Raw genomic sequence first — 54,266 nt, 5'->3', positions numbered from 1 at the left:
AGAAGGCGTACCTCCTGGCCCACCCCACCTGCCCGATCTGCGGGGGCATCACAAACGACATCGACCATGCGCACCCAACCGACCTGGTGCGCGACGCCCTGTGCCACCGCTGCAACTGCCGGGGCAGCTCCCTGGAAAGGGCACTGATGATCCCCACACGCCGCTTTCAGACGCTGGCCGGAGACCTGCACCGCGGATATGCCCGAACCGGCCGCGTGAACCTCGCCCGGTTCGCGGATGACCTGGCCTACCGCGGTCTCACCGAGGACGAGTACCGCAGCCGCTTCGCCGCCGTACACGCCCAGCTCACCCAGCGCTACGTCTACTGGACCGAGGCCACCACCGAGGGGATGACCCGCAGCACCACCTGGACCAAGACCGGCCCGCTCCTCGATGAGGAGGAAGCGCAGAAAGTGCTGCACCGGCTGCAGGACCCGGCCAGAGTGCCGCCCCACCTGTACATCGTGCTCACCCTGGAGCCGGACGACGGCGTCAACTCCCCCTTCCCGCGGGGCCTGGCCTACATCCACCACACGCCCGGCGCCATGGAGTACATCAGGGAGCTACGCCGAGCCGAGGCCGCTGCCCCGCAGGCGGAAACCGGGCAGGACGGCCCGACGGACGTCAGTCCGAGCCGGTGAGTACCGGTATCAGCGCCGCCGTTCCGAGTGCGCTGGAGACCGTGTGTGGGCCCGGCCTGCTGCTCGGACAAGGCCACGGCCGATACAGCCACTCGTCCCCGAAAGGCCCGCTCGCCGGGAGTCATACCTGACCAGGTGCCGCCCCTGGTGGGCCGAACGCGGGAATCGGGGCAGGTTTCCGCGTCGTTCGCGCGCAGAGTGCGTTGAAGCCCATGTCGCAACGAGGCCGGTGCGGTGCCTATCTCGGTGAGGAGCGCTCCTTGGGCAGGACGAAACCAGGCAAACCCCGATGTCAGCGAAGAACGGCCGGCACTCTGCGGCATGCGCAGCCTCCCGGGTACGAAGAGTGGGTCGGGATCCCGCAGCGGTTCACCGCCGACACGGCGGTAGGACATCACCGTCTCGATGAGGAGGCCACAGACGTTGCGGTGCCGGCGGAGGTGAAGGAGTGTTTCGGCTGTCCGCCTGCGTACACCGGCGCACGTCGCGAAGCCGGCGGAGCGGTGTGATGGACGGGAGGCCACTCGTCGTGCTGCGCGGTCGCCTGTGGATCAGCCCCTGCGGGGATGCCCATGACCTGCAGTGCGTCGCACGCACGAAGAAGGGCACTCGCTGCCGGAATCCAATCGAGTACGGGCAGATGCTCGGCTTCCACGCCTTTCGGCTCGGGGACGCCGGCTACGTCGAAGCGTACGGCTCTCTCGGGCAAGGCGATGCAGTGGACGCCGACCGCTGGATCGCCCAGCACTGCCTGGTGCACGATGCGCCGGATGTCATCGACTGCGGGCCGGCCGAGCTCCGCCGGTTCGACATCGTCCGTGACGCGGCCCATATCAAGGCGCACGTGCGGACTTTGCCTACGGCGAGGTGCCGGTGAGCCCCTCACGAGCCGGGTGTGGCGGGAGCGGGGTGTGGCGCAGGACGCCCCCTCGGCCCGGGCAACTGCCACGTAACGGCGCGACGGCATGCTCCCGGGCCCGTCACGCCACTTCCCTCCGTTCATTTCGCAAGGGCGAGAAGCGATGACCGACATCACCGACACTGTCACGGCAATCCTCGAATCCGCTGCTCGATTGCTCCCCACTCCTGGATATGTCAACGGTGACGACTACTCCGACTGGCACATCAGGGCATCCCCGCGCCTCTTGCGTGCGCTGGCCGAGCTGGCACGCGACGAGGGCGGACACCAGTTGGCCGACCGACTCGACCGGTTCTCACATCCGCTCTGCATGGAACCCCTGGACACCATTCTGAGCATCGAGACCATGCCGGTGAAGTGGTGCGTCAACCCGGTCGAGCTCGAGGGCGCACCGTGTGAACTGCATACGCCGGAGCACGCGTCAGACCTCGGGCGTTGTACGTGGGCAGGCCCGGATGCTGCGCGGATTTGCCGCAATGCCCCCGCCCCGGGCGACGACCGTTGTGCAGTGCATGCTGCGTTCTGCCGTGTGATCAGGGTCGATGGTGCCGTTTGCAACCGGCACAGGTGCAGCGTTCCCAAGCATCGGCGGGCGCCGGTTTCCGCGGTGCGCTGAGCCGGCACCGGGCGGCAGACCGGCCGCGGCCACGCACACGCCACGCTGTCATTTCCGTGGCCGCTGGTCTCTAAGTGACTGAGTTGACTGCGGGGACTGTCGCATTCTGAGGGTGCCTCACCGTGCGCTGGACGTGCTCAGCGCCGGAAAGGCGGAGGGTGCCCTGGGCGGTGATGACGGCCGGGCTGGTCAAGGCCATGGTGCCGTCGGCCGCGGCAGAGATGACGAGGTGCCCGCCGGGCAGGTCGACGCGGTATTCGGCGGCGCCGGTGGGCGGCGGCGCAGGCGCGGGTCTCGCCGACGCCGCGTTCGTACACGCGCAGCGCCAGGTGCCGCGGTCCGCGGGCGGTGACGAACTCGGTGGTCACGCCGTGGGGGTATGCGTCGGCCGGGCCGACTGGGCGGTCTTGCCCTGGCCTCGTGCCGCGCCGTGCTATTTCCGGGCCGGTTTACGGGGCTGGGGCAAGGCGTGCGTCGAGGGTGTGCTGGGCGGTGCACAGGTGGTAGGCGTGCATGGTTGTATCGAGTCCGGTCAGGTCTGCGGCTTGGTGCGGGGGTACGTGCTGGAGGTGCAGGAGCATGGCGTCGGCCTGGCGGGCGGGCAGCAGGGTGTAGAGGGCGCGGGCGGCGGTCGGCGGAGCGCTGGTCTGGTGCCGAATCTGGTGTTCGATGCTGGCGGTCAGGATCTGCCAGGCGCGGCGGGCCGGGCAGCGGCTGCTGAGGATGCGGCGCCAGTCGGTGGCCAGGGTGCCCAGGGCGTGTTCGACGGCGCGGTCGGCTGCGGCTGTCTCGCCCAGGCGCAGCAGGGCGTGCCGTCGGTAGGGGGTATGGCGCAGCTGGCAGAAGGCGGTGAAGTCCAGCGGCAGGCGGATGCTGACGGGTGGTCGATTGGGCAGGCGGATCGGTGTGGGGTGCATGTCGTCTCCCCCGGGTGACGAGCGAGCGGTGGGGTGGGGTGGGTGGTTATCCGAAAGCGCTGGCGGGCAGGCCCGCGAGGCGGTTGCCTCCGGCGGGCGCGGGCGAAGGCGGTGAGGGGTGGGCGGCGTTCCACAGGGGGTGAAGGGCGTCGGGCCGGCCCTCCAGGGCGAGGACGAGGCGGCCGAGGACGGGCCAGTCCGGCAGGTACCGGCCATCGAAGACGTCCGTGATCTGCTCTTCGCTCAGCGCGCCGTGGCACTGGGTGTGCACGAGGTAGGGGTCGGGCCGGCCGGCGGACAGGTACAGGCCGCGCAGGGCCGCGTGCAGGGCCCCGACGGCGTCCTCGGAGGTGACCTTGGCCGAGGGGGCGATGCCGCGGGCGGCACACCACAGGGTGCGTACGGCGGTGGGGTCGCCGTCGCAGGCCACGATGATGCGGCGGGCCACGCTCCAGGAAGGCAGGCGTTCCCCGGAGATGACGCGGGAGACGTAGGAGGCGGAGACACCGGCGTCCGTGGCGATGTCGCGGACGACCTTGCCGCTGCTGCGCTGCAGATGGGACAGGGCGCTGGCGAACTGCTGAAGGCTGGTCAGGCCCGGAGCGGGGTGCGGGGGCCCGTTGTCGTCGGCCGCGCTGGGCGGAGGGCCCGGCGGGGAGATGGGGGCGCCGCGCTGGTGCGGCAGGGCCGCGGTGGCCGTCATGGTGGCGCGGGCTGCGGGAGCCGGTGGTGGGGCCGAGGTGTTCTTGGGGCGGGCGGCGGCCCGTCCCCACTTGCGGCGGGCGGTGGACTCGCTGATGCCGGCGGCTTCGGCGACCGTCTCCCACCGGGTGCCGTCGGCGCGCAGCTGCTGCACCGTCAGCGAGTCGAGCAACTCCAGGTGCTGGCGCACGGTCAGCAGGACTTCGAGGCTGCGGACCAGGTCCGGGTGGCCGCCGTATTCGGCATCGAGCAGGCTGCCGGCGGCACGGTGGACGGCTTCGAGGGCTTCCACGCGCCGCGGGCCGGTCTGTACGGCCTGTGCGGGCGGGCGGCGCCGGCGCTGGCAGGAACGGGAGCAGTACTGCGGGGGGCGGCCGCGGCCGCCGTAGGTGAGGGGCTTGTGGCAGCAGGCGCAGGTGCGGCGACCGGTTGACGTCATGGGTACCCCTTTCCGGGGGCGTGAGGCGGGGATTTTCCGCATCCGGGCGGGCACTTCGCGCGCCACGGGGCCGTATTTCTCCCCGTGAAGATCACGGATGGGTGCCGCCACCGGTCACACGAGACGACCGGTGGCGTGCCGGGCCCGCAGGCGGGCCCGGCACCGGTGGCGAACGGCAGGCGGCGTCAGAGCACGCGAATGCGCAGGTAGCGCAGGCGAATACCGCCTTGGTCCGCCGCCGCAGCGGTAAGGGCCCACAGCAGGGGCAGTGACGTCGGTGCCGCGCCGGTCAGCATCAGGAACGCGACCAGCGTGCCGACGAGGGCCGTCGTGGTAACGGTGACTTCCCAGGCATACGTTTCGCGGCAGCCGGGCTGCGGCATGCTAGCTTCACGCCTGTCGGGCCGGCTCGTACCGGGCCGGTGCGCACAAGGGTCAGGGTGCACGGATCCAGAGCTCCTTGATCTTCACAGAATGATGAACGAGGCCCCCGGGGCTGGTTTGGCCGCCGCCCGGGGGTTTCGTGACGCGACAGGACGCTACGCCGGTGACAGGCCGGACCGCCACCGCTACCGTGCGTTATTTCCAGGGTGTATCTGGCCACGGCGGAAAACCCCGCACACGACCCACCAGTACGATCAAATACCGCCAGAACCAGGTGCCGAACACACCCAGGCGGTCACCACCGCATCTCCGGTTCCGCAGCCGGCTCCACGCCCGCGCCTGGTCTTCACAGCCACGTGGTGTCAGCTTCAACGACCCTCACAGGCGGCGGACACGGTTTCACCGAGGGTTCTCCGGCAGCCGGGACGCTGCCCGCACGCCTACGCATCGACAAGCGGGTGCTCTCCTGCTCGCAGATGCTCCAGGCAAGCCGCCGTTCTACGCTGAAAGCCCCGGGAAAGGGCAGGTCAGCTATGCCGCACGCGCTCTGGCAGGGAGCCTTGAGCTTCGGGTTGGTCACCGTGCCGATCTCCCTGCACGCCGCCACCGACAGCGGACCGGCCGTCTCCTTCGTCCGCGTGCACAAGGCCGACGGCGGACGCGTACGCAACCAGCCCGTGTGCTCCCTGGAGGATGACGCCGAGGTGCCGGCCGAGGAGATCGGCCGCGGCTACGAGACCGGCGAGCGCATCGTCCCGCTCACCGACGACGACCTGGCCCAGCTGCCGCTGCCGACCGCCAAAACCCTCACCATCCTGGCCTTCGTACCGGCCGGAGACGTCGACCCGCTGCAGATCGAACGCGGCTACTACGTCGCACCCACCGGCCCGGCCGCCAACAAGCCGTACGTCCTGTTGCGTGACGCCATGGAGGACCACGGCTCGGTCGCCATCGGCAAGATCGCCCTGCGCAGCAAGGAGACCCTGGCGCTCGTGCGGCCGATGGGGGACGTGCTGGTGCTGCACGCGCTGCGCTGGCCCGACCAGGTCCGCACCCCCGCCGGCGTGGTCCCCGACCGGCCGGTGGACATCAGCGAGGACGAGCTCGCCGCGGCCGAGGAGCTGATGGCCAGCTACGGCCCGCTGGACGAGGAGGACCTGCGCGACCACTACCGCGAGCAGGTCGAGGAGATCGTGGCGGCCAAGCTGGAGAACCGCGAAGTCGAAGCCCCCGGCAAGGCTCCCCAGCCCCGCGGACAGGTCCTGGGCCTGATGGCCGCCCTGGAGGACAGCGTCCGCGCTGCCAGGAGCGCCCGCGGCGAAGACGCCGACGGTACGCAGGCCTCGGTGACGCCGCTGCGGGCCATCGAGGACAAGGTCACCGGAACCACCAAGCGCTCCCCCGCCCGCAAGGGCGCTCGCACGCCGAAGGAAACGGGCGGCAAGAAGACCGCTGCCAAGGCACCGGCGAAGAAGACCGCGGCGAAGAAGAAGACAACCGGCGGCCGCCGCGCCGGCTGACTGCCGAGCACTGGCTGCTTACGAAGTGCGGACCTCCGCACCGGTGGTCCACAGGTCGCTCACCTCGTCCGCGCTTGGCGCGTAATCCTCTGGGTACGTGGTGGCTGCTCGTTGCCGGGCGGCCTGGGCGGTGTCGCGGACCGTGCGGTTCAGGCGGGTCAGCAGGGCGAGCGCCGGTTCCTGGGTGATCGGGGCGATGATGTCGCGTGTGCGGGCTGTGTCCCAGTCGGCGACCTTCAAAAGGCGGTGGCCACCAGCAGTTGGGCTTCTCCTGCGCGAACCGCGACGGCATCGTCGTCGCTGACAGCTGCACGGATCAGCCGGTCGCGGATCGCCCGGGCGTTTTCCCAGCCGCGCCAGATCCCTTCCTGCTGGTCTATCAAGCTGCCCCGCTCGATGCGCTGGGACAGTGGCGGGTAGGCCAGTACCAGCTCGGTCGCCGCGCGCCAGTCGCGGGCCGGTGCCTGTACGGCGGCCTCGCTGACGATCCGGTCCCGCAGGCGTTCCACCTGCCACTGCCGCGACTGATCGTGCTGTTCCTGCGCTGCGCAGTCCGGGCACACGGGTGGTCCGGGCCGGGCTGGCGGGCTCCATGAGCGGCTCGTCCGCAGCAGCTCCGTCCCGCAGTCGGCACAGAGGATGCCTGACGGCGACGGGCCGATCGCCGCGAGCATGTCGTTGAGGGTGAGGCCGGCGGCCTCGGCCAGCGGGCGGCCATGGATTCCGGGCTGCTGCCAGTACAGGTGCCTGAGTACCCCGATCAGTTCCGGGGAGTGGACGGCCTCCACCTCAGCACGCAGGCGCTCGACCTGCGCGAACACCTTGTGCCGCGTCTGGCCGACCCGCTGCTCGGCCTGTGCGAGGGCAGCTTCGGCATCGGTGAAGTCACGGACCGACTGCTCCACGCCGGCCAGGATCTCACGCAGGTTCTCCTCGCTCATGCCCCAGAGCTTGCCTCAGAGCAGCCGCCTGCTTCCAATCCGGAAGTCCTGCGAGCTGCTCCATGATCTGGTCCACGATCGTCTCGCACAGAGCAGGGGCCTGGAGCGCGGCCTCGACGTTCCGCCTGATGAGCTCACGGACGTCGCTCTCCTGTGTCGCTGTGGTGGGGCCCCCTGTAGCGCAGGTCGGATCCGTGGCCGAACCCCCTTCAGCAGCCGGGTCAAGGGCGGAGACCAGGGCCTCCACCACTCGCCGGGGGGGTGAAGTGGGCAGGCGCGTCCGTTGCGGGGTCGAGGAGCGCGCGTTCCTTTCAGCTGGACGGTTCCTTGCTCCACGGTGGCCGCCGGTGTATGGGCACGCCCGTGCGGGATGGGGCCCCAGGTGGTCGAGGTCCACCACGTACGCAGGTCAGCGGTGTGCACGGTGCGGAGTGGTGGGGGCGCTTGGTCGGAAGACGGGCGCGGGGGCGTGCGCTTCGGGCGCGGGGAGGTTGTGCAAATGTCCGGGTTCTGTAATGGGCCGTCGCATCTTCAACCATTGCCCGCCGGATGGGCGGACAGTGAGGTCCGCCCGGCACTCCGGGCATCTCGTCCTACCGGCCCCGCCCCAGGCGGGGCTGTCCCGCTGGAGGCTTGCCATGTCCCGTTCTGTCCGTCTTGCGGCCGTCGCGCTCGGTTCGGCCGCCCTGGCCACCGCCGCGGCCCTGCCTGCCGCCGCCACCGGCGCGCACACCCTGCCGGCCTCGCACCGCTCCCCCGTCGTCATCGGTGCGGTGCAGGCCGACAGCCCCGGCCGCGACGACGGCTCCAACCGGTCCCTGAACGGCGAGTGGGTCACCGTCAAGAACACCGGCCTCCGCCCGGTCAACCTCAAGGGCTGGACGCTGACCAGCGAGCGCACCCACAAGACCTACCGCTTCAACAGCCTGCGCCTGGGCGGCCGACAGGAGGTGCGCGTGCACACCGGTCACGGGCGTGACACCTGGCGCGACGTCTACCAGGACCGCCGCGACTACGTCTGGGACAACCGACGCGACACCGCCACCCTGCGCAACGACCACCGCCACCTCGTCGACATCAAGCGCTGGGGCCGCCACTGACCGGTGGGGCCGCCTCAGCGGCCCGGACTCCAGGTGCGCCGCAGCCGAGGGGGCTGCGGCGCACCACCGCGTCCGGCTGCCGCACCGCCCACGGTCTTATCGGGCGGCCAGGCCCGCCTGGTACACATGGCCGGGAGCCGCCAACGTGGGGTGGAGTACGTACCCGGCAGGCGGCTGTGGCTACGGAGCCAATGCGTAGGCCACCGTCGTGGAAGTGGGCGCGGTGCTCGGAGCGTAGATCTGCCCGGGCTTCAACCACAGAATCCCGGCGCCACAAGGCAGTCCGAGGATCCATGCCCGCTCCCTGCCCCGCACCCGAGATCGGCAGCGGTAACGACGGGCCCGGGCACTCCTGCGGCCAGGCCAAGTTCTCAAGCACCGCTGCGCTGTCGCAGGACGGATCGGCGGATCGCCCTGATACGACAGTGCTCATCAGTCAGCCGGTGGTTCTCCTCAATCGGAGCCGGGCCTTGCGCCGCAGCTCAGCAGCACACTCACAAGCCGTCTCTGACTGCTTTCACAGAGCAGCCACCCGCGTCTCCACCGCCACGAAATACAGGCTGCCCAGCACCGGGTTGTCATACCGGCCGCAGGCAGGCGCTGGCTGTTCAGCCTCCTTCCCCCTCCGTATTCGCTGTCTGAATCCCCCTTCAACTGGCTGTGATCTGTTGATTGCCTTTCACCGGGGAGCGGTCCGCCCGGTCCCTTGGTGTGAGCCGAATGGACAGGAGTGGCCATGGATGAGGAAGAGCACGACACCAGTGGTGTCAATGGTGCGACTGGTGCACCGGTGGTCCCGGAGGTGCGCAAGGACGCCTCGCAGCTCGCGATCGACGGGGTGAAAGTGGTCATCCCCGGTCTGCTGAAACTGGTGCCGGGCATAGGAACGGTCGCGGGTATGGCCATGAAGGCGGCCCTGGACCTTCTGTTCCCCGCCCCGGATGTCTGGAGCCAGCTCCGCGACAAGATCAAACAGTTCGTGCGCGAAGAGATCAATCAGGCCTACTTCGAGGAGCTGCGCGAGGACCTGAAGGGCATCCGCGACATCGCCGGAGACTACAGCGATCTCGCCCAGCTCGGCCAGGACCACGCTGCTATCCAGAGCAAGTGGCTGGCGACCGAGTCGGCGATCGCGAAGGCGGTCCCGCGTTTCGATCCCACCGGCGCCCCCGGTGACGTGCTGAACCCGGTTCCCCTCCTGCCACTGTTCGTGCAGGTGGTGAACCTGCACCTGCTCTTGCTGCGCGACATGGCGCTGTACGGGCACCAGTGGGGCTTCCACCCCACGACCGTGGACCGGTACAAAGAGAAACTGGCCGGGCTCGCCGGGCCCGACAGCGCCTCGTCCTACATGCGGCGGGCCAGGAAGACGTATGAGCGGGGCTACGGCCAGTGCGGCTCCGACGTGGAACGGATGTCCTACGAACGCGGCATGGTCATGAACGGGTACGCCCAGCACACCGCCTGGGAGTACTTCGATGCCGTCAAGTATCCGAAGGGGCACGACGTCAACCTGGACTGGGTGGTCTACGTGGGCCCGTTCGGGAGGATCACCGGGGGCATGCCCGCTGCCGTGCGCCCGCATCCTGGAGGTGCCACGTCGGTCCGGGACCTCACCGTGTACACGGGCCGCCGTGTGTACGGCGCGCGCTGGCAGCCGTGGGCCAGCGGGCCCGACGGGCCGGCCCTCACGGTCGGCAAGACCGACGCCGGCAAGGCCCATCCCGTCGAATCGGGTGACCGAAGCATCAGGCATCTGTGGGGTTACGGCTGGCCTGCCTCCGTCGAGTTCGGTGTGCTCGGGCTCGCGTTCGGCGTCGGAACCACCCAGGACGACAAAGAGAAGGCGCCTCCCGGATGGATCGGCGAACCCTCCCTCGACGTCATTAACCCCCCGAACAGGCTGGAATTCTTCGCTCCCGGCTACTTCCTGTCCGACATTCGCGGCGGAAATTACCGCGAGTGGGGCTTCGGGAAGAACAGCATCGAGTGGATGGCGTTCGGGTTCCGTACGGGGGCCATGCCCTACCGGCCGTCGGCGGCCCCGGTCGCGGGGCAGGGATACCTGCTGCAGTCCGTACACGACGGCCGCTACCTCATACCGCAGCCCAACCGGCGGGGTGCGTCCATCAGGCTGGCCCGCGACTTCGACGCCATGTCGGCCTACTGGATCCTCGACAAACTCGGGCGCCTGCAGACCCAGTGGGGGTACATGCAGATGGCCGCCGCACGCTCCGTGCGCGTGGATCTCCCTGGTACGCCGTTCACCATGGTGCGGCAGGAAGACGATACGTATGCCATTTTCAGCAAAGAAGAGGCGGGATGCCTGACAGTGGACGAGGACGGCGTACTCATGACTGCCCCGCGCTTCGATCCTGGGGACCCGAGGATGAGGTGGGCCTTCTGCCCGCTTTCTGCTTCCCGGCGAACCCTCGGCGGTACCAGGCCGGGCTTCGCCCTGGAGATGCGCCGGCAAGACGTCGGATACTTCGAGGCCGCTGTCACGGTGTCCAACCCCGAGAACGGCAGGACCATCGCCGCGGGCTGGCGGCTGTCCTTCCTCCTTTCCAAAGGGCTCGGCGGCCCGGTGAACGTCACCGGCGACCCGGTCACGCCCGAGGTGGTCAGCGCACGCCCGGACGACCGCGGCCTGCTCGTCGAACTCCGGACCGCGCCATGGTCCGCCAAGAAGGAAATCAAACCGGGTGAGTCCTTCACCTTTACCCTGACCGGAGGAGCCGAGACCGGGATCACCGACCTCCGCAGCATCCACATCCAGGCCGACATACCCCGCATCGACGGCATCCCGGTCAACCATTCCGGAACCGAGGGGAACACCGTCCGCACATCGAGCCCCTGACAGATAGCAGGCTCACGCGGCAACAGGCACCGCCGAGCCACAGCAGGAGCTGACGGGCTGTGAACGGGCCCGGGCCGTGGAGCCCGGGCCCGTGTGAGTGAGCGACTCTGTTGGGAGCAGCGAGCCCGGCAGCAGACCGGTGTCGGTGGTCCAGTACAACCTTGGCCACGGAAGAGAAGCGGGGAAGCGCTCGGCTACGGAGCCGGGGTGAAGGCCACCGTCGTCTTCGGGCAGCCGGCGGCGATTTTGTGTAGCGCCGCCCGTTCCGCGGTGTCGGTGGTCAGGTTCCAGCGGAGTTTGGTCGAGGTCCAGTCGGCGGCGTAGGTGCAGTAGGCGTCCTTGGCGGGCGGCAGCCACTCGGCGGGGTCCTTGTCGCCCTTGGCGCGGTTCGGCCCGGAGCTGACCGCCACCAGCCCGCGCGGCGCGTCCAGGTCGTTGGCGTAGGCCTCGCGGCGCTTGGCCGGCCATTTCGAGGCCCCGGAATCCCAGGCTTCGGCCAGAGGGACGACGTGGTCGATGTCCAGCTTCGACGGGTCGTTGACGGTCTTGCCGTCGTAGTACGACTTCCATTGGCCGCCCGTCAGCTTGCAGCCCGCGCCCTGGCGAGGCTTCTTCACGGCCTCCGACAGCAGCACCTCCTCGCGGGCATCGCAGCCGTCGCGGTCGGCGTCGACCCACAGCTTGAACTTGTCCCGGTCATACCCAGCCCTCGACTCACTGGCGACCTTCAGCTGGTCGACCGCCTTGGCCAGCGCCAGCCCGCCCGGCGCCGACGGAGCCGCGGCCTTCGGCGGCTTGGGGTCCGTACGGGGTGAATCGGCGGAGCAGGCCGCCACGGACAGCAGCAGGGCAGGGCAGGCGAAGGCCGCGGCGCGGCGGAGGGGGTGCAATTTGGCTCCCAGGCCAGGTGAGACGACGTCAGGTGCCCTGAATCTACCCACCGTTGACACCACGCCGCACCGCTTCCTGCGGGCGCACCGCAGCATTCGCCCGGGCCGCGGGAGCCGCCCGCACCCGCACAATCCTGCGCCGCTGGGGAAGGCAGTCAGGCCGCGCCGTCACCCGCACGGGTTGTCGCGGGGCGTTCCCGTCGTACGCCGACGGACGAGCCGGTATCCAGTTGCTGTGATCAAGATGACTGTGCGCGCCCTCGCCGGCGCCGTCCTCGCCCTGTTGCCCCTGACCGCGGCCTCGTCGGCCCGGGCCGCCGAGAACGACGTGCCCGTCCGGTACGCGAGCCTGCACGACGGCGTCGAAACCCTTCCACTGGCCGCCGAGTCCCGAGCCGGCTACCAGCGCACCAGCTTCAAGCACTGGACGGACGCCGACCACAACGGCTGCTCGACCCGCGCCGAGGTGCTGATTGCCGAGTCCCGGGAGCGCCCGGAGATCGGGCCGAAGTGCACGGTCCTCACCGGCCGCTGGTACTCGTACTACGACGGCGTGACCGTGACGAATCCCAAGGGCCTGGACATCGACCACATGGTGCCCCTCGCGGAGGCGTGGGACTCCGGGGCTTCGCAGTGGAGCGCGGCGCGCCGCGAGGCGTACGCCAACGACCTCGGCGCCGACCGGTCGCTGGTGGCGGTCACTGCGAAGACCAACCGGTCCAAGGCCGATCAGGATCCGGCGACCTGGCTGCCGCCGCTGGCCGACGCGCGCTGTACGTACGCCGCCGACTGGGTCAGCACCAAACTCCGCTGGTCGCTGACCGTCGACCGCGCCGAGCGGGACGCCCTGCGCCGCCTGGCCGCAGGCTGCGGCCACACGCACGTCGAGTACCAGCCGGTGTAAGGACGGTCACCGCAGCCTGCGTTCTGCCGGCCCGGCCCTGCGGTCCTTCGTGCCCTACCGCCGCGAAGGACCGCTTCCGTCCGCCCGCGGCGACGCGACGAAGCGCCATCACCTTGGGCGGATTCTAGGGGCATCTGTGTCAGCGCCCCATCACCGTTTGATGCGTCCTCGGATGGCGAGGGCGGCCAGGGCTAAGAGGGTGGGCTCCAAGAAACGGGAGGCCATTTCGATGTAGGTACCAGCAGCGGTGAGGTTCTGCCCCGATGAGCGGAAGATCACGGAGTTCACGGCGACGCGGGTGGCCTTCTCGGCGCGTTCCCAGGTCATGCGCCGGCCGAAGGATCCGCTCAAGGCGGCGTCAGGGCTGCTGGTCCTAAGAGTGATCTTGCTGTGATCGAGCGTTCCGATACTGACGGGGTCAGGGGTGCTGGTGGGCAGCCCGAAACCCATGAGGAGTATTACGGTCAGGGACATGGCGGTCAGCAGCCAGGCCAGGGCGCGGGAAGATCGCAGTCCATATCCGGAGAGGAGCCAGTACCCCCAGAGCAGGCCGCGTTCACCAGGCGGAGTGCCATGGCGATCGTGGCGACGCATTTCCATCTCGCCGTAATAGAAGTCGGCGGCTCCCGGCTCGTTTTTGCCGTCTTCGAAGGCTTTGCGCATCTGTCGGTAAAGCGCAGCGACGTCCTGCGGATTAGGAGTGAGGCCGGGGTCGGGGTGGTGGGGCCCGGTCCGCCAGTGACGGGCTGACGGCGGCCGGCCCGGAGGCGGAGCGGGCTGGCCGACGGACTGCGCTCGCCAGTGGTGTTCCTCGGCCAGGGTGCGTCGGGGCGTCCAACGTATGGGCCATATGCCACGGCGGCGCAGGCCGGTGGGGGGCGAGGTGAAGCCGCAGTGGCCTTCCAGGCGAAGCTGGTCCAGGTGAAAGGCTCCGGAGAAGAGGCAGTCGGCCAAGTCGGTGTCGGTCAGGACGAGGTGTGCTGCGTCCACCCCCTGTATCGATGCCACCCGTGCCGAGGAGGGCCCTGTCAGTGCGCTCTCATCCATTGCCACACGGTCTCTGTCGTCTCTGCGGGTGAAACGCGCGGGGTAATTGATGATCGCTGTGGGCCCGGAAAGTACAGCATGGCCGAAGTCTGCCGTGGCGTAACGCAGGCGTACCGTCGCCGTCGACTCCCACCGCGTTCGCACACAGTGCAACTCACTCGCCGCAATTTCGAGTGTCACCGGCACCTGGAACACCGCACCGCTGACACTCAACACGCCACCGCAGGCCACAGGCCCGAACCACGAAGCGCTCTCGAACCACGCTCTGCCGAACATGGCGTTGCCGGAAAACTGTGTCCCGCTGAACCAGGTGTGGCCGGAGAACCACACCTCCCGGAACATGGCAGCGCCGAAGAACTGCGCTTCTCGGAACACGGCAGCGCCGGAGAACCGCGCCTCGCCGAACGTGACGGTGTCGGAGAACCGGACGTTGCTGAACTCGGCGGAGCCGCAGAACTGCGTCCCACCGAACCAGGCCGTGTCAGAGAACCGAGCCCGTCCGAACTCCGCAGGTCCGAAGAAGCGTGCCCTGCTGAACCAGGCTCTGCCGGAGAACTGCGTCTCGTCGAACTCGGCCGGGCCGGAAAACTGTGCTCTGCTGAACTCGGCAGAGCCGCGGAACTGCGTCCCGCCGAACCGAGCGGTGTCGGAGAACTGCGTCCCCTCGAACTCGGCCGGACCGGAGAAGCGCACTCTGTCGAACTCAGCTGCGCCGGAAAAGGCCGCACCGCCCAACCGGGCGGTGCCGATGAGAGGGGTTCCTGTTGTGGGGTCGCGGAGAGCATCAAGCAGGGAGGAGAGCAGGGCCGAGGTGAAAGGGGTACCGCGATGGTCGACATCGTCGCCGGGGGCGAGACCGGCCAGGTAGGCAGAGCGGTCGGTGTCGCCCAAGTGGGCCAGGCACCTGGTGTGCCCACGGACACGGATGCCTCGGCAGCCGATCGGATCGGTCACAGGGTCTGCGCCGTGCCCGCAGCGCGGCCAGCCCGGCGGCGACGGTGTAAAGGACGGTGTCGTCATACCGTGGGACACTCCCGACCAAGGTGTCGGCGACGGCGAACGCCGGCGGAGCGGTCACCGGCGCAGGTACGCGTGGGTGTGTTCGGACAGATCCGGCGGGCCGTCGAACACCGCGGGCCAGTCGGGCACGGCCGGGTCGTCGCCGAGTGCCGTGTCGGGGACGACGACCTGGCCGGCGGCCCACTGGATGGTGACCGCCTCCGGGGACTGGCCGGTAACCGATGCCAGCTGGCGCAGGTAGTCCGCGGTGGCGCCCGTGGCCGTGACGTGCACGGTGCTGCTGGACCCGTCCTCGGGCGACAGCTCCGGCGGCGGCTGATGGCTCATCACAGCACCTCCTGTCGTCGTCGCTCCCCCAGTGTGCCGGGACGGCGGACCATCAGCCCAGCAGATCACGAAACGTCTCAGCGGTCGCAATGGGGTCGCCCGGGACGGCCGGGCGGCCTGGCGGTGCGCCTCGATCGCACGGCGGTAGCCGTCCGGCGGGATGCGGCGCTCCACCGGCGCGCGGGCAGGGTCGGCTGCGGGGCCGGATCGGCGGGGGCCGGCGCCGGGCTGCTGCGGCTGCCTGTACATCAGCTCCCTCGCCGAGCTGCTCGACCGCTTCCACCCCGCCCGGCAAGTGATCGAGCAGCACAAGGCCCTCCGGAACCGCAGGCTGGTCGGCATGTGCACCGGGGCCGGGGCATGGTCCCGGACGCCTCCCCGCTTACGCTGCTGCCGGGCCGGTAGCCCCGCACGTCGTCGCTTCAGGCCGTCCTCTGTGACTATTCGTCCCTTGTGCGCCATCTGCGCTTACGTCATGATCGCCGCATTGGTGATCTACGTGCTCCGGACGGCGATTGTCGCGAACCTCGCTTCCGGACACGCGAATTCACGCCGTGGAACCCCTTATCGGTGAGGAGTGATGGGCAGTATGCCCTCCTTAGGAATCACAAGAAAGAAATCCGGCAGACAAAGGCGCCTACGGGGCAATTGCGTCATTACGTTCGCCCTGTCCATGGCCTTGCTGATGGCCGGTTCCGCGGAACCCGCCATGGCAGAGGGGCGCACCGCGGCGGCTGATGAGGGGTGCGGCGCGCATGCCACGTCCTTCGCCATCGAGCAGGATGCGCCCGTGTCGCTCCGTATGGGCTGCGCCCGTGACTCCGGCATGCTCAAGCCGCTGGGGAAGAGCGACGACGACCTGATCATGGCTCTCGACTTTCACGTTCCCCGCGAGGACCAGGACCGGTTGGACGACACCATATGGCGCTCGGTCAGCCGCATCCGTGACGACCAGAGTGCGGGCATGACCCTGGGCGCGTCGCTGAGCAAGCGGGCTGCGGAGCACAGTGTGGGGATCCGCCCTCCGAGGCCGGAGGACGCCGACTTCGACGGGCGCGTGGTCACCCTTGACAACAGCATCGTGTTCGTGGTTGCCAAGGACAAGGTCGGTACCACGGCGAACTGGTGGCAGAAGTCGATAGCCGCCGGCGTGGGGTTCGGCGTCACCGTCGCCTCCTCGGCGGTGTGCCTGCTCTCCTTCAACGTGGGAGCACCGGCTGCGGCTCCGGTGTGCGGGGCCGTGGGTGGCGCCCTGGGGGCACTCGTCGGTGAGCTGATGAACGCCTACTATGACGGCCGCCCGCTGGGGGACGCCGAGGTCTGGAAAGAGGCGTTGGCCGTCGCCATGTGGGGCGCGGTCAGCGGTGGCGCCACCGGGCAACTGCTGGAATGGGCTTCTACGGGCGCCACCTCCGTGGTCGTCAATGCTCAGAAGAGTCTGCGTGGCTTCGCGGCCAAGCTCGGGCACGTGGGCAATGTCCTCGGGTTCATGGCCGACAGCCTCGAACGCATGGGGCCGAAACTCTTGGAGTTGCTGCAGCGCCTTTCCCGCGGTGTCGGCCAGACCGGGCTGCCGCTGAAGGTGATGGTGGTGGGCGATTCGATGAGCCAGGGCTACGAAGGCGACTGGACCTGGCGCTACCGCCTGTGGGAATGGTTCAAGAAGGAGCGCATCGACGTCGATTTCGTCGGCCCCTACCAGGGAACCCGGCCGCAGGAATCCCCGAAACCCCCGCCCGCGCCGCGGTTGCAAGGGGAAGCCCCGCAAGCGGGTGAGAGCACCCCGGTCACCTCGGGCGCGTACGCCGCCGGGGTCGCGGCGGACTTCGACACCGACCACTTCGCTGTCTGGGGCCGGCAGGCGGCGCAGGACAAGACGCTGATCGCCGAGCAGGTGGCGAAGTACCAGCCCGACCTGCTGCTGGTGGGGCTCGGGTTCAACGATATGGGCTGGTTCGTCAGTGGTCCGGAAGGCACGTTGGACAGTATGCGGACGCTGGTCGACCAGGCCCGCGCCGTCAAACCGGACCTCGACTTCGCGCTGGCCAACGTTCCCCAGCGGACGTTCATCGGCGGCCGGGACGACCTGCCCGCCAACACCACGAAGTACAACAACATGCTCGCGGACGCGATCCCGTCGTGGAGCACCGGCAAGTCCCGTGTGGCCCTGGTCGACTGGGCCGGCAACTACAGCTGCGACCGGGATGGCTGCCTTGCCGGCTACGACGGGCTGCACCCCAACGCCCTGGGCGAATACCAGATCGCCCAGGCGTTCGTGCGCACCTTGCACAACAGCTACGGCCTCGGCAGCCAACTGATCAACATCCCTGCGCGCATCCCCGACCGGCCGACGCTCGCGCCGGGCACGCTCTGGATCGGCTCCGGCCCGAGCGGCATCACCCTGAACTGGAAGCCGGTCTTCGGCGCCCGCGGATACACCGTCCGGCACCGGATCAAGGGCTCCGGCACCTGGAACGAGACGCCGGTCAGAGCGGCCCGCTTCGACACCACCTGGACCCTCGACGGCTGGGAGTGGGAATACCAGGTCCGCACCGACAACGCCGGGGACGGGAAGTCCGGGTGGTCCGAGACGCTCAGCGATACCGCACACCCGAAGACCGCCGCGGCGCCCACGGGGATCGTCACCCGTGCCACCGCCACCGGCGTGGACGTGTCCTGGGGCGCACCGACCGGCCCGTACACCGACACGATCGACCGGTACGAGATCATCACCTGGGACAGAGACACCCCCGGGGCCTTCCTCAACAGCACCGCGGTCAGGGGAAGGTCGGCGCACATCGACGGGCTGAAGCCGGGCCACCACTACCTCGTCGCGGTAGTCACGTGGAACGCCGCCGGCGGCGGCATGCCGGGCGTAGCCCGTTCCGTCACCGTCGGCGCGGGAACGCCACCGGCCCCCACCGGCCTGAAAGTCACCTCCACCGACGCGACCACCGCCCAGTTGTCCTGGGCCGGGTCCGGCCAGGCCGCCGGCTACCGCGTCTGGATCCGCAACGTAAACGACGGCAGCCCGTCCAAGGCCGACGAGTACGTCACCAACGAGACCAGCCGGGGCATCGCCTACCTGGTCCCCGGCGTCTGGAACTACGAATTCTGCGTCACCGCCATCAACGGCGAAGCCGAATCCGGCAAGTCCAACTGTGTGGTCGCGCCACGACCGTCGGCCAGAGCCCGGGCACAGGCCCTGACGAGCGGAGAGAAGAACTCCCCACTTTCCGATCTGATGCGAACTACCCGCGCACTGGCCGGATTGCCCGGATAACCCGGATCCGGTGAGGGGCGACGGGGGCCACACTCCGCCACCCCACCACCTGGCCGCAGCTATACGGGCGCACTCCCGATTGCGTGGCTTCCGCCGCCGTACACCTCTTGATCACGAAAAAGGTCCACCGCTTCGAACCTTGTCCAAGAAGAAGCGGTGGGCCTAGCGCCAAGGAAGGTCCACCCCCGCGTGCGCGGGGACCACGCACGTCCACGGTGCGGGCCGCCCGCGGCCCGGGGTCCACCCCCGCGTGCGCGGGGACCACTGCACTTCGGTGCAGCGTGAGGGGTAGGTCGGGGGTCCACCCCCGCGTGCGCGGGGACCACTGCACTTCGGTGCAGCGTGAGGGGTAGGTCGGGGGTCCACCCCCGCGTGCGCGGGGACCACTGACAGGCAGCGTCTCACTGCGCCCGCCGCCTGGGTCCACCCCCGCGTGCGCGGGGACCACCGTCACCTGTTCCAGCAGCTCAAGCACGACACGGGTCCACCCCCGCGTGCGCGGGGACCACTCCAGCAGCTCCGGCACCCGGCCGCGCGCCACGGGTCCACCCCCGCGTGCGCGGGGACCACGTGCCGTGGGCCATTGCCGAGGGGAGCGCACTGGGTCCACCCCCGCGTGCGCGGGGACCACCCCCGTCACGCACCGCTACGCACGCGGGTTCGGGGTCCACCCCCGCGTGCGCGGGGACCACGACCTGCGCGGCGACACAGCGCTCATTTCGCTGGGTCCACCCCCGCGTGCGCGGGGACCACAGGGCACGACCAGTGGTTTTACCCGGCGGGGTACGGGATTTTACTTACTTGCGGGAACTCCGGCATATCCACCTGAAGGGTTCATTCGAGACGGCAGTACGGTGACCAGATCACGCTACTCCTTGCAGGCGACAGCAGGCACACGTCGTCGCCGGAGCAGCTCGCGCCGAGCAGCCAGCCGGCCGCACGAGCCCGCCGCCCTGGGCCGCCAGACGCTGCATCAGCCGCTCCGCCAGAACCCCGGCGGCGCATCATTCCTGCCGCTACGCGCTCTCCGCGCGAACGGAGACGGTGCCGTCTCCCCGGTCGTCGTACACGGCCTTGACCGTACCGACGCTGCCCTCAGGCAGATCGGGGTCGCTGAACGTAGTAACGACCGTATCGCCGATCTTGAACTGTGATGTCGCCATGGCTTCTTCTTACCCGATCAGAGCCTGGTCAGATACGCCAGGAGCGCAGGCGGTCCGCGACCGCGGGCAGCTTGACCTGTCCGTCGCGGACCTCGCGGACCAGGTCGGACAGGGCGCCGTAGGGCGGGTCGATGCCCTGGCCCGACTGGCCCATGTACTGCGCGGCGACGATCGCCGCGAACAGCCCGTTGCGGTAGGGCAGCGGTTCGAGGCGGGCGATGGTGTGCAGCAGCGCGGCGGCGCGCCATGCTGCGTCGGGGTCGGCGCTGGCCAGGGTCGGCAGGCGGGTTTTGTGCCGGGCGACGGCGGCCACGAGGGCCGAGTAGTCCGCGATGCTCACGTCTTCGGGGGTGGTGTGTTCCTGGACGTCCAGGAGCCAGGAGACGTCGATGTGCAGGATCACGCGGCGTCGGCTCCCGGCGTGCGCTCGGACGGTGCGATCTCGTCGGGGAAGGCCTGGTCGAACTCTGCGCGGAGCCGGTCGGCCCACTCGACCGCGCCGGCGACGAACTGGCGCCGTTGCTGCTCGCGCACGCCCAGGTCGTGCAGGTACGTCTTGAGGGACTTGCCCTCGGCGGCGGCAGCGGCCCGCACGCCTTCCAGTTCTTCCGGGGTGAAGGTGACATTCAGGGATGGCATACCCTCACGGTACCTACTTGGTACCTGGGCGGGTAGGGATTCCAGCCCTACTTCTCGGCGCGCAGCAGCGCGAGGAGACGTTGCGCAGGTCAGATGCGGCACGCATCCACGTTATCGACAATGTGTTCGCATGAGGTCGAAGGAAGATCGCCAGTTCCCTGCCGCACTCGCCGCCGCTCTGGCGATCCGACTCGACCGCATCGGCGAGGACGATGTCGACTTCGATCCCTTTCCGGCCTTCTTGTCTGCCGAGGAGACAGCCGACTGGTTCCAGGCGTGGACCGGCAACAGCGAGATGCAGGGTGATGACTTCCGTATGTTCGGCCAGGACGGCACCGGTGGATACGCCGCGTTCTGGCTGGTCCGCCCGGATCGGGAGCTTGCTGAGCAGCCGGTGGTCTTCCTCGGCTCCGAGGGCGAGACCGGTGTCGTCGCGCGCGACCTCGGCGCCTTCCTGTGGCTGCTGGCCGACGGCTGCGGCCCCATGGAGGCTGCTACCTCGTACAAGCCTGACTGGGTCCCCCAGCCCGATCACGAGCTGGAAGCCATCGCGGAACAGTTCGCGCCGGGCCACCGGGCGTCCGCAACTGCCGTGATCGAGCAAGCCACACGAGAGTTCCCCCATTTCGACGACGCCATCACGGCACTCTGCCGCTGAGCCCAATCCGGACAGCGGCCAGAAGGACCGCTTCTGGAACCCGGCTGGGCCGAATCCCAGATAAGCGAGCTGGCGGGCCTCGCGGCAGCGTCCGGCCACGGCCCGTGTCGGAGTGCGCCCTGACGGCCCGGCTCTTTCACTGCCGCCCGCGCCAGCCGGGCAGCGTGGATGGGCACGTCAAGCGGGCGGAGCAGCGCAGGCGATCAGGTACAGAGTCGGTGTGGTCACCGCGCGACGGCCTTCTTGCCAACCCGGAGAAGCAGCAGGTCGTAGACCGGGCCGCCGGGCTCGTTGCGGTACGGGCCCGCGTACTTGTTGCCGAGGTCTTCGTGCAAGGTACGGTGACCGGCTGCGGCTGGCTCCCCCTGCCCGGCACCGTCGAGGTACAGCTTCATGGTCAGCTGGCCGCCGCAGCCGCCGAGCAGAGTCCCGCACTGGAAGGCGTCGTCCTCGTGAGAACGGCGGATGCATCCAGCTCAATCGCTTCCATCGGCAACAGCAACGGCTCATCCGAGTCCGCCCCGCCGAGCACCGCATCGACGAGGAACTCGCGAAACTCCTGCGGGGCGAGTAAGAATGCCCCGGTCACGGCACCGGGGCGACGCAGCACGCGAGCACGCGACCAGGAGATGACGCTTGATGCCTGGCACCTTCTTGGCCCCGTCGTATCCGTGCCGACCACCCCTCTCGGTGGCCCTGACGCTCTGACTGTCCAATACCCCGGCACTGGGCGCGGGTTCACGCCCCTGACGGTACGTTCCCGTGCCCGTAGCACGGCCGGCTTCTCCTCCCGTCGGCCTTCAAGCCGCCACTGCCGCCAGTAGTGGTAGACCGTCTGATACGGCGGGAAGTCATGCGGCAGCCGCCAGGCGGAGCCGGCCCCGCATCCAGTACGCCGGTGCGCTGATGTTCTCGCGCCGCGGGTGCTTGGGCGGACGACCGCCCGGCTTCGGAAGCGGCACCAGAGGTGCGAGCACCACCCACTCGGCATCGGAAAGGTTCGTCGGATACACGCGCCGTCCGGTCATCCCTGCCTCCCTGAAGCGCAGGACCTATCAAGGCCCTGCCCCGAAAGGGGCTTCTCAGACACCTGCTAACAGGGAACCAGAATCAGTCCTCTAAGCAAACGCAATCCTGCAGTGATAGAGACTTGTGGGGTAACAGGGCCTGGGACTCTCTCTAGGCAACCGTGGGACCTTAGTCCTGAAGTTCCACTTCGCCCAATGCGGTCGACGGCAAGAAGGCGAAGGAGCTTGTTGCCCGGCCAGGTGCCGCCTTAATATCTTTTCAGCCATTTCGACTCGATTGGAGATTGCGTGCGTATCCGCAGGCTCAGGTCTCCGCCTACCGACTTCACGGCAGTACTTGAAGTGCGCCGCCACTCAGGAGGCGACTCCAGCCAGCGCGACCGAGAAGGCATCACTGCAGACCAGCATTGATCGACCGGTCGGGGATTATTCCGTGCATGGAAGCGGACATGGGCGATGATACTCATTGGCTACGTCTTGGGCGCACTCACCTTTTGCGGAGGCTTGCCGCTGATGGTGTATCACCAGCGTGAAGATACGAGCGTAGGCGACGGCTTCCCCAGTTTCCCTACGTCACCGACGCGGGTACCAAGTGATTGCCTGCCGAAGAGAGGAAGCGTGTAGGGAGTTCGGTGGCCGGCCACCGTCCCGCGCACATCTCGGTGGCGCGTACGAAACTTTACAAGCCTCAGGGAATATCGGTACAGCGGTTATCGGCGATTATGAACAAGGTTGGCAAGCGCAGTGACCGGTTGCCGCACTGGGCTTCCGATCACTGCGCTAGGCGACCTAGCTCAACATCACGGACCACCGCCGAGGTCAGGGTCAAAGGGGCAATGAGTCAGCTTGAAACCTTGAGCGCTTCGGTCCGTCAGCCCGTATGGGGCGGTCCGGCACAGTCCGGGACCTCACACGCCCACCGACGTACCGGCGGCTCATCGGCCCGGCCCAGTGCCACGACCTCGGCCCTCGGCTGCTCGCCGCTCATCACCAACGGGCCCGCGGATTCCTCGACCGTGCGGTGCTTGGCCCTGCCTCGGCTCACGGCGCGCCCTCTGCCAACTGGCGCTCCAGTTCCCTACGCAGCTGATCCATCCGAGTCCGGCGCCCCTCGTCCGAGAGAGACCACGTCCGCGCCTTGGCCCCGGCCCTCGCCCGCTTCGGCAGTCGATGTTTCCCCCACGGCCCGGCGTTCGATCTCCGCCGCGACCTGGATGTAGCCCAGCAGCTCTGACGGCGACAGCTCTCGCGGGACGAGCGTCTGAAGCCGCGCGACCGCCTTGCCCTGTACGGCCTGCGCGGGTGCTGCTGCATGCCTGCCGAGGTGCGGCCCTTCTCCACGACAACTGCGCCGACCACCCTACGTGCCCGCCGGGCGCGCTGCTGACCGCATACCGCTGATGTGCCGTCATCCCCCCGGCGTCCCGACAAATGATTTCAACATTTTGCAGAAGTAGCGAGAGGAAGTGAGTCGCCTTGGTCGACTTCGATCGGGTTGCGACGTTCTACGACAGGTATCGACCGTCATTCAACGCGCTGCGGACGGAAGCACTCTCACAGCACTCGCTGGACAACGGTGGCGGACGCACCGCCGTGGATCTGGGCACGGGTACGGGGGCCATGGCCTTCGTGCTCGCCGAGCACGGATACCGGGTGACCGGTCTCGACCACTCGCCGCAGATGCTGGAACAGGCGCGGAAGGCCGCACGCCGACAGCGGGCAGACATCGACTTCCGGCTCGGTTCTGCAGCCAACACCGGCCTGGCCCGCGCATCGGCTGACGTCGTCACCGCCTCGCAGAGTTGGCACCTCTTCGACGGGCGGCGAGCGTTCATCGAGTGCCGCCGCATCCTCAAGCCCGGCGGGGCCCTTCTGGTGACCACATACGACTGGCTCCCGCTGCCCGGCTCCGCCGCGCACATCACCGAGGGGCTGATCCGCGAGATGAACCCCCGGTGGAGGGACCACGGAGGGACGGGCTGCCATGACCGCCTGGCACCCGTGGCGGCCGGGTTCGGCTTCACCTTGATCCGCACGCGCGAACGCCGGTTCGAGCAGCGCTACACGCTGGACAACTGGATAGGCCGTATCCGGACCAGCTCCAGTGGCGGAGCGGGCCTCAGCACCGCCGAAAGGAGCGCACTCGAAGGCCGGATGCGCCACGAGCTTGCGCCCCGATTCCCGGATGACCACGTGGTCGTGACACACGTCGCCTGGTCACTGTCTGCCCGCAAGACCAACGCCTCGCGGCCAGCGCCGGATTACTCGATGTCGGGAACGGCAGGCTGATGGAATCCATGCCGACGGTCCACCACGAGGTCTTCCGCGCCTACATGAGGGCCGGCACTCTGTGGCCGCAACTCCGTGGCCCGCTCAGCTGCGCAATCGTTGACGCCGTGGCGCAGACGCAGCCCGGACTCCCGCTGACCGTGCTGCTCGCTTCCCGCCTCAGCCCGAGTCAGCTCAGGGAGATGACGGACACCGTCCACCGGCTGCACCGACGCTTCGGCATACGCAAGACGGGTCCGATCGACCGCGACGGGCTACAGCAGGAATGGGTCAAATCACTCAATGCCGTTGCCTTCGTCCACCTCGGCGCGCTCGGTCTCGCGCCTGACGCGGTCTACGACGGCTACGCCGACTACCTCACTGGCGCAGGACCGGCCCTGGCTGACATCCCGCGCGGCGACACGTTCCGGCGGACAATCTCCGCCATGCGCGCCGCCCACGACACGTTCGCGTCGAACAAACAGCTGGCCCACACGTTCAAGTACACCTTCACCAGCCTCGGCCCCGCGCGGACCGCACAGGAAGCGGCACGCACCCGCATCGACTGCATGGACAAGATCCGCCACCGACTCGGAACACAACTGACCGGTCATGACCCCGCCGTCGGCCAGGCCCTCGCAATGGGCCTCGACTCCCTGTCCTACGAGCGCGCCCGCGCCGTGCTCACCGCCACCGCCGAAAGCCGAGGCCTTGCGAATGGATCACACCGGGCTCGCGGGACTTGGCACCGCGCCTCTCACCCTTAGGCCTTCGGCCACGGGCGGTACCCAGCGGTGTCGCCGGCCGCCATGGCTCCGTCCCCCTCCTCCGCCTAGCGATCCCCGGCACCAGGCTTGCTCGCTGCTTCCACCGGATCCATAACAAAGGCCCTCACCTCCATGCCCTACCTCATACCTCTGGTCGTCGCGATCGCCCTCAATACCGCCGACCGCACCCTCACGCGCGCGAGCCTCCAGCGGCACAGCGATCGGGCGGACGAGTTCCTGCTCGTCTACCAACTCACCAGCACTCTGATCACCGCGCCCTTCGCCGCCCTCGCCTTGCTCGGCCCCGGCCACCCCAAGAGCGCCCTCAACAGCGATGTTCTGTTCCTCATCCTCGCCGCAATCACCTGCTGGAGCGTCTACTCGGTCAGCGCTTTCCGCAGTTCCGCGCTCCTTGAGCTGTCCGTCGCTGCGACGATCAGCCGGCTCCGGCTCGTCCTCGCGGCCCTTTTCGGGATCGTCTTCTTCGGCGAGACGATCAGTCCGGCGCACGGCATCGGACTGGCCGTCCTTCTCGCCGCCTACATACCGCTCACACAGCTGCCTCGTGAACAGCTCAATCGCAAGGGACTGGCCTACGCAGCGGCTTCGACAGTCGCCATCACACTGGCCCTCATCACCGACAAGGCGCTGACCGCCTGGTTCGACCCGGCAGTCATCCTCTTCCTCGGCTTCGCAGGCACTACGCTGACCAGCTTCTCCCTCAACAAGGGCATCAGCATCACAGCCCTCCGGCCCGTCCTGCTCCCGGCTGCCCTCGCCGGAACAGCCGGTACCGCCGGCTACTACGGTCTGGTCGTCGCTATGGCCGAGGGGCCTGTGGGCGTCATCCTGCCCGTCTACCAGAGTTCGGCGTTCATCCACGTCCTGATCGGCATCATCCTCCTTGGCGAGACGACCGGATGGCGACGCAAGGTCCTCTCGGCCGCAGTCTCCCTCTTGGGAGCCGCCCTCGTCCTCCACGGCTGAAGGATGCGCCGAGCCGAACCGGGGTGGGAGCGTGCCCGGGCGCTGGACGGCCACGGCCTGCCGGTTCCAGCATTGACGACCACCCGCCCGGTGTCCGCGGCCGGCGAGGACACCGGGCGGCCGGAGGCCAGCGCCTGACCCGATGCCGCACACGCCGTCTGCTCAAGGCGCTGCGGCACGAACTGGCAGCCTGTCTTCTCCGCGCGGCCCTGCTCGACCGGGGCCGGGGTATCGTCCGGGACGGCTCCGGGCCCGGGGACGGCGCAGGACCGAGGTGGCGGCGACGGCGAAGGTCGGCGGACTGGTCACTGACGCAGGTACTCGTGGCCGCTCAGAAGTCCGGCCAGTCGTCCGAGATCATGATGCGGGCGACATAGATGGCGGGGCCGTCCGAGCCCGGCTCGGTGTCGCCGACGTGGTACTCGGCGAGGCCGATGTCCCGGGCCAGCGGTGCCGAGTATCAGCCCGGCCGGCCCGGAACGGGCTGGGCCAGGGGCGGGACGGGTGTGGCGCGCAGTTCGGCCAGCAGGTTGGTCACCGCCGAGGACACGCTCGCCGACAGGGCCGGGCCCAGCAGCGGCAGGACGGCGGGCGAAAGCCGGATACGGTCCCCGTCTTCCTCCCCGCCGGGGCCGGGGAGGTCATCGCTCACCGGCGCCCGTTTCGCGGTCGGCGGCGGCCTGGCGCAGCGCGGGACCGGCCGGGTGTCCGGGGGCGGTGCCGGCCTCGATGTCTGTACGGATGTCGTCCGGCAGCGGGTCGGCGTACAGGCGGGCCCGCAGCCACCAGCGGCGCAGCACGCCCAGCAGCTCGGTCTCGTCGGCCTCGCCCATCTCCCGGTAGAACTCCATCCGGTCGGCCGGCGGCAGCGCCGCGGCCACCGCGTTCTGGGTGCGGGGCAGCGGCGGCGGGCCGCCGTCGCCGTGGTGTACCGGCTGTACGCTCATGAACTCATCCTTTCGACTGCGTCGAGTCTGCCGTCTGGCGGCCGGGGTACGCGATTGGCGACGTTACAAGCGGGAAGTTCGCATGAGCCGAGACGGGTGTTGACCGCTTCGGTGATACGCCCCGCTGGCGGTCGGGGGCTCCCCGGGAGCGCCGATTTCACGTAGCCGAATCCTCTGTCCTTCCAGGATGCCAGCAGGGATACGGGCCTGGTGGGTGCGCTGCTCATGGATGATTTGGCCCTCCCCTATACCCGTGCCGCCGCCGAACAGAAGCTCACCACGATGCGCGACGTCGCCGCGCGGCACACCACCGTCCACCTCGGTTTGCCCGACTTCCGCAGCAGTGCTGGACGTCTTGATCCCGAGCTGTGGCGGTGGTGTCCGCTTCGCGTCAGTAGCGTCTGTCGAGGGCTTCAACCAGGCTGCGGAGCTCGCGAGCCCGTCGTCGGGACATCGACAGCATCACTGCTTCGAGGTGCTCACGGGCCTGCCAGGGGTCTCCGCAGCAGGCCCATTCCGTGCAGCCGCCGCTCTCGTAGTCCCACAAGCGACGGTTCGGCTGGTGGACGAAACTGCGCCAGCGCACCATGGCCGACCCGATCGAGCCCGGCCGCAGGTACTTCTTCTGGCGCTCTATCCGTCGAACTTCAGCAAGTGCTGCCGAGGACAGACCATGGATGGTCGTGATGTCGTCTTGCATCCGACGCCGGCGCGGAAGCTCGGCACGGACGCGGCCAGGCCGTCTACGCGGCACCGGCCTTTCTGGTGATCGTCATGTCGGCCAGCTTCCCATCAACTGCCGTCGGCCGACCAGACCGGGGCCGGCTCAACGGTCCTGCGGGCGCCCTTTGGCACTTCATCAGCGGCGCACGACACGCCCTGCGAGCCGCCGCTGTGATCCTTCACAACCACTACTCGCAGGCAGGATGGCGTCGGCATACGGCCGCGCACCTGCGCCGGACAAGGGACCACCCGCGCGTGCGCGGGGACCACCTGGAATTCCCGTGGGCGACCGATGCCATTCCGGGGACCACCCCGCGTGCGCGGGGACCACCAAATACCCCAGCTCGTTCCGCTCCCGGTCCCGTTTGAGGTAGTCGCAGGCGATCAGGGACCACCCCCGCGTGCGCGAGGACCACAAGAGCGAGACTCTTGTGGCAAGCCAGGCCCGGGGACCACCCCCGCGTGCGCGGGGACCACTTCGGGCTTCAGGTCGTCGTGCAGCCCGCCTTGGGACCACCCCCGCGTGCGCGGGGACCACTGCACGCGTGTGCACGAGCACGTGTGCACGCTTGGACCACCCCCGCGTGCGCGGGGACCACCGCCGTCGCTCTTCGCGTGTCATGCCCGGTACGGGACCACTCCCGCGTGCGCGGGGACCACGCCGTGAGCGTGTCCGTCAGCACGGTCTTACCGGGACCACCCCCGCGTGCGCGGGGACCACGTCAGATCGTGTTTCTCGGCCGCCGAGCCGATGGGGCCACCCCCGCGTGCGCGGGGACCACAGGGTCATGACCTGCTTGGGTGCCAGCCGCAGGGGGCCACCCCCGCATGCGCGGGGACTACATCGACGTCCTCAGCGTCACCCTGGACGTCTGGGGACCACCCCCCGCGTGCGCGGGGACCACGCGGTCAGCGCCATGCGCAGCGCCCGCTCCACGGGACCACCCCCGCGTGCGCGGGGACCACGACAACGGCGTTGTCTCCCTCACCGTCGACTCGGGACCACCCCCGCATGCGCGGGGACCACGGTCGACGGGCTTGGGCGGCACGGCCTGGGCCGGGACCACCCCCGCGTGCGCGGGGACCACCCCCCTCATCACAAGCTGCGGCCGGACGGGCGAGGACCACCCCCGCGTGCGCGGGGACCACCCTGTCCCACCGGTCCATGGCGTACGCGAGCTGGGACCACCCCCGCGTGCGCGGGGACCACTACAACGGCGGCGCCGCCGGCGTCGGCTGGCTGGGACCACCCCCGCGTGCGCGGGGACCACATGAGGGTGATCTTGTGCTGAGCGGGTGTGCCGGGACCACCCCCGCGTGCGCGGGGACCACATCGACTTGGGTGTCCTCCTGCGTCACGACGGGGGACCACCCCCGCGTGCGCGGGGACCACGCCCGGGGCCATTCCCTGTCAAGTTCCGCCGTGGGACCACCCCCGCGTGCGCGGGGACCACGTGCACGGCCGCCAAGAAGTTCTGCGCCCGGATGGGACCACCCCCGCATACGCGGGGACCACGCAGCGTAGTGGCTGGCAGAGCCAGCTCGGTGCCGCCGACACCGACATCGACGTCGGCGCTGCTGGTGGCGGCAGCCGGTTCGGTGTGGACATCTCCACGGTAGGGCCGCTGCTGCCCCCTCTGATCAGCAGCGCGGTCACCATCGTCCGCTTCCTGCAGAAGTACGGCTTCGATCCGGACGTGGTCGCCCAGTTCAAGGTGCGCCGCCCGGGCGAGGACAAGGCGGTGAGCTGGGACGAGTTCTGCCACGGCCCCACCACCGCCGACTACGCCCGGCTGCACGCGCGGCTGACCGGCGGGCAGCCCAAGCCGAGACACCCGGTCGCCGTCTACGGCCGCATCATCGCTGTGGAGCGCAACAACAAGGATCGGCCCTACCTCCGGCTCGCTGGCGGCCGCGGTTTCACCGTACGCATCTGGTCCGAACACGACAGTCTCCTCGCCCCGCTCGCAGCCGGCGCCTTCGTTCTGGCCGTCGGCACCTGGGACGTCTGGACACCCGAGCGGGGCGGCACCCCCCAGCTGCGGATATTCGCCAAAGAACACTGGCAACTCGCCCACTGGACCTACGACGCCGCCACTGGCCAAAGCAGTCCACCGGTATGCCCGCCACCGCTCTCCCTCGCTCAGCGCACGCTGAACGAGTTCCGTACCGCGACCGCCACCCGCAAGCCCGCCCCTGGACGAACGCCCCGCCCCGCCACCAGGCCGCGTCCCAGCGGGCCCCCAAAGTCGGCCGCGCCGCCGCCAAACGCCACCTCTCCGGGCCCACCACCGACGGCACCGGAGGCCCCGGCGACAGCAGCCTCCACCGGCCCGCCGACACCGAGGCCCACGCCTGGCCCGGCCGTACCGGACACGGAATCCCCCGAGGCTGTGCCCCCGGCACGCCCGTCTGTGCCGTCGTACCCCGCCGCACCGCTACAGGCCGCTTCACCTCCGGCTGCCCCACCGACGACCACGGTGTCGACGCCTTCAGCCTCCTTCGACCCGCCAACACCGATCACCTCGTCCGGTCCGGCCGTCCCGGACACGGCAGCAGTCTCCGAGCCCGCGCTTCCGGCCCAGCCGCGGCCCTCGACACCGCCGCGACCGGCTGGCCCGCCCCGCCGCCGTACACGTCGGGGCTGGTGGCTGTTCGGCCGCCGACGCTGAACCGTGCGCGGTGCGGTCAGATGCGCCAGCAGCGCAAACGGTCCGCGACCACGGGCAGCTTGATTTCTCCCGCGCGGACCAGGTCTGCTCGGCACCCGGTTCAGTCGAAGACGGGCATCCGCACCGTCCCGCCGCCGAAGGGCTCCGCGTCCAGATACTTGCGGATCCTGCGGCACCAGGGCCGGGCACAGATCCAGTAGTCGTCCACGTATCCCTCCCCCGTCTTCTTCCGCAACCAGTCTCGTTCCTGATCATCGCGCGGAGAACGGTGGGACTCGTCCTGGCCGCACGTCGTGCAGTACAGCTTCATGGGCCTACCGTGCCCAGTACGGCACGGCAAGGTAAGGCTCGATGCGGCCACCTCGGCCTCTGCCCGACGCCCGTCAGATGCAAGCGACGCGGTCATGCTGACCGCCGCTCCCGCATAGCCAAAGCCGGTTTCCGCGGCGCCGTCACCTTTGAGGGATAGCCGGCCGCTGACCAGCCGCCATGCCGTGCTTCTCGCGGGTGCGACGGCAGCTCCGCAGTCCTCCGTCCGGTTTCTCGACCTGCCCGAGCGCAGTTCCGCACCCAGCCCGTGAGTTCCTGTTCCCCGCCTCCTCGGCCCGGCTCACCGAGGCCACACGTGCGCGCGCTGCAGCCGGAGCGGCCGCCGGCCCGGTGCCTGCCAAACCTGGACACCGTGGCCGAACTGCCCTGGCCGCCCGCAGGCCGCCACCCCGATGGCCGTGGTCGCTGACCGTCGACCGCGCCGAGCGGGACGCCCTGCGCCGCCTGGCCGCCGGCTGTGGCCACACCCACGTCGAATACCAGCTCGTATAGGAACAGTCGGCCTGCGGCTGTCAGGTCCTTCGCGCCCCGCGTCGTGAAGGACCGCTGCCGTACGGGCCTGTGGCGGGACCAGGGCAGCGCGCTGTCAGGCGGTGGTGCGGGTGCTGTCGCGCCACAGGACCGTGAGCTCCGGCGTCGGCGTCGGGCCGGGGGTGACGGTGATGGAGGCGATCTGCTCGGTGGCGAAGCCGTGGCGCACGGTGTCGGTCATGCTGTGGCGCCATTGGTGCAGGGCGTGGCGGGCGTTGACGGGCAGGGGTGGGCCATGTCGATGCCGGCGGCGAGGATCATTTCCTGGGCGAGGGCGAGTTTGCGTACCGATTCCTCGGTGAACAGCCGCGCGGTGAGGACCTGGCCGACGCGGTCGGTGGCCTGTTCGGCGGCCAGGGAGATGCAGTGGTCCGGGCACTGGTAGGCGGCGGTTTCCGCGGGCGCGGTCATCGTCTGGTGGCAGTGGCCGCACAGCAGGAGGCCGGCGAGCACCGGGTCTCCGGCCCGCCAGTTTCCTGCCGGCTGGTCGGCCGGGGCCGGTGCGGCTGCTGCCTGTGGTGGGCGGGTCGGGGACGGGGCGGAGGCCTTCTCGTCCGCCTGGAAGAAGAGGAAGCGGACGTCGGGCCGGAAGCTGGGGCGCAGGGAGATTGCCTGCCACACCAGGTAGGGGCCTTCGGGTGTGCGCCAGATCCAGTTCGTGCGGTCCAGGGCGCGGGAGGCGGGAGCGGCGTCCTGGTCGTCGTCGGGGAACTGCTCGCGCAGGGTGCGCAGGGCCGGGTGGTCCGGGTCGGCCACGGCGGCGGTGTGCAGGGCGTGCCGGGCGGCGGCGGCGAGGGCTTCGTGGTTGAGCAGCCGGCCGGGCAGGCCGGGGTCGCACAGCAGCCAGCGCAGGAAGTTGTCCCCGGGCTCCGGCAGGGGCACCGCGGTGGCGGGGACGGCGTCGCCGGCGGCCACCACGGTCCAGCCGTGGTCCAGGTGCAGCCAGACCTGGTTGCTGTTGCCGGTCAGGAACTGCTGCTCCAGCGGGTCGAGCGGGGTGCCGGGGAAGGCGAAGGTGTCCCGTTGGGGGCCCTGGATGTGCAGGGCGTCGAGCACGGCGTGGAAGGCGCGGGTGCCCGGCCAGCCGGTGCCCTCTTCCAGGAGCCGGTAGCGCTCCGCCGCGAGGCCGGCCGTGTGCGCGACCTGGTCGGCCTCCAGGCCCAGCCGGTGGCGGTAGGCGGTCAGGTGCTCGGCAACAGTCGACCCAAACATTCAGCCACTTTAACTGTTATGCCCATATTTGCTTCAGGTGGCGCCACGGCGGCCTGTGCCCCGGGCCGACACGCGGCGGTCCGGGCAACACGTGGCCGGGACGTGCCGTTTTCCCACGGGCGGTGGCCGTCGTCCCCGATGATGGGGCCGCCCACGGGGGACGGATCAAGAAGTCGACTGGGAGTACGCACATGGTGGCGGAGGCTGGCGCACGGCCCGAAGGGTGTGTGACGGGGCGGGTGTGGACGGTGCGTCTGTCCCCCTACGGCCGTCCTTCCGCCGGTGCGGTGCGGCTGTCCTGCTCGCGCCCGGCCTGCCCCGACCAGCGCTTTCCCGAGGGCGCGGCGGCCGGGCGCAAGGCCGCGGTCGCACACGTCAACACACATCTGGCCCACATCCGGGCGGGCGGCGGACCGCGCGGCCAGGCGTGGTGCGCCTGCCGCGCCGCCGACTGCGCCTGGCACACCCCCGATCCCGACGCCGGACGCCGCGGCGGGCCGCGGCCGCCGGCGCAGGCGGCGCGGTGCGGGGGCCCGGTGGTCCTGGCGGTGTACGCGGACCGGGCCGAGCGGCTGTGGCGGATCGCCGAGATGTGCGCGCGCTGCGCGGCCGCCACCCCCGGCTGCCGCGTCCTGGACACCGCCCTACCCCCGCCCGCACCGCTCCGGCCGGAACGGACCAGGCGGCGGCTGCGCCAGCCGCACATCAGGAACTTGCTGGCCAAACGGCAGGCAAGCAGGCGAGCGCGGTGTTCTCCGACCTCAGCCCCTCCCCCGTGACCGGGGCTCCGTCTTCCCCGGCCGCCACCACGCCAGCGTCGGTCCCCCGGGCCCGCGCCGCCGCACCGCGGACCAAGCGGTGGGGGAAGATCGCGCAGCGGACCGTGCCGCACGACCTTCAGCCCGAGGTCCTGCGGACCGAGCTCATCGAGCTCGGAGACGCCTTCCGCGCCTACCAGCAGCGGCCCGAGCCCGACCTCGCTTTTCTGGCCGAGCTCCACGAGCGGAAAGCCCGCGCCTTCGCGCTGTGGGCCGACGTCAACGGCGACGGCGGCCTGCGCCGCGAGGCCCAGCGCGCCGAGCAGGCCGTGCAGACCACCCGCGAGATGCACCAGAACCGCGGCGGCAGCCCGGCAGACGGCGAGCCGGTGGTGGAGCGGCTGCTGACCCGCACACAGGCCGCGCACACCCGCACCGTGCTCGACTACACCGCCGCCCACGCCCCGTCCCCGCAGGCCGAGGTGCGCCTGGCGGTGCTCATGCTCGCCCTGCGGGCCGCGCGGGACGGCACCGGCAACGTCACCGGCCAGGACCTGACCGGCTGGCTCCACGACGAGGCCGAGCCGGTGCTGCAGCAGCTGGTCGACGCCGGCTGGCTGCGCCTGCCCGGCACCATCCCCGAGGCCCTGGCCTCCCGGCCTGAAGACGCCACCGCCTTCACCGTCCCCACGCTGCTGCCCGAGCAGCCCCGCCCGTTCGCCTTCGGCAAGACCACCCGCTCCAAGATCTCCGGCTGGGCCCAGAAGGCACTGAGCGACCGCAAACTCCGCAAGAAGAAAGTGGGCGCCGCCACCCGGCTCCTGGCCCTGTACACCGCCGCCCACACCCGCCCCGACGGCCGCCTCGGACCCGCCGAGGACGACGGCCTGGACCTGGCCCAAGCCGCCCCTTTCTGCGCCCTGTCCCCCGGCCAGGTCGCCGAGCACGCCGGGCTGCTGGTTGCCGCGGACTGGCTCAGCGAGGCCGAAACCGCCGCGAACCGCCTGCACGGACGGCTTGCCGAGCGCGTCTGGCCGCTGGGCGCACTGCTCTAGAGCCGCTCACCTTCTCGTCACCGGTGAGCGGCCCCGTCAGCCGGCCCGCAGTGAGCTGGCCAACGGCGTCACCGCAGGGTCAGTGATCACTGCTGCCGAGCGGCCCTGCGCGTTCACCACCCAAGAAGTGCACACTTCCGTAAGGTGGTGTCATGACGGAGACGACCTACTCGATCGTGGAAGCCCGCGCCCGCCTGGGCGCCATCGCGCGCGAGGTCAGCGCCACCCGCGAGCCCGCCGCCATCACCGACCACGGCCAGACCATCGCCATACTGGTCAGCCCCGCCGACGCCCTGGAGCTGCAGGAGATGCGGGCGCTGGCCGCCCACCGCGCCCGCCAGGCCCGCGGCGAGAACGCCGGCGTCTCACACGACGAGGCGTACCGCCGTGTCTTCGGCGGCACCGAGGCGTGAACTACGAGGTCATCTGGGAGCCTGAGGCCCTCGCCCAGGCCGAGCGGTTCGCCAAGGACGACCCGCAGGGCGTGCGGCAGGTCTTCACCGCCGTCGACCACCTCGCTACCGATCCCCGGCCCGAGGGCGCGTTCGGCAGCACCGACGTGCTGCGCATCCACGTCGGGGCCTACCGGGTCATGTACGAGATCAGTGACCGGCAGGTCCGCGTCAGCGTCATCCACCTCGGACGCGTGCGCTGAACGCCTCGAAGGAGCAACTGCGCGGGAGCGGGATCCGCTGAGGCCGGCATCAAGGGTGATCGGAGGGAGGGGAGCCATCCCGTGGGGGCAGTGGTGTTGTGCGCGGTGTTCTGGGCGGGCGCGGCCGCGGCGGTGGTGCGGTGCGTCAAACAGTGGTGCAGTGGCGCAGACCGGGTGTGGTCGTCGAAGTGGAAGGCGTTGGCGGGGGCCTTGATCGTGACGGCCTTCCCGGTGATGGCGACGGCCCGGTTGGTGCCGCCCGACGCGCAGCCCGTCCTCGTAGATCTCGCCGGACTGCTGGTTGTGGGCTCCGCCGGCTCCGTGGCGGCTGGATGGGTGGCGGCACGCCGCAGTGACGCCCAGGCGCGGGCGGTGCGAAGCGGGCTCGGGCTGCCCGTCGAGCGAAGGCTGTGGAGCCCGTGGGTCCCGATGGCCTTGTGGAGTGCCGCCGGGATCCCCTTCACGGTCGCCGAAGTGCTCCTCACCACCCAGTACATCGAGGCGCATGCCGAGCCCGCGGCCGACGGCACCTGGGCCGAAGCAGACGCGATCGCCTGGCTCTGCGTCCTGACCATCGCCGCCTTCGTCGTCATCGGCGCGCTGCACGGCCTCGTCCAGCACCGTCGCCGCGCCCGGGAACAGCGGCGCGTACGCAACGCCGAGCAGCAGTACCTCATCACCGACCCCGCCGTCTGATGGCGTCCTCCTCCCGGCCACGACGGCGTCCTGCGGCTCACGATCACCGTCGACTTCAGCGGCCAGCCGACGTCACCCGGCACGTGCCCACCCCCGAGGAACACGTGCGCCGCGAGTAGCCGGCCGCTTCCGGCCGCACGGCAGCTGCTGATCGGCGGGTCCGGCTGAGCGCGGCCGGTACCGTTCCCACGACGACGTCGACAGCATAAGGGGGAGAGTGTGACGAAGGTTCGAGACCGCGGCGAGGTACTGGGCTACGGGGTGCCGGCCGTGCTCTTCCTGCCCGGGGTCGCCTACCTCGGGATCACTAACGGCCACCGGTTCATCGCCAACGACTTCTTCGCCTTCATGTACTGCCTGGCCAGTGTCGGCTTCGCTTACGTCCCGCTGATGGCGTGGCGCCGGGGCGGAGGCCGCTACGCCGACCCGGGGTTCGTCCGCTCCGCCTGGTTCCCGTGGCTGTTCACCACCGGGCAGGGCGTCGCCTACAGCGCCCCACGCGGCGACGCGAACGTCTTCCTGCTGATCTTCGGCTGGGGTGCCTTCATCTACGCCGGGATGGTCGCCCTGTACTTCCTCGCCCGCGCGCTCTGGGGTGACGACGACCAGGACGTGCCGCCGGCCGGCGAGGACACTGCGAAGGCGGAGCCCAGCGCCTGACCTCCGGACGACGTGCGGCGCCCCTGCTCAACAGGGACGCCGCGGCCGGGCCGGACTGCTTGGTCAGTCCGACTGGAAGAGGTCGTACTTCGCCGATGTGGTCTTCCATCGGCCGTTGGGGGAGGGAAGGCGTGTGACGGGCCGGACGTACGTGTCGTAGACGAGGAACGCGATGACCGGGGAGCCGATACGGCTGTGGGACGACGGTCCCTCCTTCGCCCGCAGCCTCCAGTTCCCGCCCGGCAGCACGCCGCGGACCTGCGGCTCGTTGTACCGCTCCACCCGCCGGAAGCCCGGCAAGTCCTTGGCGGCCACGAGGCGGCCTTCCTCCTGGTCCAGGATGAGGGCCCTGCCGTCGTCGTCCCACGACTCGACCAGCACCTCCAGTTCGTCGTCCTCACCCTCAGCGGTGTCGGTGAAGTAGGCGTAGTAGCGCGCCGGTTGAGTGTCCATTTGATGATGGTGGCCCCTGGTGAACCGGGCATGGAGGAGATCCGGTCAACCCGCCTCAGCGGGCCTTTGGGGCGGAGCTGCCTTCGGGACCACGGCCGCTGTTCCGGCTGCACGTGCTGCACGCTCCGCTCGGGCACGGCACAGGGCCGCGGCGTGGGAGATGTCGGCCTGGTGGCGGCGCTCGGTGCGCGCCTGCTCGATCGAGGCCGGCGCATCGCCGGGGGCGACGTCGGGCTCGGGGAACGCTCGGCGCGACAGCTCGCGCATCGCCTTGGTCTGCCGATCCATCGCCTTCGCGATGGCCGGGTTCACTCGGGGCGGCGGCGCGGCCTGGCGGTGCGCCTCGATCGCGTGCCGGTATCCGTCCGGCGGCGGCCGGCGCTCCACGGGGACGGCGGGCAAGGCGGGCAAGGCGACCGCGGCCGCGGTAGTGGCGGGGCCGGTCTTCATGGGCGCGGGTGCCAGGACGTGCAGGGCGCGGACGTTCGCGTCGGGTACCCGGCCGTTGGCCGCGCGATCAGCTTCGGGGCGCTCCAGCGCAGCTTCGTGCCGACGGCCGGGGCCTCGGGGACGACGTCCAGGCGGCCGGTGTCCGCGTTGAACGCCACGGCCTGCACGCGCCCGGCGAGTTCGGGCACGGACGCGGCGAGGATGGTGTCGAAGTCGGTGAGGACGGATCCGCCGGCGGCCGGGGTGACCATGCCGCGTTCGGTCATCATCATGCCGATCGCCGCACCGAGCCCGAGCGGGTCGCGGCCGTCACGGCGTATGGCGGTGCCGGTGCGCCGCTTCGGCTTCTTCGTCTGGGTGGCGCCATTCTTCTTCGCCGCTTCCCGGGCCGCGACGAGGGCCTGGCGGGCGAGGTCGACGCCGCTCAGCTCGCCGGTCATTCGGTCACCGCCCCGCCGGCGTCGCCGTCCAGCGGGCGCGTGGCGAGGCCGGGCAGCCGATCCGTCCACGGCGCGGGCCTCTCGGGCCGGGCGGCGGACTGCTCGTGCAGCTGCTCCAGCCGCGCCGCCAGCAGGTACTCAGCCGTGCGCTCCTGACCCATGTCGGCGGCCAGCCGCCGATGACCTGCCCCCACCCCTCACCCCCGCCGCCCGCCTCCTCGGAGTGTCGGCCCGCCAGGGGGAAGCAGGGAGAGGCATAGACAGTCCCAGGAAACGGACATGTCATAGCGCGGCGGGCCGCCCCCGGAACTGAGAGGGGACGGCCCGCCGATTACACAACGATGGTCGGCTTAGCTTACAGGTGGCGGTCAGCAGCTTGGTCCGGCTGCTCTCTACGAGCCGAGCGTCACCGTTTCGGCGCTACTTGCCCAATCAGAGACCGTCGGCACGAGTGCGCGATCTTCCCGACTGGGATGCGAGTGCGGGACAACACCCTCTTCAGCTGCGGAGTCTGGGCATCGATTCCTCGGGATGCCGCACAGAACACCGCTCCCACCATGATGAATCCGAAAGATACAATTCCGAGCTGCAAGATGATCAGAATATGCAGACACACACTCATCGCCGCAGCCATCACCTGCCGGGACCCGCGTCGGAATAGGAAGAACGCGATCAGGGTTTCCGTCGCCATCGCCCCCCAGGCGGAGAGAAGAGCGATGGGCGTGATGCTCGTTGCCCAGCGAAACAGGTCGGCGAACAGGCCAGCCGCCCCGAAGTTCTCCATGCGGGCGACGTAATAGGTTGCGCTGCCTTCCGCCCACGGGCCGACGGGCAATTTCGCCAGGGCGCTGTTGAGGTAAATGTATGCGACTTGGGCCCGCACGCCCCACCAACCAGCCCAAGCGATACCCTGCCAGACTGACCTCTTGTGCTCTTCGCTGCTGGGACGTTGCCAGTGCCAGGTCCGCCTGTCATTGGCGCAAGCGAGAATGAGGAAGAATGTGACGACCTGCGCAACAGCGTCCCCGCCGTCGGGCAGTGATATCGACTGTCCGACGGAAATTGATGTCCAGAAATGCAGCACGGTCGTGTATCGAGGCAGAATGCCGCTCGCGACAATCAGCAACAGAGCCAGAACGAGCAGATTGAGGAGTTGCCGGTCTGCCGAGTCTGCGAGGCAATACAGTGACGCAGCCTGCACAGGGGTAGAACATGCAATCTCAATCTCATCACTGCCCACCGGAACGAAGAGATGAGAGGCTGGCGTGAAGATCAAGATCGACGCTTGCGCGAGTGCGATTATCGACCTGCCTATGCCGAGAGCCCGTGACTCGGCTGGGAAGTGCCGGACAGATCTTTGCAGCACAGCTAGTTGTCTCGCGAACACTTCGCCTCCACGAGAGCAGCCTTCTTATCGAGGCGCCATCCTTCGTACCTATCGCGGAATTTCCATGGGACAGGCGCCGACTCCACAAGTACCAGACGTCCGCACAGTGTTGGCACCGGAGATGAGTTCGTGACAGGTACAGGAGCTGAGGACCCGGCGACCACCGCCGGGCAGTCTCCCTTTACTTCCTCGCAGTCTTTCCATGTCTGCACCTGGTTCGCCATGCTGGCAACCTCCGGGCCCTGCGCACGCTGGCGTCGCGTCAACCCGTAGAGATTGTCCGAGCGTGAATTGGGAAGTCGCGACGCGTAGGAGACGCCGCCATCAGACACGATGTAAGGAACGAACTCATGATCGCTCGGAGGTTTAGTGAAGAAGGCCCAACTCTGGGGCATAAACCTCGCTGATAGCGACCGAAGATAACCCCCATCGCGCGTGGAAAGGACGTTGCTTGGGAGCGAAAAGAAGATCGATCCAGCCAGTAGAACTCCGACCAAGAGAATGCCGCCAGTGGCAGAGACCAGAACCGATGCTGAGCGAATCGACGCACCATGGCCTCTCCCTGCGGCGGTCCGCCCGTCAGAGTGCTGCTTGACGGTCGCCGGACCGCGACTCACGTCAGCGCAGAGGTCAGGGCATCGACAAACGCGTCGCGCTCAATACCTGTACTGGCCGGCTTGCCATCCTCGAGGTACCACGTAACGACCACGAGGGTCGCGAGGGCATTGGTGGCAACTCCAGCAGTCGTGTACGCGACAGCGTTGGCAGCGCCTACAGCGTTCACATAGATGGCAACGTTCGCGCCCATCCAGAACCAGCCTCTAGTCTGCGCCTGGGCTCTACTGCTGTTCGCGGGTTGGGCGTTCTTCTTGATGTAATCAATGAAGGTCACCGAGAAGTCGCGCAGAGCAGTGTCAACACGGACCGGATCCCCCGAATGGAAAGGAATCGCCATTTTTTCGTGGAATTCGGGGTGAGCGGCAAGATAACCCGTTATGATCTTCCCTAGCGCCTCTTCGTTGGTGTGCGGCTTGGAAGGGTTGAACCCAAGCATCTGCTTCAGCTCGGGATGTGCATCTGCGATCGGCCCCTGGGCAGCGAGCAACAACTGCAGAAGCTCCCTGTCACTGTACTTTGAGGCGTCATTCACTGCCTTGAGCTGCGCCTTGCCCGGCGCAGAAGTCCCCCGTCCGTCGTCGGCAAAGGCGCTCTGGGCAGTAACGCCACCCGCCACAAGGATAGAGCTGGCCACTACTGCGGCGACTGCGTTTCTCGGTGTGAACTTCATACTGCCCTTCCGACACGTGATGTAGTTCAGCATGTGCTGAACTACCTAATTCGAGTGGCCGGCTGTGCGCGCGGCCGAGTTAGCCTTGACTGTGGCTGCCGTGAGAAGTGCGAGAACCAATCCGGTACCAATCAATGGGATGATGATGACAGCCGGGTTTCTGGAATTGTTCAGCGACAACGCCAGACTGAGTGCCAAGGTAACCGCACCCACGGCATAGGCGGTCAGATATGTCACCATCAGCATCGGAGATGCCGAAGCATGCCCGGCCTCCCAAGCGCTGTCCGAAGACATCGTTGCCTTGGTCCGGATGCCAATTGCAGAATTGCGCCGGATGCTTCCGCTGGCAACCTGGTTCTTGATGTAATGAATCACCATGCCCAGCATGATCAGCCCTACGCCAAATGCCAAACCCGCGACCGGATCCATTGCTCTCCTCCAAGAATGTAGACATTAGCGTTTCCCGTTCCGGAAAGCTCTACACTTCCATCGTGCACATGACTACTCTCCGCATCACCCTGATCAGTGCCTCGCAGGCTGGAAAGGGCCGTGAGCATGGCGAATGACAGGGGGAACGGACCGGTGAGAAGGATGGAAGGGCGCCGGGTACGGGAGTTTCACTGGTTGACGCGGACCGGGCGTGGATAGCCTGACTCGCGGCGTTGAGCCGCGCGTTTGCGCACGTGAAATGCATCTTGCCCATCATTCGGTAAGGGCAGGGATAGAAAAACACCCAACCGCAGCCTGAACAGCGAATCTCCGTCGTGCTGGACAAAGCTAACATCACCTCACTCGACCCCGTCAATAACTTTAGCTCGGTGTTTAGCGTAGGCTAAATAGAAGCAAAGATCGGCGCGTATCGGACACGACTCGACCAAGCTGTTTCCTCGTCACCAGGGCGCTCCTGGGCAGCCGTACATGAGAAAGTGACACGAGGTACGCGCTTCGTTCCCGCGGCCCGCGCCTGGTAGGACACAGCGGGGCAACAGTTCCTGTTGCCAGCAGGAAGGCTGCTTCCTCGTGAAGCAGCTCACCACCGCGCCCGCCCACTCATTCGCTCAACCGCCAGGTGAAGTGCTCAGTGAGCCTTTTCAGTCTGCCCACTGATCGGGTGTTGGCGAGGCGGTGCGCAACGCACGAGGCACCCGTGCCGTTGAGGGAGGTGTTCGACGTCTCGACTCAACAGCGCAGGTGCCTCGTTGGTTCCTTATCCTGCCGCACTCGACTTGCCGCACGCCGTGGTCGAGTGGGTCACGATGCTCATCGTCACCCGCGAAGGTGACCGCCGGTGCAAGCTCCCGCCGCACCAGCGTGCCCTGATCGGTCTGGTGTACCTGCGCCGCCACGACACGCTTGCCCAGCTCTCGGCCGGTTTCGGCATCTCCGTCGGGACCGCTCACGCCTACGTCGGCGCCGTCATCACTCTGCTTGCCGTCCGTGCGCCGGGCCTGCTCAAGGTCCTGCGGGAGAGCGATCCCGGCTTCGCCCTGCTCGACGGGACTTTTGTCGAGTGCGACCGCGTCGGCGACGGCCAGGCGGACTACTCGGCCAGGCACCGGCGTCACGGAGTGAACGTGCAGGTGGTCACGGATCCGGCGGGACGGCTGCTGTGGCTCTCGCCCGCTCTGCCGGGCCGAACCCATGACCTCACCGCCGCCCGCACCCACCGGATCATCAGGATCTGCGGACGCCAGGGCGTCCCACTCGTGGCCGACCTCGCCTACCAAGGAGCCGGCCCCTGGCTGACCACGGCGTTCAAACGACGACCCCGCCAAGAGCTCACCCTGACCCAGAAGACCGTCAATCACGCGCTCGCCCGCACAAGAGTCCCGGTCGAGCGTGGTGTCGCCCGGCTGAAGACCTGGAGGATCTTCCGTCACGCCCGCTGCAGCCCGAATCGAATGACGTCAATCGCCAGGGCTGTCCTCACCCTGGAGCGGCAACGCTGAAAAGGCTCAGTAAGAGGTCCAGACGGTGCCGCGGGTTTCGTACTCCAGTATGGACTCCAGGCCGAGCGCGGCGTCGACGCCCAGTTCGCGGCGGACCAGCCACAGGGCGAGGTCCAGGCCGGAGGTGATGCCGCCAGCGGTGACCAGGTCACCGTCGTCGACGCCCCGGGCCTGTAGGGCAGGCCGACGGTCAGCGCCCACGACAGTCCGTCACGGCGAAACGCGTAGGGCCGGTCCGCGTCACCGGTGGCCAGCGGTTCCAGCCGCTCCCGCAGGCGGAACGCGATCATCGCGTCGTCCTCACCCCCGGCCAGCAGGCCCCGCACCACACGGGCCAGCCGTTCGCACTGGTAGCCGTTGGGCGACGGAACGACGCTGTCGAGCAGCCCGGCCACCTGCGGAACACGCCGGCTCAGGACCGGGCCCAGGCAGGACAAACGGGCAGAGCGGGAAGAAGGGGTGGGCTGGTCCGCGCGCAGCGCGCTCCCCCACACCGAGGGAGACGTGCGCCGAGGCCGAGGGAGGCCCGCCGACGACGGCGCTTCCTCGCCCGCGCCCGCGCGCTCCGGGTCCCGAATTTTGGCGTTCTCCCCGCCGTACGGCCGGCCGACGCCCGGACGGCGGCCCCGCGCCTTCGCCACCGGCACCACACACCCGGCCACGGCCGCGCATCCGCGCCACCGTCTCCCCCTGCGACACCTCCACCAGCCCAGCCTCACCGAACCGGCCCAGCAGCCGGGCCCCCGCATCGGCAGAACACCCCAGCAGCCGCGCCACCGTGGCCGCCGGACGCCCCTGGTCACCGCGCACCGAACCTGCGCCTCTGATCCTCCGGCGAGGCACGGCTTTGGAGCTCCGGGGTGTCGGGCTGTGAGGCACAACTGGGACACTGCGAACGGGGCCTCGCCGCTCCGCACCAAGCAACAGCGCTGCCATGCAGGTTTTCAGGCCGCCTATGGCGGCTACCCGGCGGCTCGCTCTTGTCTGCTCGTTCAATCCTTCAGGAGGCCACGCTCACTGACGAGGTAACCCGCGTGCATGCGGGTCTTCGCGCCCAGCCGCCGCATGATGACTTCTATGTGGCGCTGACAAGACCGCAGGGACATGTTCAGTCGCCGCGCAATCACTCGGTCCTCGACACCTTGCACCATGAGACGCACGATGGTGCGCTTGGTGCTTTCGGAAATCTCATCCACCACCTGGCGCTCGCAGGAGGTACCGAAGGTGATGCCCCGCGTCCACGCCCGCTCGAAGGCGGCGACCGCGAACGAAACCACGACGGAGTCCCGCACCAGCACGATTCCGTCTGAACGCGTGTGATCAGAGAAAACCGCCACCTGCCCGTCAAAAACGGTCAGCGGCATGAAGCTGTCGCTCCGAGTGCGGTACGACGTATTGCGCTGCGCCTGGGCCTGCATGTGCTCGGTGAGGTCCCGCCGGAAGCGTGCCGTGTGCGGGAACAGGGTGCGGACCACGACATCCGCACTGAGCACGGACTTGCCGCCTGAATGGAAATATGGCATGGCTGCGACAGCGGCGGACACGTCCGGCTCGGAGAGCAGGATTTCCGAGCGGCAAGATGCGGCCAACTGCAAGGTCAGCTCAGCGGCTTGGGAAGGCGAGGTGACGACCTCCACGGTTGCGGGTCCCGCGCAGCACGCTGTTCTTTCCCGGTAGACGCTGGTGAGCTCGTGCAGCACCGCACTGATGCGGTCGACCTCGTGGTGCCGGCGCTCGATATCGCGCCGCAGAGGTCCGACGAGTTCGACTCGCGCCGTCTCAGGTGACACTGCGCAGTAGTGCGCGGGCGACGTGGAGTCGGCACGAACCAGATGCAGCCGAAGCAACCTGGCAATCGACGCCTCAATCTCCTGCTGCTGCCGTCCGGTCCCTGAAGCGATTTCCTTGATGGAGCAATGAGCGACCTCGGCGATCCAGCTATAGATCTCGCGGTCCTCGCTGCGGAGAAGAGCCGTCTCGGGTTCCGTGGATCGCGATCTGAGTGAACCCTCGTCATGTATGACGCGCGACGCAGTAGGCACGGTGGAATCCCTCATTCTACCGCCGGGCGGAAATACGACCCCCTGGCTGGCGTTCTCTTGCTGAGCCGGAAGCTTAACCTATCCGTGCCACCGGAGCCGGCATACGCCTCACCCCCGGCACCTACGCCTCCTTACGACCGCATGGTGCTCGGTAGCCGTCCGTCTCTTCGACGCCGCGGCGCCCGGCTCGCTCGCCTCCGGCGGACGTGCAAAACTGTCGCACCAAGAAATGGAACTGCCACACTCGTGCAACGCGTAACTCTTTGTGTCGACGACTTGGCGCGTACCAGAATCATCGGCACACTTGGCCGACACGTCGAGGCGATTTTCGCAGTGGATGCCCTGCGCAACACGCGGAGCGATTTCCTGCAGGCCTGGCGCCACAAAGTGCTCGTGAAGCTAGAGCATCCAGGAAGGGAGCTTGCACAGGCCCGGCGGCTGGCAGGTGTGAGTGGCGGCTCCCGGGAGGTCCTGTCCGCCTGGTCGAGCGTCGCAACGGTGCCGGATACGGCCCACTCCGGCACCCCGGGTCTGCAGAGAGCACATTTAACAGCGGCCGTTGAAGAGATGTGCCAGGTGGCCGTGCGGCCGCACTGGAAGCGCGTTCATGCTCACCTAGCCTCGGCCCAGGACTTCCGCCGGGACGCCATGTGCCGTGACGGAATCGAGGCCCTGCTGAACGGCCTAGGCCCGGGCATACGTTGGAACGCGCCCGTGCTGGAAATTCACTCCGCGGGCATGAAGCATCTGAAGCCGAACGGGCGTGGACTGCTGCTGTCCCCCTCGCTCTTCCTTCAGGGGGCGCCGCGGTGCTTCCGTCGCTCCCGGGGAGGGCGGAGAGCGGCCCGGTCCTGATCTTTCCTGACCGCCCAGGTGGCCATCACTGCTCACTTCTGGACGAGGAGCGTTCGTCCGCGTCTGCCGCAAGCCGCCTGCCGGCAGAGCGCCTGGCGGCCCTGCTGGGCAGGACTCGGGCCGCCATTCTCCAGGCACTGCGTGACGGCTGCACCAACGGCGAACTCGCCGATAAACTGGGGGTCACCCCGGGCGCGGTGAGCCAGCACACCGGCACGCTGCGAGCTGCAGGGCTGATCTCGACCCGGCGCAGCGGCGGCGGTCGCGTCGTGCACACCGTCACTACGCTCGGTCGCGATCTTCTGCACGCCGCTCCGGACCCTGCCGAACTGTGCTCACATGGCAGACGGCTCGGCGGCCCGTTCTTCCGCGACACCCGTCCGTTTCCTCCATGAAACCCTGCGCTCTCCTCGCGCGCATTTGACGAGCGATAGCGCAGCTACGCCCCTGCCGAAAACTGGCAGGGGCGTTTGCGCTTGCGTCCCCGATCGAGCGGGACCGGCGAACGCCCGCCAGCTCCTCCACACGGTTGCTGAAGAGCGCTGCTGCCGTCCTGTTTTAGCTGAAGCTAAAAAGGTTGCCGGTTGAACCGCCGCCCCAAGATAATGCCTTCTATATCGGCAGCTCATGAGAATCCAACCCTCTCTGAATTTTGGGTGCGCCATCGGGTGAGAATCAATCCCCGAAGGCCAGTGGCAAAGAACTGGAGGCGCCAAATGCGTGGCACATATACCGCCACCCGGAAAGCGGAAGCCACTCGGGAAACCCTCGTGCAGCGTGAGCAGCCAAGCGGCAGGTCACATCGGTCCTGCCTCCGTGACTATTCCGCTCTACCTCCAGACCATCACTGCCACTTCCCGCCGCTTTAGGAAACGGAAGGCCGAAACGCGTCCATGATTCCCTTAACGGTGCCTCCCGGTCGAGCAGATTTCATCGAAGGTGATGTTCAGCGGCCTGTTCCAGCAAGGCTCGTGCGGAGTTCGCGTAGCGCATCGCGGTCTTCTCGTCGAGGCCGAAGACCTCGGCAAGGTGGAGTTGGCCAGGGCCGTGGACCATGGCCTCTTCAAGCTGTCGGTCGACGCAGAGCCGCTCCAGGGTGGCGCGCCTGAGAGCGCCCAGCCGGGTGCCGCTCGGCGATGCCCGCAATACCTTCCCGAAGTACGCGTCGGCGTCGGGCGGCTCCGTCTCCCACAGCGGTCGGCCGAACCAGGACCGCGTCAGCTCCAGGTGCCCGACGTCCCCGCGGATCGTGCCGTCCGCCAATCCAGCCGAGACCCGCGCCAACGCGAACCCCGCCAGCACGTCGGTCTCGAGCTGCTCCAGCTCCTCCGCCGTGGCCGGCGGCCGGACATCACGCCGGTCCCCTACGACAGCCAGCGCCAACCCGAGCCCCCTCACCTTCACCCCGATCGTGAACCGATCAGGCATGGTGAGACCGCTTCAGGAATCCCGAAGTTAGACCGCTGCCGGAGAGAAGACGAACCCACTGGCCACGAGGTTGAAGACTCAGCGCGGCTCAGAGCAACCGTCATGTGGGGTCTTGTCAGCTGGGTTGGGCGGTTCGATCTCGGTCAGCTTGCTTCGCAGGTGGGCCCGTTCGGGTTCGGTGCCGGCCAGGTCGAGTGCTTCCCGGTAGGCCGACGCGGCCTCGGGCAATCGGCCGAGCCGGTGCAGCAGGTCTCCCCGGGCGGCCGGGTAGGGGTGGGCCCGGCCACCGGCCCGCCTCTTGCGCGTACCCGCGGGTCCCGGCAGATCATCTGACCCCTCACGGCCGTAGCTGGAAAACCCACCGACATCTGCACCCTCACCCGTCTCAGCAACCACATCAGGGTGTGAAGGGTTGCCGCAGCGTCGGGCTCTGCAACATCCGCCGCATCCGTCACCGGCACGATGCTGACATGCGGGGTCACCACCGCCATGCCGGGTCACCTCCGGGCCGTCGTACCATCATCGTCCTCGCCGGGGCTCTCCGGGGCAGCCCCTTGTCGAGGCCCGTCCGGGGCGCCGAGCAAGTCGTCGGACACAAACTTCCGCCACATCTCGGTTTCCCACCGTTCCCTATCCGCCTGCCGTGCGAGGTCTCTGGCCGTGGCCTGCCTCTGGTCGAGGACCGCCTCCAGGGCGACCGCGTGGTCTTCCAGAGCCTGAGCGACAGCGTCCTGGGCCGCTTCCCACCGGTCCTGCGGTAGGCGGCCGGCGAACTGCGTCAAAGCAGTGTCCAGGGCGGGCCTGCCGCCGCGGGCGAAGACTTCGCAAAAGAACGCACGGTCCATACCTGCATAACGGCTGCTGGTCACCCTCATAAACGAGCAGGGTCTGGACAGGCGGGACGCTCACTGTTAAAGCTGCGAGTGCAAGCAGCGCCGCCGGGCGGCAACCCACCGCAAGTGGCAAGCAGGCGTCGACGCGCCCGAGTGAAACCGCCCTCCTGCCGTAAGCAGTCCGCCATGCTGGCGCCGCCGCCTGCGCCACTGCACTGGCGGGGCTCACGGATGCCCCTGGAGCAGGACCACCCCCGCGTGCGCGGGGACCACAGGGCACGACCAGTGGTTTTACCCGGCGGGATGCGGGATTTTACTTACTTGTGAGAACACCGACATTTCCACCCGAAGGGTGCATTCGAGGCAGTAGCACGGTGACCCGATCACGCTACTTCTTGCAGGCGACAGCAGGCACACGTCGTCGCCGGGGCAGCTCGCGGCCGAGCAGCCAGCCGACCGCACGAGCCCGCCGCCCTGGGCCGCCAGGCGCTGCGTCAGCCGCTCTGCCAGAACCCCGGCGGCGCGTCATTCCCTGCCGCTGCGTGCTCTCCACGCAAGCGGAGGTGAGCCGGTCCCCCAGGGCGACGAGGGGCACGGCGTGAAGTGCTCTCCGCGCGAGCGGAGGCGAACCTTTTCCGCCGCTCGGGCGGAGACCAGTGCCTGGCGCGCGAGGTCGACACTGCTCAGGTCTGTCGCCACGCGATCACCACTCCGGCCGTGCCGTCATCAAGGGTGCGGGCGCGGCGAGCTCGGGCAGCCGGTCCGTCCACGGCACGGCCTCGGCTGTCCCGGTGCGGGCGGGGGCCTGCTCGCGCAGCTGCTCCAGACGTGTCACGAGCAGGTACTCGGCCGTACGCCGTTGTGCCGTGCCGGCGGCCTTGGTGGCCGCCGCGACGGCGTCCGCGCCGTTCGGGTTGTGCCGGTACCAGCGGCGCCCCTGCTCGCTCTTGAACGTCTGCCGAGCCTCCGCCTCGGCTTCCGATCGCCCCACAGGGCCCGAGCGGTTCACGGCCGTCACGGCGTACGACGGTGCCGGTGCGCCGCGGCGCAGCTGCCCCTCCGGGCAACCGGCAGGGGCGGGGCCGTCCGCCTGGACCGGTTTCCGGTGCCTTTCCCAGGGCCACTACTGCTACCAAGGGAGGCTTGTGGCCCGTACGGGTCGGGGAGGGAAAGCTCGTGGACTTTTCGTTCGAGTGTGGGTGGTGTGGCGAAGACTGTGTCGTTTACGGCGAGCCCACCGGTTTCTGGCGGGAGCTGTACCGGGTCCCGGACGAGTGGCACTGCTGGTCCTGCGATGGGCTGAACTACACCCATGACCCGCCGTGGACACCGGCGGAGTAACCGACACCGACCGTCCGGCGCCGACAACGGGCCGCACATCCCGGTACGCGCCACGAAGGTGCTCATCACCCGCACACCTGAGGGAGATGGAGCCCGTCGGCAAGAGACGGTCGGCGAGCTGCAGATGAGCGCGGGCTTCGACCAGGAGCTCGTCGGCGAAACCCGGACCCACCGCCCCTACACCTCAGACGCCGAACGGCAGGCCGCCTTCACCGCCTGGCTGGACTGGTACAACTACCACCGACCCCACACCGAAATCAGCGGCCACACCCCAGCCAGCCGCGTCACCAACCTCACAGGGCAATACAACTAGGGGTCGTGACCGCCCCGTCGTCGGCGTCAGTGACACCCTTCCGGGAGTCGATCCGGCCCCCGCCGGCCATGCCGGACTACCCGCCCGCCGGGCACCGTCTGTAACGGCCTCGCGGAAGTACCCGCGAATCGCGGACGACCTGCTGACTGCCTCCCGTGTCGGGCGACGTGGGAATGTCAGCGCTTGGCGACATGTGGTGTGTCAGTGCGAGCCGAGGCTTCGGGCATGGGGCCAGGTTCCCGATGATCTCCTGAATATTGCGAAGATCGACGCATGACTATCCCGCTCTCCGTCGACCGGATCTTCGGCGACCGTTCTTTCGCCGAGATCGGTGACCCTGTACTGGCCGCCGTCGACGGGCGGCGTGGCCTGCTGGCCGTGGCGGGCAGGTACGAGTTCGGCGGCACTGCACCCGTCGGTGTGTACGGCACGGGTGACCTGGCCTGCCACGCCCTCGTCCGCTCGCGCTACGCGGTGCACACGATGGCTTTCCATCCCACGCTTCCGCTGCTCGCGGTCGGCACCGGCCGCTACGACGGCGGCTACTTCTTCGAAGGCGAGCTGCTCCTGCTGAACCTGGAGACGGGAACGGCCGTATCGCTCATCGAGCACTGGCTGGGCCGCCAGGTCCTGGAGCTGGAATGGCTCGACGAACAGGCACTGCGGATGGTGATGGCACCACCCGACGACTGGCAGGACGACACCGCACGCGTCGAAGGACATGTCGCGGTGGTGCGCAGGCCGGACTGGGCCACTGTGCCTGCCAAGTCCCTCACCGAGCATGACCTGGCCGGCCCGCGGGTGCCGGCAGCGCGTCCCGACGGCAGCGAGGTCGCCCGCCGGATGCTCTCGGAGCTGAGCACGGACTGGGAACCGCGCCGTAATGTCCGTGCGGTCGAGGTCCTTTCGGACGGTCGGACACTGGCCACACTCGACGGAGTGCAGATGGAGTCCTGGCTGCCCTCGGGGGAGCGTGCGTGGATGGTTCCGGACGAGGAGGGCGGGCGCGAGATCGTCGTCGCCACGGACGAGGGATCCGCGTGGGTCGGGCTCATACGCCGCCGCGGCATGCGCGATTCCGTTCCGCAGTCGGTCGTCCGCCTCTCTCTCGCCGACGGGAAACAACTCGACGGCATCGTCCCGTCGGCGCCCGTCTCGCTGGTGCGCTGTGCTGACGGCCGGCCGGCCTTGTCACCGGACGGACGCAATGGTGACCGCAGCCGGCTTCCCGTCCGGGGCGGACGCCGCATCTACTTCCAGTCGATTCTCCGGCCCTCGGGCCAGCCGAATTCCTACAAGGGCGAGTGCTGGGTCGCGGCCGTGGACCTGCAAGGGCCCGCGACCGGGAGGCCCGTCGTACCCCTCGCACGGTCGGCCCGGCGGCTGTTCCGGTACTCCTGGGAGCCCGGCGAGACGCATTTCGGCGGTCCTGGGGTCGAGGTCGAGGACGGAACTCTGGTCCACGCCGGGACCGTGTATCACGGCCACGGGCTCCAGCCCGGCGGGTCGTTCGTCGTCCGGCGCGAGACGACCGACGGGCGCCCGCGGTGGGTGTTCCGTACTGACCGGAAAGCCGCCGCATTGGACGCCGACGCGGCTACCGTCTACGTCGGGTACGACGATGGAGAGGTGGTCGCACTAGACCTGGGTGACGGCACCGTGCGCTGGCGGCAGCACCTCACCGTCGGTGCGGTCTCCGCCGTACCTACCGCTCTCACCGTCACAGCCAACGGCCGGTTCATCATCGGCACCAGCGACGGCCGCATCCTCGAATGCTCGGCCGCGTAGGGACCTACCTCCACAACGTAGCTGCCGCCGTACTGGAGCTTCGCAGGTCACCCTTCGTTTCTCTTACCGCCGCATCGTGCGGTTGGGGCCAACTACAGGGATAGGGAGCGGCCGTGGAGACGGGAGCGACGGGGGTCTACCGCGAGCGGGCGGAGCGCCGGCGGCGGGTGCGCGGGACGGGCGAGGCCCGTGGCGACGGCTGGCAGCACAGCGAGGCGGACGACCGGCTGCTGCAGCGGCCACCCGGTACGGGACGCTGCACCAGGCGGCCGCTGCGGTCCTTACGCGTGCGCGCGTAGAGGCCGCTCAAAACGCTCAAAACTCCGTGTCCGCGAATCGCGGACGCAGCGAACGCTCAACGGGCGCCGAAGCGGTCGCTCAGGTACAGCAGGATCCGACGGCGGGCCGCGTCCTCCAGGCTCTCCAGGGCGTCGATGCACTCCTGCAGCGCGTCCAACTCGTCGCGGGACTGCTGGACGGGCAGATCGACCTTGGCCCGGAACTCCTTGGCCAGTTCGGAGACCCAACCGACCGACCAACCAGTGATCTGGGCCAGGCGCCGCACGGGGGTGCCGTCGGCGACACCCGCCCGCACGGCTTCGGTGGCGGCGTCCTGCTTCATGCGGACGGGCGGGAGGGAGACCGGGGCCGGGGTGGATGGCATGGGGCGACGGTAGGACGCCAGCGGACGGTTCCTGCGGATGTCGCCCGGATGAGGGCGCGCCCCAGCCCTGTTTCGATGCCCGGACATTCCGGATACATCGCAGGTCACCAGACCAGGCCCCTCCAACCGGGGATGACAACGCGGAAGGGCCCCGCGCGGCCGAAGCCGGGCGAGGCCCTGGAGGCATCGGGAGCCGGTCAGCTGCTGTCGGAGTCTTCGGCGGGCCAGGGAGTCCCGGTGCCGGGAGTGGCGCGCAGGTCGGCGGCGCGGGCGCGGTCCCGCTGGATCCACTTGTGGATGTCGGCGGGGACGACGTCCCCTTCGCGGATCATCCGCTCGTACAGCGCCACCCGGCGCTCGCACAGGTCGGCCTCCACCCGGGGGGCGGGCACCATCTGCTCGTCGAGCAGCCGGCGGGAGATGCCCGACAGCCGCATCAGCATGGTGGCGGTGCTGTTCCGGGTGAGGGCGCCGGTCACCGGGTGCTCCTCGTCGGCCCAGCTGTCGCCGGGGACGGTGCGCTGCTGGAGCCACTCCTCCAGGTCCTTGGCCGTCTGCTCAGCGGTGCCGTACTCCGGACGGAGGGTGCCGTCGGCGTAGCGGGCGCCGTAGGGGATGCGCTCGTCGTCGGGGGTGCCGTCGGGGAGGTAGCGCTCGGGCTTGTCGAGGGGCGCGCGCCAGCGGGCGACGACGTCGGCGAACCGCTCGTGGGCGGTCTGGCGGGTGACACCCAGAGCGCCGCCGATGTCCTCCCAGCTGCTGCGCCGCTCGCGCTCGTAGACGACCGCGCAGCGCAGGACGTCCTCCGCGCGGCGGACCAGGGCGGCGGCTTCCTCTACATAGCTGCCCTGGCCGCTGAAACCGCCCTTGTCGTACCAGGTGGGGACGCCGCGCAGGGCGGACTCGGCGACCTCCCGGTAGGCGTCGGACAACATGATGCGGGCCAGCGCCTGCTCGTCGTACGGGTGCGGCGGGTCCTGGACCGCCTTGCCGGGAGGGGTGGTGGTGTCCGCGGCTGGTGCGTCCTTCTCACTCATGCTGTCAGGCTAACCCTGACGGATGGGTTGCGTCAGGAAAACCCTGACAATGGCCGCAGGGGCGGTCTCGGGGTTGGGTATCCGTCGTGATCCATTCCGGCTGGGGCGGAAACGGTCGCTCCTGGCCCCCGTTGTGCATCGATGTGGGATCGCCCTGCAACCGTGGGCCTTCGAGCTTTGTCTCCATCCTCATGACAGCCAACCGGAAGCCGCGGTCCACTCCGCACGACCGGGAATTGCGGTTGTGGAAGGTCGGCCGGGCGCTGACCCTCGCCTTCGCTGCGGCGATCCTGGTCGCTGGCGGCATCTTCTACGCGCTGGTGGCGCTGCTCGACTTCAAGGAAATCGACAGCACCGCGAAGCTCGACGCGAAGACGCTCTTCGACTTGGTGAAGCTCTCCTTCGGGGTGGTCGCCGGGGCCGGTGCGCTCGTCGCCCTAGTCGTCGCCTACCGCCGCCAGCGCGTCGACGAGGCCGGCGCCCACCGCGAAGCCACTCGCCTCCACACCGAACGCTTCTCCCAGGCCGTCGACAAACTCGGCTCCGACTCCCCGGCCGTCCGGCTCGGCGGCGTCCACGCACTGGCTGGCCTTGCTGACGACGCCCCCACCCAAGACCTACGCCAGACCTGCATCGACGTCCTATGCGCCTACCTCCAGCTCCCCTTCGGCCCAGGCCCTGGACAGTCGGCCCACCAAGAGGAACAGCACCGCTACCTCGCCCTCCGTAAGGTCCGACACACGATCCTGCGCCTCATCGGCGATCACTACCGGCGCCCCCTGGGAACCCATCGCTCCTGGCAGGGCTGCTCTCTTGATCTCACTGAGGTCGCCATCGACGGCGACCTAGACTTCGGCGGCGCGACGTTCTCCGGCGGCGGCCATGTGTACTTCGACAACGCGACGTTCTCCGGCAGCTACGTGTCCTTTTATCAAGTGACGTTCTCCGGCAGCGTGGTGTCTTTCGAGAACGCGAGGTTCTCCGGCGGTCGGGTGTCCTTCAGTGACACGACGTTCTCCGGCGGCCACGTGCACTTCGACAACGCGAGGTTCTCCGGCGGTCGGGTGTCCTTCAGCGGCACGACGTTCTCCGGCGGCCACGTGCACTTCGACAACGCGACATTCTCTGGCAGTCGTGTGTCTTTCGACAACGCGATGTTCTCCGGCGGGGTGACGTCCTTCGACGGTGCGACGATCTCCGGAGGCATGGTGTCATTCGATAGGGCGTCGGGCACGGTTCCGTCTATCCAATAACCCCGGGGAGGCGCAATCGGTCGATTGCACCCCCGCCCTCGCCGATGCGTTACGCGCCGTCGGAACAGGGAGAACTCGGGGACGAGCCGGTGGAGTCCGCCTCGTACTTGCGCCTCCCGGTTCTGCCCCGGCGGACTCCGGGGCTCCCGGGGCGGATGCCAGCGTTCATGCCGTGGACGGCGGGCCGCGTGCCGCCCGCGGCGAAGGGTTAGGCGGACTGCTGGCCGCCTCCCGCGCCTCCGTGTTCCTCGGGACGGGGCCCGGGCGGGGCTGCGCCCGGGCGGGCCCGGCGGGCGCGCAGGGCGCGGGCGCTCCAGGCGCCGAGGGCCACGGTGAGGGCGGCGCCGAGGCTGCCGAGGAACTCGGGCAGCGCGGCGTGCAGGAGGTCGGACATCTGGGTGCGGGCACGCCACGGCGGAGGCCCTGGCGTGCCGTCTCCGTCCGCGGTGCCGGCGTGTACGCGATGTGCCCCCGGGCCCCCGGGCC

General features: G+C 69.0%; 58 protein-coding genes, 5 pseudogenes and 1 CRISPR repeat array (1 of these 64 running past the window's edge). Of the genes and pseudogenes, 27 read left to right on the top strand and 36 right to left on the bottom strand.

The features are described from left to right. The 3 genes from ACEXOX_RS45565 to ACEXOX_RS45555 form a co-directional block, all read left to right on the top strand. A protein-coding gene (locus ACEXOX_RS45565) for a hypothetical protein (RefSeq protein WP_406527018.1) crosses the window boundary here: on the top strand, nucleotides 1-641 show its 3' portion. It extends 37 nt beyond the left edge of the window; the window shows 641 of its 678 coding nt (coding positions 38-678); the start codon falls outside the window, past its left edge; it ends in the stop codon at nucleotides 639-641. A 529-nt stretch (nucleotides 642-1,170) separates the two neighbouring features. Then, nucleotides 1,171-1,518, top strand: coding sequence for a hypothetical protein (locus ACEXOX_RS45560; RefSeq protein WP_406527017.1), 348 nt, complete (start codon nucleotides 1,171-1,173; stop codon nucleotides 1,516-1,518). Between the two features lie 145 nt (nucleotides 1,519-1,663). Beyond that, nucleotides 1,664-2,176, top strand: a complete 513-nt coding sequence (locus ACEXOX_RS45555) for a hypothetical protein (protein ID WP_406527016.1) — start codon at nucleotides 1,664-1,666, stop codon at nucleotides 2,174-2,176. A 449-nt stretch (nucleotides 2,177-2,625) separates the two neighbouring features. On the opposite strand, the gene ACEXOX_RS45550 is transcribed toward ACEXOX_RS45555, so the two are convergent. From ACEXOX_RS45550 to ACEXOX_RS45540, 3 genes are all read right to left on the bottom strand, one after another. Further along, nucleotides 2,626-3,093, bottom strand: a complete 468-nt coding sequence (locus tag ACEXOX_RS45550; RefSeq protein ID WP_406527015.1) for a hypothetical protein — start codon at nucleotides 3,091-3,093, stop codon at nucleotides 2,626-2,628. A gap of 46 nt (nucleotides 3,094-3,139) precedes the next feature. After that, nucleotides 3,140-4,234 carry a helix-turn-helix domain-containing protein gene (locus ACEXOX_RS45545; protein WP_406527014.1) on the bottom strand — a complete coding sequence of 365 codons (1,095 nt, stop codon included), beginning with the start codon at nucleotides 4,232-4,234 and terminating at the stop codon, nucleotides 3,140-3,142. Nucleotides 4,235-4,419: 185 nt separating this feature from the next. After that, complete coding sequence (locus ACEXOX_RS45540; protein ID WP_406527013.1) at nucleotides 4,420-4,617, bottom strand: hypothetical protein; 198 nt, start codon at nucleotides 4,615-4,617, stop codon at nucleotides 4,420-4,422. A 477-nt stretch (nucleotides 4,618-5,094) separates the two neighbouring features. Between ACEXOX_RS45540 and ACEXOX_RS45535 the strand changes: the two genes are divergently transcribed. Beyond that, nucleotides 5,095-6,138, top strand: coding sequence for a Ku protein (locus ACEXOX_RS45535; RefSeq protein ID WP_406527022.1), 1,044 nt, complete (start codon nucleotides 5,095-5,097; stop codon nucleotides 6,136-6,138). 18 nt (nucleotides 6,139-6,156) lie between these two features. On the opposite strand, the gene ACEXOX_RS45530 is transcribed toward ACEXOX_RS45535, so the two are convergent. Further along, nucleotides 6,157-6,378, bottom strand: a complete 222-nt coding sequence (locus ACEXOX_RS45530; protein WP_406527012.1) for a hypothetical protein — start codon at nucleotides 6,376-6,378, stop codon at nucleotides 6,157-6,159. Then, nucleotides 6,375-7,079: a hypothetical protein gene (locus ACEXOX_RS45525; RefSeq protein WP_406527011.1), complete on the bottom strand. Its 705-nt coding sequence runs from the start codon at nucleotides 7,077-7,079 to the stop codon at nucleotides 6,375-6,377. The genes ACEXOX_RS45530 and ACEXOX_RS45525 overlap by 4 nt, the downstream gene beginning before the upstream one ends. A 638-nt stretch (nucleotides 7,080-7,717) precedes the next feature. On the opposite strand from ACEXOX_RS45525, the gene ACEXOX_RS45520 reads away from it, so the two are divergent. Together ACEXOX_RS45520 and ACEXOX_RS45515 are read left to right on the top strand one after the other, a co-directional pair. Further along, nucleotides 7,718-8,179, top strand: coding sequence for a lamin tail domain-containing protein (locus ACEXOX_RS45520; protein ID WP_406527010.1), 462 nt, complete (start codon nucleotides 7,718-7,720; stop codon nucleotides 8,177-8,179). 736 nt (nucleotides 8,180-8,915) lie between these two features. Continuing rightward, nucleotides 8,916-11,039 (top strand): insecticidal delta-endotoxin Cry8Ea1 family protein, encoded by a 2,124-nt coding sequence (locus ACEXOX_RS45515; protein ID WP_406527009.1) that lies wholly within the window; start codon nucleotides 8,916-8,918, stop codon nucleotides 11,037-11,039. A gap of 194 nt (nucleotides 11,040-11,233) precedes the next feature. On the opposite strand, the gene ACEXOX_RS45510 is transcribed toward ACEXOX_RS45515, so the two are convergent. Continuing rightward, complete coding sequence (locus tag ACEXOX_RS45510; RefSeq protein WP_406527008.1) at nucleotides 11,234-11,929, bottom strand: HNH endonuclease family protein; 696 nt, start codon at nucleotides 11,927-11,929, stop codon at nucleotides 11,234-11,236. 235 nt (nucleotides 11,930-12,164) lie between these two features. Here ACEXOX_RS45510 and ACEXOX_RS45505 point away from each other — a divergent pair, with 235 nt between their 5' ends. After that, nucleotides 12,165-12,833: an HNH endonuclease family protein gene (locus ACEXOX_RS45505; protein ID WP_406527007.1), complete on the top strand. Its 669-nt coding sequence runs from the start codon at nucleotides 12,165-12,167 to the stop codon at nucleotides 12,831-12,833. A 150-nt stretch (nucleotides 12,834-12,983) separates the two neighbouring features. On the opposite strand, the gene ACEXOX_RS45500 is transcribed toward ACEXOX_RS45505, so the two are convergent. Together ACEXOX_RS45500 and ACEXOX_RS45495 are read right to left on the bottom strand one after the other, a co-directional pair. Continuing rightward, complete coding sequence (locus tag ACEXOX_RS45500) at nucleotides 12,984-14,771, bottom strand: pentapeptide repeat-containing protein (RefSeq protein WP_406527006.1); 1,788 nt, start codon at nucleotides 14,769-14,771, stop codon at nucleotides 12,984-12,986. 183 nt (nucleotides 14,772-14,954) lie between these two features. Then, entirely contained in the window at nucleotides 14,955-15,227 is a 273-nt protein-coding gene (locus ACEXOX_RS45495) for a hypothetical protein (RefSeq protein ID WP_406527005.1), read from the bottom strand. A gap of 235 nt (nucleotides 15,228-15,462) precedes the next feature. Here ACEXOX_RS45495 and ACEXOX_RS45490 point away from each other — a divergent pair. Together ACEXOX_RS45490 and ACEXOX_RS45485 are read left to right on the top strand one after the other, a co-directional pair. Next, a pseudogene (locus ACEXOX_RS45490) lies at nucleotides 15,463-15,585 on the top strand (TetR family transcriptional regulator); the annotation flags it as partial. A 351-nt stretch (nucleotides 15,586-15,936) separates the two neighbouring features. Next, the gene (locus ACEXOX_RS45485; protein WP_406527004.1) at nucleotides 15,937-18,510 is read left to right on the top strand and encodes a fibronectin type III domain-containing protein; all 2,574 of its coding nucleotides are present in this window, start codon (nucleotides 15,937-15,939) and stop codon (nucleotides 18,508-18,510) included. Nucleotides 18,511-18,685: 175 nt separating this feature from the next. Then, nucleotides 18,686-19,263: direct repeats of the CRISPR family, unit length 29 nt; unit sequence GGGTCCACCCCCGCGTGCGCGGGGACCAC. A gap of 263 nt (nucleotides 19,264-19,526) precedes the next feature. Here the strand turns inward: ACEXOX_RS45485 and ACEXOX_RS45480 are convergent. The 3 genes from ACEXOX_RS45480 to ACEXOX_RS45470 are packed head-to-tail and all read right to left on the bottom strand — an operon-like array spanning nucleotide 19,527 to nucleotide 20,312. Beyond that, nucleotides 19,527-19,673, bottom strand: a complete 147-nt coding sequence (locus ACEXOX_RS45480; RefSeq protein WP_406527003.1) for a hypothetical protein — start codon at nucleotides 19,671-19,673, stop codon at nucleotides 19,527-19,529. A gap of 28 nt (nucleotides 19,674-19,701) precedes the next feature. Next, a complete protein-coding gene (locus ACEXOX_RS45475; protein ID WP_406527002.1) occupies nucleotides 19,702-20,076 on the bottom strand; it encodes a toxin Doc in 375 nt (124 codons plus the stop codon). Beyond that, nucleotides 20,073-20,312, bottom strand: a complete 240-nt coding sequence (locus tag ACEXOX_RS45470) for a hypothetical protein (protein ID WP_406527001.1) — start codon at nucleotides 20,310-20,312, stop codon at nucleotides 20,073-20,075. The genes ACEXOX_RS45475 and ACEXOX_RS45470 overlap by 4 nt, the downstream gene beginning before the upstream one ends. Before the next feature lie 130 nt (nucleotides 20,313-20,442). Between ACEXOX_RS45470 and ACEXOX_RS45465 the strand changes: the two genes are divergently transcribed. Beyond that, complete coding sequence (locus ACEXOX_RS45465; protein WP_406527000.1) at nucleotides 20,443-20,970, top strand: SMI1/KNR4 family protein; 528 nt, start codon at nucleotides 20,443-20,445, stop codon at nucleotides 20,968-20,970. Between the two features lie 397 nt (nucleotides 20,971-21,367). Here the strand turns inward: ACEXOX_RS45465 and ACEXOX_RS45460 are convergent, their stop codons facing one another. The 3 genes and pseudogenes from ACEXOX_RS45460 to ACEXOX_RS45450 all read right to left on the bottom strand — a co-directional run bounded on the left by ACEXOX_RS45460 (nucleotide 21,368) and on the right by ACEXOX_RS45450 (nucleotide 21,998). After that, nucleotides 21,368-21,580, bottom strand: coding sequence for a hypothetical protein (locus tag ACEXOX_RS45460; protein WP_406526999.1), 213 nt, complete (start codon nucleotides 21,578-21,580; stop codon nucleotides 21,368-21,370). Continuing rightward, nucleotides 21,477-21,692 (bottom strand): annotated as a pseudogene (locus ACEXOX_RS45455) (hypothetical protein); the annotation flags it as partial. The pseudogene ACEXOX_RS45455 and the gene ACEXOX_RS45460, both read right to left, overlap by 104 nt. Before the next feature lie 129 nt (nucleotides 21,693-21,821). Beyond that, nucleotides 21,822-21,998, bottom strand: coding sequence for a transposase (locus ACEXOX_RS45450; protein ID WP_406526998.1), 177 nt, complete (start codon nucleotides 21,996-21,998; stop codon nucleotides 21,822-21,824). Nucleotides 21,999-23,474: 1,476 nt separating this feature from the next. On the opposite strand from ACEXOX_RS45450, the gene ACEXOX_RS45445 reads away from it, so the two are divergent. From ACEXOX_RS45445 to ACEXOX_RS45435, 3 genes are all read left to right on the top strand, one after another. Next, nucleotides 23,475-24,287, top strand: a complete 813-nt coding sequence (locus ACEXOX_RS45445; RefSeq protein ID WP_406526997.1) for a class I SAM-dependent methyltransferase — start codon at nucleotides 23,475-23,477, stop codon at nucleotides 24,285-24,287. 107 nt (nucleotides 24,288-24,394) lie between these two features. After that, nucleotides 24,395-25,033, top strand: coding sequence for a hypothetical protein (locus ACEXOX_RS45440; protein ID WP_406526996.1), 639 nt, complete (start codon nucleotides 24,395-24,397; stop codon nucleotides 25,031-25,033). A gap of 132 nt (nucleotides 25,034-25,165) precedes the next feature. Then, nucleotides 25,166-26,020: an EamA family transporter gene (locus ACEXOX_RS45435; protein WP_406526995.1), complete on the top strand. Its 855-nt coding sequence runs from the start codon at nucleotides 25,166-25,168 to the stop codon at nucleotides 26,018-26,020. A gap of 460 nt (nucleotides 26,021-26,480) precedes the next feature. Here ACEXOX_RS45435 and ACEXOX_RS45430 read toward each other — a convergent pair whose 3' ends face one another. The 3 genes from ACEXOX_RS45430 to ACEXOX_RS45420 all read right to left on the bottom strand — a co-directional run bounded on the left by ACEXOX_RS45430 (nucleotide 26,481) and on the right by ACEXOX_RS45420 (nucleotide 27,667). After that, nucleotides 26,481-26,672 (bottom strand): hypothetical protein, encoded by a 192-nt coding sequence (locus ACEXOX_RS45430; RefSeq protein WP_406526994.1) that lies wholly within the window; start codon nucleotides 26,670-26,672, stop codon nucleotides 26,481-26,483. After that, nucleotides 26,662-26,967 (bottom strand): hypothetical protein, encoded by a 306-nt coding sequence (locus ACEXOX_RS45425; RefSeq protein WP_406526993.1) that lies wholly within the window; start codon nucleotides 26,965-26,967, stop codon nucleotides 26,662-26,664. The genes ACEXOX_RS45430 and ACEXOX_RS45425 overlap by 11 nt, the downstream gene beginning before the upstream one ends. 391 nt (nucleotides 26,968-27,358) lie before the next feature. Continuing rightward, a complete protein-coding gene (locus ACEXOX_RS45420) occupies nucleotides 27,359-27,667 on the bottom strand; it encodes a hypothetical protein (RefSeq protein WP_406526992.1) in 309 nt (102 codons plus the stop codon). Nucleotides 27,668-29,129: 1,462 nt separating this feature from the next. Between ACEXOX_RS45420 and ACEXOX_RS45415 the strand changes: the two genes are divergently transcribed. Beyond that, complete coding sequence (locus ACEXOX_RS45415) at nucleotides 29,130-30,362, top strand: hypothetical protein (protein WP_406526991.1); 1,233 nt, start codon at nucleotides 29,130-29,132, stop codon at nucleotides 30,360-30,362. A 100-nt stretch (nucleotides 30,363-30,462) separates the two neighbouring features. Here the strand turns inward: ACEXOX_RS45415 and ACEXOX_RS45410 are convergent, their stop codons facing one another. Next, a complete protein-coding gene (locus ACEXOX_RS45410; protein WP_406526990.1) occupies nucleotides 30,463-30,672 on the bottom strand; it encodes a hypothetical protein in 210 nt (69 codons plus the stop codon). A 350-nt stretch (nucleotides 30,673-31,022) separates the two neighbouring features. On the opposite strand from ACEXOX_RS45410, the gene ACEXOX_RS45405 reads away from it, so the two are divergent. Further along, a complete protein-coding gene (locus tag ACEXOX_RS45405) occupies nucleotides 31,023-31,184 on the top strand; it encodes a hypothetical protein (protein ID WP_406526989.1) in 162 nt (53 codons plus the stop codon). A gap of 94 nt (nucleotides 31,185-31,278) precedes the next feature. Here ACEXOX_RS45405 and ACEXOX_RS45400 read toward each other — a convergent pair whose 3' ends face one another. Together ACEXOX_RS45400 and ACEXOX_RS45395 are read right to left on the bottom strand one after the other, a co-directional pair. Continuing rightward, the gene (locus ACEXOX_RS45400; protein ID WP_406526988.1) at nucleotides 31,279-31,404 is read right to left on the bottom strand and encodes a hypothetical protein; all 126 of its coding nucleotides are present in this window, start codon (nucleotides 31,402-31,404) and stop codon (nucleotides 31,279-31,281) included. Next, entirely contained in the window at nucleotides 31,401-32,435 is a 1,035-nt protein-coding gene (locus tag ACEXOX_RS45395) for a hypothetical protein (RefSeq protein WP_406526987.1), read from the bottom strand. Before ACEXOX_RS45395 ends, ACEXOX_RS45400 begins: the two co-directional genes overlap by 4 nt. A 248-nt stretch (nucleotides 32,436-32,683) precedes the next feature. Here ACEXOX_RS45395 and ACEXOX_RS45390 point away from each other — a divergent pair, with 248 nt between their 5' ends. From ACEXOX_RS45390 to ACEXOX_RS45365, 6 genes are all read left to right on the top strand, one after another. Next, nucleotides 32,684-33,214 carry a hypothetical protein gene (locus ACEXOX_RS45390; RefSeq protein WP_406526986.1) on the top strand — a complete coding sequence of 177 codons (531 nt, stop codon included), beginning with the start codon at nucleotides 32,684-32,686 and terminating at the stop codon, nucleotides 33,212-33,214. Beyond that, a complete protein-coding gene (locus ACEXOX_RS45385; RefSeq protein WP_406526985.1) occupies nucleotides 33,184-34,248 on the top strand; it encodes a hypothetical protein in 1,065 nt (354 codons plus the stop codon). The genes ACEXOX_RS45390 and ACEXOX_RS45385 overlap by 31 nt, the downstream gene beginning before the upstream one ends. A gap of 152 nt (nucleotides 34,249-34,400) precedes the next feature. Then, nucleotides 34,401-34,661, top strand: a complete 261-nt coding sequence (locus ACEXOX_RS45380; protein WP_406526984.1) for a type II toxin-antitoxin system Phd/YefM family antitoxin — start codon at nucleotides 34,401-34,403, stop codon at nucleotides 34,659-34,661. Further along, nucleotides 34,658-34,903: a type II toxin-antitoxin system RelE/ParE family toxin gene (locus ACEXOX_RS45375; protein WP_406526983.1), complete on the top strand. Its 246-nt coding sequence runs from the start codon at nucleotides 34,658-34,660 to the stop codon at nucleotides 34,901-34,903. Before ACEXOX_RS45380 ends, ACEXOX_RS45375 begins: the two co-directional genes overlap by 4 nt. A gap of 81 nt (nucleotides 34,904-34,984) precedes the next feature. Beyond that, nucleotides 34,985-35,599, top strand: a complete 615-nt coding sequence (locus ACEXOX_RS45370) for a hypothetical protein (protein ID WP_406526982.1) — start codon at nucleotides 34,985-34,987, stop codon at nucleotides 35,597-35,599. 219 nt (nucleotides 35,600-35,818) lie between these two features. After that, nucleotides 35,819-36,259, top strand: a complete 441-nt coding sequence (locus ACEXOX_RS45365) for a hypothetical protein (RefSeq protein ID WP_406526981.1) — start codon at nucleotides 35,819-35,821, stop codon at nucleotides 36,257-36,259. Between the two features lie 63 nt (nucleotides 36,260-36,322). On the opposite strand, the gene ACEXOX_RS45360 is transcribed toward ACEXOX_RS45365, so the two are convergent. The 8 genes from ACEXOX_RS45360 to ACEXOX_RS45325 form a co-directional block, all read right to left on the bottom strand. Next, a complete protein-coding gene (locus ACEXOX_RS45360; protein ID WP_406526980.1) occupies nucleotides 36,323-36,712 on the bottom strand; it encodes a hypothetical protein in 390 nt (129 codons plus the stop codon). Between the two features lie 45 nt (nucleotides 36,713-36,757). Next, entirely contained in the window at nucleotides 36,758-37,162 is a 405-nt protein-coding gene (locus tag ACEXOX_RS45355) for a hypothetical protein (RefSeq protein WP_406526979.1), read from the bottom strand. Continuing rightward, on the bottom strand, nucleotides 37,159-37,602 hold the full coding sequence (locus ACEXOX_RS45350; RefSeq protein ID WP_406526978.1) for a DUF721 domain-containing protein: 444 nt from the start codon (nucleotides 37,600-37,602) through the stop codon (nucleotides 37,159-37,161). Before ACEXOX_RS45350 ends, ACEXOX_RS45355 begins: the two co-directional genes overlap by 4 nt. Further along, complete coding sequence (locus ACEXOX_RS45345) at nucleotides 37,599-37,796, bottom strand: hypothetical protein (RefSeq protein WP_406526977.1); 198 nt, start codon at nucleotides 37,794-37,796, stop codon at nucleotides 37,599-37,601. Before ACEXOX_RS45345 ends, ACEXOX_RS45350 begins: the two co-directional genes overlap by 4 nt. 212 nt (nucleotides 37,797-38,008) lie before the next feature. Next, on the bottom strand, nucleotides 38,009-38,968 hold the full coding sequence (locus ACEXOX_RS45340; protein ID WP_406527021.1) for a sporulation-delaying protein SdpB family protein: 960 nt from the start codon (nucleotides 38,966-38,968) through the stop codon (nucleotides 38,009-38,011). Nucleotides 38,969-38,970: 2 nt separating this feature from the next. Then, nucleotides 38,971-39,384 (bottom strand): SdpA family antimicrobial peptide system protein, encoded by a 414-nt coding sequence (locus tag ACEXOX_RS45335; RefSeq protein WP_406526976.1) that lies wholly within the window; start codon nucleotides 39,382-39,384, stop codon nucleotides 38,971-38,973. A 218-nt stretch (nucleotides 39,385-39,602) separates the two neighbouring features. After that, the gene (locus ACEXOX_RS45330) at nucleotides 39,603-40,310 is read right to left on the bottom strand and encodes a hypothetical protein (protein ID WP_406526975.1); all 708 of its coding nucleotides are present in this window, start codon (nucleotides 40,308-40,310) and stop codon (nucleotides 39,603-39,605) included. Between the two features lie 12 nt (nucleotides 40,311-40,322). Next, complete coding sequence (locus tag ACEXOX_RS45325) at nucleotides 40,323-40,706, bottom strand: SdpI family protein (RefSeq protein ID WP_406526974.1); 384 nt, start codon at nucleotides 40,704-40,706, stop codon at nucleotides 40,323-40,325. A gap of 770 nt (nucleotides 40,707-41,476) precedes the next feature. Here ACEXOX_RS45325 and ACEXOX_RS45320 point away from each other — a divergent pair. Then, the gene (locus ACEXOX_RS45320; protein WP_406526973.1) at nucleotides 41,477-42,226 is read left to right on the top strand and encodes a transposase family protein; all 750 of its coding nucleotides are present in this window, start codon (nucleotides 41,477-41,479) and stop codon (nucleotides 42,224-42,226) included. Between the two features lie 6 nt (nucleotides 42,227-42,232). On the opposite strand, the pseudogene ACEXOX_RS45315 reads toward ACEXOX_RS45320, so the two are convergent. Further along, nucleotides 42,233-42,397 (bottom strand): annotated as a pseudogene (locus ACEXOX_RS45315) (DJ-1/PfpI family protein); the annotation flags it as partial. An 821-nt stretch (nucleotides 42,398-43,218) separates the two neighbouring features. After that, nucleotides 43,219-44,268, bottom strand: coding sequence for a LuxR C-terminal-related transcriptional regulator (locus tag ACEXOX_RS45310; RefSeq protein WP_406526972.1), 1,050 nt, complete (start codon nucleotides 44,266-44,268; stop codon nucleotides 43,219-43,221). 809 nt (nucleotides 44,269-45,077) lie between these two features. Here ACEXOX_RS45310 and ACEXOX_RS45305 point away from each other — a divergent pair. Next, complete coding sequence (locus tag ACEXOX_RS45305) at nucleotides 45,078-45,518, top strand: ArsR/SmtB family transcription factor (RefSeq protein ID WP_406526971.1); 441 nt, start codon at nucleotides 45,078-45,080, stop codon at nucleotides 45,516-45,518. Between the two features lie 535 nt (nucleotides 45,519-46,053). Here the strand turns inward: ACEXOX_RS45305 and ACEXOX_RS45300 are convergent. From ACEXOX_RS45300 to ACEXOX_RS45290, 3 genes and pseudogenes are all read right to left on the bottom strand, one after another. After that, on the bottom strand, nucleotides 46,054-46,551 hold the full coding sequence (locus ACEXOX_RS45300; protein ID WP_406526970.1) for a hypothetical protein: 498 nt from the start codon (nucleotides 46,549-46,551) through the stop codon (nucleotides 46,054-46,056). A 78-nt stretch (nucleotides 46,552-46,629) separates the two neighbouring features. Then, nucleotides 46,630-46,824: pseudogene (locus ACEXOX_RS45295) on the bottom strand (hypothetical protein); the annotation flags it as partial. 1,263 nt (nucleotides 46,825-48,087) lie between these two features. Then, nucleotides 48,088-48,402, bottom strand: coding sequence for a hypothetical protein (locus tag ACEXOX_RS45290; protein ID WP_406526969.1), 315 nt, complete (start codon nucleotides 48,400-48,402; stop codon nucleotides 48,088-48,090). Between the two features lie 420 nt (nucleotides 48,403-48,822). On the opposite strand from ACEXOX_RS45290, the pseudogene ACEXOX_RS45285 reads away from it, so the two are divergent. The 3 genes and pseudogenes from ACEXOX_RS45285 to ACEXOX_RS45275 all read left to right on the top strand — a co-directional run. After that, a pseudogene (locus tag ACEXOX_RS45285) lies at nucleotides 48,823-49,038 on the top strand (integrase core domain-containing protein); the annotation flags it as partial. Between the two features lie 273 nt (nucleotides 49,039-49,311). Then, nucleotides 49,312-50,826 carry a PQQ-binding-like beta-propeller repeat protein gene (locus tag ACEXOX_RS45280; protein ID WP_406526968.1) on the top strand — a complete coding sequence of 505 codons (1,515 nt, stop codon included), beginning with the start codon at nucleotides 49,312-49,314 and terminating at the stop codon, nucleotides 50,824-50,826. A gap of 113 nt (nucleotides 50,827-50,939) precedes the next feature. Continuing rightward, entirely contained in the window at nucleotides 50,940-51,125 is a 186-nt protein-coding gene (locus tag ACEXOX_RS45275) for a hypothetical protein (RefSeq protein ID WP_406526967.1), read from the top strand. 56 nt (nucleotides 51,126-51,181) lie between these two features. Here the strand turns inward: ACEXOX_RS45275 and ACEXOX_RS45270 are convergent, their stop codons facing one another. Together ACEXOX_RS45270 and ACEXOX_RS45265 are read right to left on the bottom strand one after the other, a co-directional pair. Next, nucleotides 51,182-51,490 (bottom strand): hypothetical protein, encoded by a 309-nt coding sequence (locus ACEXOX_RS45270; protein WP_406526966.1) that lies wholly within the window; start codon nucleotides 51,488-51,490, stop codon nucleotides 51,182-51,184. 197 nt (nucleotides 51,491-51,687) lie between these two features. Continuing rightward, a complete protein-coding gene (locus tag ACEXOX_RS45265; RefSeq protein WP_406526965.1) occupies nucleotides 51,688-52,527 on the bottom strand; it encodes a hypothetical protein in 840 nt (279 codons plus the stop codon). A gap of 191 nt (nucleotides 52,528-52,718) precedes the next feature. On the opposite strand from ACEXOX_RS45265, the gene ACEXOX_RS45260 reads away from it, so the two are divergent. Then, the gene (locus ACEXOX_RS45260) at nucleotides 52,719-53,780 is read left to right on the top strand and encodes a pentapeptide repeat-containing protein (protein WP_406526964.1); all 1,062 of its coding nucleotides are present in this window, start codon (nucleotides 52,719-52,721) and stop codon (nucleotides 53,778-53,780) included. 208 nt (nucleotides 53,781-53,988) lie between these two features. On the opposite strand, the gene ACEXOX_RS45255 is transcribed toward ACEXOX_RS45260, so the two are convergent. Further along, nucleotides 53,989-54,266: hypothetical protein (locus ACEXOX_RS45255; RefSeq protein WP_406526963.1), on the bottom strand; the 278-nt coding region annotated here is incomplete at its 5' end.

The organism is Streptomyces sp. Ac-502, assembly GCF_045222935.1.
Taxonomy (GTDB): domain Bacteria; phylum Actinomycetota; class Actinomycetes; order Streptomycetales; family Streptomycetaceae; genus Streptomyces; species Streptomyces monomycini.
Note: the sequence above shows the minus strand (reverse complement) of the source record. Positions and strands in the feature narration are given on the sequence as shown.

What these genes read in the sequence shown, in the direction of transcription:
- ACEXOX_RS45335 (WP_406526976.1), bottom strand. Translation starts at nt 39,384, where the DNA reads ATGCCCCAGAGTTGGGCCTTCTTCACTAAACCTCCGAGCGATCATGAG.
- ACEXOX_RS45330 (WP_406526975.1), bottom strand. Translation starts at nt 40,310, where the DNA reads ATGCTGAACTACATCACGTGTCGGAAGGGCAGTATGAAGTTCACACCG.
- ACEXOX_RS45260 (WP_406526964.1), top strand. Translation starts at nt 52,719, where the DNA reads ATGACAGCCAACCGGAAGCCGCGGTCCACTCCGCACGACCGGGAATTG.
- ACEXOX_RS45465 (WP_406527000.1), top strand. Translation starts at nt 20,443, where the DNA reads ATGAGGTCGAAGGAAGATCGCCAGTTCCCTGCCGCACTCGCCGCCGCT.
- ACEXOX_RS45410 (WP_406526990.1), bottom strand. Translation starts at nt 30,672, where the DNA reads ATGAAGCTGTACTGCACGACGTGCGGCCAGGACGAGTCCCACCGTTCT.
- ACEXOX_RS45400 (WP_406526988.1), bottom strand. Translation starts at nt 31,404, where the DNA reads ATGACCGACACCGTGCGCCACGGCTTCGCCACCGAGCAGATCGCCTCC.
- ACEXOX_RS45360 (WP_406526980.1), bottom strand. Translation starts at nt 36,712, where the DNA reads ATGGACACTCAACCGGCGCGCTACTACGCCTACTTCACCGACACCGCT.
- ACEXOX_RS45495 (WP_406527005.1), bottom strand. Translation starts at nt 15,227, where the DNA reads ATGAGCCATCAGCCGCCGCCGGAGCTGTCGCCCGAGGACGGGTCCAGC.
- ACEXOX_RS45435 (WP_406526995.1), top strand. Translation starts at nt 25,166, where the DNA reads ATGCCCTACCTCATACCTCTGGTCGTCGCGATCGCCCTCAATACCGCC.
- ACEXOX_RS45325 (WP_406526974.1), bottom strand. Translation starts at nt 40,706, where the DNA reads ATGGATCCGGTCGCGGGTTTGGCATTTGGCGTAGGGCTGATCATGCTG.
- ACEXOX_RS45550 (WP_406527015.1), bottom strand. Translation starts at nt 3,093, where the DNA reads ATGCACCCCACACCGATCCGCCTGCCCAATCGACCACCCGTCAGCATC.
- ACEXOX_RS45350 (WP_406526978.1), bottom strand. Translation starts at nt 37,602, where the DNA reads ATGACCGGCGAGCTGAGCGGCGTCGACCTCGCCCGCCAGGCCCTCGTC.
- ACEXOX_RS45425 (WP_406526993.1), bottom strand. Translation starts at nt 26,967, where the DNA reads ATGAGCGTACAGCCGGTACACCACGGCGACGGCGGCCCGCCGCCGCTG.
- ACEXOX_RS45355 (WP_406526979.1), bottom strand. Translation starts at nt 37,162, where the DNA reads ATGAAGACCGGCCCCGCCACTACCGCGGCCGCGGTCGCCTTGCCCGCC.
- ACEXOX_RS45515 (WP_406527009.1), top strand. Translation starts at nt 8,916, where the DNA reads ATGGATGAGGAAGAGCACGACACCAGTGGTGTCAATGGTGCGACTGGT.
- ACEXOX_RS45380 (WP_406526984.1), top strand. Translation starts at nt 34,401, where the DNA reads ATGACGGAGACGACCTACTCGATCGTGGAAGCCCGCGCCCGCCTGGGC.
- ACEXOX_RS45555 (WP_406527016.1), top strand. Translation starts at nt 1,664, where the DNA reads ATGACCGACATCACCGACACTGTCACGGCAATCCTCGAATCCGCTGCT.
- ACEXOX_RS45280 (WP_406526968.1), top strand. Translation starts at nt 49,312, where the DNA reads ATGACTATCCCGCTCTCCGTCGACCGGATCTTCGGCGACCGTTCTTTC.
- ACEXOX_RS45525 (WP_406527011.1), bottom strand. Translation starts at nt 7,079, where the DNA reads ATGAGCGAGGAGAACCTGCGTGAGATCCTGGCCGGCGTGGAGCAGTCG.
- ACEXOX_RS45270 (WP_406526966.1), bottom strand. Translation starts at nt 51,490, where the DNA reads ATGCCATCCACCCCGGCCCCGGTCTCCCTCCCGCCCGTCCGCATGAAG.
- ACEXOX_RS45545 (WP_406527014.1), bottom strand. Translation starts at nt 4,234, where the DNA reads ATGACGTCAACCGGTCGCCGCACCTGCGCCTGCTGCCACAAGCCCCTC.
- ACEXOX_RS45535 (WP_406527022.1), top strand. Translation starts at nt 5,095, where the DNA reads ATGCTCCAGGCAAGCCGCCGTTCTACGCTGAAAGCCCCGGGAAAGGGC.
- ACEXOX_RS45420 (WP_406526992.1), bottom strand. Translation starts at nt 27,667, where the DNA reads ATGCAAGACGACATCACGACCATCCATGGTCTGTCCTCGGCAGCACTT.
- ACEXOX_RS45300 (WP_406526970.1), bottom strand. Translation starts at nt 46,551, where the DNA reads ATGCCTGATCGGTTCACGATCGGGGTGAAGGTGAGGGGGCTCGGGTTG.
- ACEXOX_RS45450 (WP_406526998.1), bottom strand. Translation starts at nt 21,998, where the DNA reads ATGACCGGACGGCGCGTGTATCCGACGAACCTTTCCGATGCCGAGTGG.
- ACEXOX_RS45520 (WP_406527010.1), top strand. Translation starts at nt 7,718, where the DNA reads ATGTCCCGTTCTGTCCGTCTTGCGGCCGTCGCGCTCGGTTCGGCCGCC.
- ACEXOX_RS45470 (WP_406527001.1), bottom strand. Translation starts at nt 20,312, where the DNA reads ATGCCATCCCTGAATGTCACCTTCACCCCGGAAGAACTGGAAGGCGTG.
- ACEXOX_RS45265 (WP_406526965.1), bottom strand. Translation starts at nt 52,527, where the DNA reads ATGAGTGAGAAGGACGCACCAGCCGCGGACACCACCACCCCTCCCGGC.
- ACEXOX_RS45485 (WP_406527004.1), top strand. Translation starts at nt 15,937, where the DNA reads ATGGCAGAGGGGCGCACCGCGGCGGCTGATGAGGGGTGCGGCGCGCAT.
- ACEXOX_RS45480 (WP_406527003.1), bottom strand. Translation starts at nt 19,673, where the DNA reads ATGGCGACATCACAGTTCAAGATCGGCGATACGGTCGTTACTACGTTC.
- ACEXOX_RS45395 (WP_406526987.1), bottom strand. Translation starts at nt 32,435, where the DNA reads ATGTTTGGGTCGACTGTTGCCGAGCACCTGACCGCCTACCGCCACCGG.
- ACEXOX_RS45540 (WP_406527013.1), bottom strand. Translation starts at nt 4,617, where the DNA reads ATGCCGCAGCCCGGCTGCCGCGAAACGTATGCCTGGGAAGTCACCGTT.